This window comes from Paraburkholderia sp. DHOC27, from assembly GCF_003429005.1.
In the GTDB taxonomy this organism is placed as follows: Bacteria; Pseudomonadota; Gammaproteobacteria; order Burkholderiales; family Burkholderiaceae; genus Paraburkholderia.
Window position 1 is genome coordinate 172,037 of sequence record NZ_QVQV01000004.1, and the last position, 57,671, is coordinate 229,707.

The 57,671-nt window shown below is 62.5% G+C and carries 50 protein-coding genes and 2 tRNA genes (1 of these 52 cut by a window edge); 28 read left to right on the top strand and 24 right to left on the bottom strand.

From position 1 onward, the window contains the following. The first annotated feature begins 266 nt into the window (after positions 1 to 266). The 3 genes from D0B32_RS16310 to D0B32_RS16320 all read left to right on the top strand — a co-directional run bounded on the left by D0B32_RS16310 (position 267) and on the right by D0B32_RS16320 (position 5,042). Complete coding sequence (locus D0B32_RS16310) at positions 267 to 3,134, top strand: valine--tRNA ligase (protein ID WP_117335026.1); 2,868 nt, start codon at positions 267 to 269, stop codon at positions 3,132 to 3,134. A gap of 61 nt (positions 3,135 to 3,195) precedes the next feature. Then, complete coding sequence (galU, locus tag D0B32_RS16315) at positions 3,196 to 4,077, top strand: UTP--glucose-1-phosphate uridylyltransferase GalU (RefSeq protein ID WP_117335027.1); 882 nt, start codon at positions 3,196 to 3,198, stop codon at positions 4,075 to 4,077. A 500-nt stretch (positions 4,078 to 4,577) separates the two neighbouring features. Beyond that, a complete protein-coding gene (locus tag D0B32_RS16320; protein WP_117335028.1) occupies positions 4,578 to 5,042 on the top strand; it encodes a GNAT family N-acetyltransferase in 465 nt (154 codons plus the stop codon). A 38-nt stretch (positions 5,043 to 5,080) separates the two neighbouring features. Here D0B32_RS16320 and D0B32_RS16325 read toward each other — a convergent pair whose 3' ends face one another. From D0B32_RS16325 to D0B32_RS16340, 4 genes are all read right to left on the bottom strand, one after another. Beyond that, a complete protein-coding gene (locus D0B32_RS16325) occupies positions 5,081 to 5,308 on the bottom strand; it encodes a sulfurtransferase TusA family protein (RefSeq protein ID WP_117335375.1) in 228 nt (75 codons plus the stop codon). A gap of 221 nt (positions 5,309 to 5,529) precedes the next feature. Next, positions 5,530 to 6,561 (bottom strand): Gfo/Idh/MocA family oxidoreductase, encoded by a 1,032-nt coding sequence (locus D0B32_RS16330; RefSeq protein ID WP_117335029.1) that lies wholly within the window; start codon positions 6,559 to 6,561, stop codon positions 5,530 to 5,532. Further along, entirely contained in the window at positions 6,558 to 7,577 is a 1,020-nt protein-coding gene (gene iolG / locus D0B32_RS16335) for an inositol 2-dehydrogenase (protein WP_117335030.1), read from the bottom strand. The genes D0B32_RS16330 and iolG overlap by 4 nt, the downstream gene beginning before the upstream one ends. Further along, a complete protein-coding gene (locus tag D0B32_RS16340; protein WP_117335031.1) occupies positions 7,570 to 8,451 on the bottom strand; it encodes a MurR/RpiR family transcriptional regulator in 882 nt (293 codons plus the stop codon). Before D0B32_RS16340 ends, iolG begins: the two co-directional genes overlap by 8 nt. Positions 8,452 to 8,751: 300 nt before the next feature. On the opposite strand from D0B32_RS16340, the gene D0B32_RS16345 reads away from it, so the two are divergent. The 7 genes from D0B32_RS16345 to iolB all read left to right on the top strand — a co-directional run bounded on the left by D0B32_RS16345 (position 8,752) and on the right by iolB (position 17,797). Continuing rightward, positions 8,752 to 9,798, top strand: coding sequence for a sugar ABC transporter substrate-binding protein (locus tag D0B32_RS16345; RefSeq protein ID WP_117335032.1), 1,047 nt, complete (start codon positions 8,752 to 8,754; stop codon positions 9,796 to 9,798). A gap of 180 nt (positions 9,799 to 9,978) precedes the next feature. Then, positions 9,979 to 11,148 carry an ABC transporter permease gene (locus D0B32_RS16350; RefSeq protein ID WP_117335033.1) on the top strand — a complete coding sequence of 390 codons (1,170 nt, stop codon included), beginning with the start codon at positions 9,979 to 9,981 and terminating at the stop codon, positions 11,146 to 11,148. Positions 11,149 to 11,162: 14 nt separating this feature from the next. Continuing rightward, positions 11,163 to 11,969, top strand: coding sequence for an ATP-binding cassette domain-containing protein (locus tag D0B32_RS16355; protein WP_117335034.1), 807 nt, complete (start codon positions 11,163 to 11,165; stop codon positions 11,967 to 11,969). Positions 11,970 to 12,092: 123 nt separating this feature from the next. After that, a complete protein-coding gene (gene iolC / locus D0B32_RS16360) occupies positions 12,093 to 14,108 on the top strand; it encodes a 5-dehydro-2-deoxygluconokinase (RefSeq protein ID WP_117335035.1) in 2,016 nt (671 codons plus the stop codon). Continuing rightward, positions 14,105 to 16,060 (top strand): 3D-(3,5/4)-trihydroxycyclohexane-1,2-dione acylhydrolase (decyclizing), encoded by a 1,956-nt coding sequence (gene iolD / locus D0B32_RS16365; RefSeq protein ID WP_117335036.1) that lies wholly within the window; start codon positions 14,105 to 14,107, stop codon positions 16,058 to 16,060. Before iolC ends, iolD begins: the two co-directional genes overlap by 4 nt. Positions 16,061 to 16,070: 10 nt before the next feature. Further along, complete coding sequence (gene iolE, locus D0B32_RS16370) at positions 16,071 to 16,997, top strand: myo-inosose-2 dehydratase (RefSeq protein WP_117335037.1); 927 nt, start codon at positions 16,071 to 16,073, stop codon at positions 16,995 to 16,997. Continuing rightward, positions 16,994 to 17,797: a 5-deoxy-glucuronate isomerase gene (gene iolB / locus D0B32_RS16375; RefSeq protein ID WP_117335038.1), complete on the top strand. Its 804-nt coding sequence runs from the start codon at positions 16,994 to 16,996 to the stop codon at positions 17,795 to 17,797. The genes iolE and iolB overlap by 4 nt, the downstream gene beginning before the upstream one ends. Positions 17,798 to 18,531: 734 nt before the next feature. On the opposite strand, the gene D0B32_RS16380 is transcribed toward iolB, so the two are convergent. The 5 genes from D0B32_RS16380 to D0B32_RS16400 form a co-directional block, all read right to left on the bottom strand. Continuing rightward, positions 18,532 to 21,147 carry a hypothetical protein gene (locus D0B32_RS16380; protein WP_259295028.1) on the bottom strand — a complete coding sequence of 872 codons (2,616 nt, stop codon included), beginning with the start codon at positions 21,145 to 21,147 and terminating at the stop codon, positions 18,532 to 18,534. Between the two features lie 395 nt (positions 21,148 to 21,542). Next, the gene (locus D0B32_RS16385; protein ID WP_117335039.1) at positions 21,543 to 21,986 is read right to left on the bottom strand and encodes a thioesterase family protein; all 444 of its coding nucleotides are present in this window, start codon (positions 21,984 to 21,986) and stop codon (positions 21,543 to 21,545) included. 83 nt (positions 21,987 to 22,069) lie between these two features. After that, positions 22,070 to 23,218 (bottom strand): iron-containing alcohol dehydrogenase, encoded by a 1,149-nt coding sequence (locus D0B32_RS16390; RefSeq protein WP_117335040.1) that lies wholly within the window; start codon positions 23,216 to 23,218, stop codon positions 22,070 to 22,072. Between the two features lie 222 nt (positions 23,219 to 23,440). Continuing rightward, positions 23,441 to 23,971 (bottom strand): NUDIX domain-containing protein, encoded by a 531-nt coding sequence (locus tag D0B32_RS16395; RefSeq protein WP_117335041.1) that lies wholly within the window; start codon positions 23,969 to 23,971, stop codon positions 23,441 to 23,443. 94 nt (positions 23,972 to 24,065) lie between these two features. Continuing rightward, positions 24,066 to 25,118, bottom strand: a complete 1,053-nt coding sequence (locus D0B32_RS16400) for a low specificity L-threonine aldolase (RefSeq protein WP_117335042.1) — start codon at positions 25,116 to 25,118, stop codon at positions 24,066 to 24,068. 77 nt (positions 25,119 to 25,195) lie between these two features. On the opposite strand from D0B32_RS16400, the gene D0B32_RS16405 reads away from it, so the two are divergent. Beyond that, complete coding sequence (locus tag D0B32_RS16405) at positions 25,196 to 25,408, top strand: hypothetical protein (RefSeq protein ID WP_117335043.1); 213 nt, start codon at positions 25,196 to 25,198, stop codon at positions 25,406 to 25,408. Positions 25,409 to 25,416: 8 nt separating this feature from the next. On the opposite strand, the gene alaS is transcribed toward D0B32_RS16405, so the two are convergent. Next, positions 25,417 to 28,041 carry an alanine--tRNA ligase gene (alaS, locus tag D0B32_RS16410; protein WP_117335044.1) on the bottom strand — a complete coding sequence of 875 codons (2,625 nt, stop codon included), beginning with the start codon at positions 28,039 to 28,041 and terminating at the stop codon, positions 25,417 to 25,419. Between the two features lie 369 nt (positions 28,042 to 28,410). Here alaS and D0B32_RS16415 point away from each other — a divergent pair, with 369 nt between their 5' ends. Next, entirely contained in the window at positions 28,411 to 29,631 is a 1,221-nt protein-coding gene (locus D0B32_RS16415; RefSeq protein ID WP_117335045.1) for a CaiB/BaiF CoA-transferase family protein, read from the top strand. Here the strand turns inward: D0B32_RS16415 and D0B32_RS16420 are convergent. Then, positions 29,624 to 30,184, bottom strand: a complete 561-nt coding sequence (locus tag D0B32_RS16420) for an alpha/beta hydrolase (RefSeq protein WP_117335046.1) — start codon at positions 30,182 to 30,184, stop codon at positions 29,624 to 29,626. The genes D0B32_RS16415 and D0B32_RS16420 overlap by 8 nt on opposite strands. Positions 30,185 to 30,303: 119 nt before the next feature. Beyond that, the gene (gene ggt, locus D0B32_RS16425; RefSeq protein ID WP_117335047.1) at positions 30,304 to 32,028 is read right to left on the bottom strand and encodes a gamma-glutamyltransferase; all 1,725 of its coding nucleotides are present in this window, start codon (positions 32,026 to 32,028) and stop codon (positions 30,304 to 30,306) included. 318 nt (positions 32,029 to 32,346) lie between these two features. Here ggt and D0B32_RS16430 point away from each other — a divergent pair, with 318 nt between their 5' ends. Then, positions 32,347 to 34,056 carry a glutamine--tRNA ligase/YqeY domain fusion protein gene (locus D0B32_RS16430; RefSeq protein WP_117335048.1) on the top strand — a complete coding sequence of 570 codons (1,710 nt, stop codon included), beginning with the start codon at positions 32,347 to 32,349 and terminating at the stop codon, positions 34,054 to 34,056. A gap of 167 nt (positions 34,057 to 34,223) precedes the next feature. Continuing rightward, positions 34,224 to 35,135 (top strand): transporter substrate-binding domain-containing protein, encoded by a 912-nt coding sequence (locus D0B32_RS16435; RefSeq protein WP_404935561.1) that lies wholly within the window; start codon positions 34,224 to 34,226, stop codon positions 35,133 to 35,135. 48 nt (positions 35,136 to 35,183) lie between these two features. Here the strand turns inward: D0B32_RS16435 and D0B32_RS16440 are convergent, their stop codons facing one another. Further along, positions 35,184 to 35,633 (bottom strand): NUDIX hydrolase, encoded by a 450-nt coding sequence (locus D0B32_RS16440; RefSeq protein ID WP_117335050.1) that lies wholly within the window; start codon positions 35,631 to 35,633, stop codon positions 35,184 to 35,186. 85 nt (positions 35,634 to 35,718) lie between these two features. Further along, positions 35,719 to 36,111, bottom strand: coding sequence for a hypothetical protein (locus tag D0B32_RS16445; RefSeq protein WP_117335051.1), 393 nt, complete (start codon positions 36,109 to 36,111; stop codon positions 35,719 to 35,721). Positions 36,112 to 36,430: 319 nt separating this feature from the next. On the opposite strand from D0B32_RS16445, the gene D0B32_RS16450 reads away from it, so the two are divergent. The 4 genes from D0B32_RS16450 (at position 36,431) to D0B32_RS16465 (ending at position 40,258) form a co-directional block, all read left to right on the top strand. Further along, entirely contained in the window at positions 36,431 to 36,661 is a 231-nt protein-coding gene (locus tag D0B32_RS16450; RefSeq protein WP_117335052.1) for a hypothetical protein, read from the top strand. 146 nt (positions 36,662 to 36,807) lie between these two features. Beyond that, positions 36,808 to 37,431 (top strand): glutathione S-transferase family protein, encoded by a 624-nt coding sequence (locus tag D0B32_RS16455; protein WP_117335053.1) that lies wholly within the window; start codon positions 36,808 to 36,810, stop codon positions 37,429 to 37,431. Between the two features lie 224 nt (positions 37,432 to 37,655). Further along, positions 37,656 to 39,590, top strand: a complete 1,935-nt coding sequence (locus D0B32_RS16460; RefSeq protein ID WP_117335054.1) for an AI-2E family transporter — start codon at positions 37,656 to 37,658, stop codon at positions 39,588 to 39,590. Between the two features lie 134 nt (positions 39,591 to 39,724). Continuing rightward, positions 39,725 to 40,258, top strand: coding sequence for a YgjP-like metallopeptidase domain-containing protein (locus D0B32_RS16465; RefSeq protein WP_117335055.1), 534 nt, complete (start codon positions 39,725 to 39,727; stop codon positions 40,256 to 40,258). 98 nt (positions 40,259 to 40,356) lie between these two features. On the opposite strand, the gene D0B32_RS16470 is transcribed toward D0B32_RS16465, so the two are convergent. The 4 genes from D0B32_RS16470 to D0B32_RS32945 form a co-directional block, all read right to left on the bottom strand. Then, a complete protein-coding gene (locus D0B32_RS16470) occupies positions 40,357 to 41,085 on the bottom strand; it encodes a DUF3800 domain-containing protein (protein WP_259295029.1) in 729 nt (242 codons plus the stop codon). A gap of 260 nt (positions 41,086 to 41,345) precedes the next feature. Further along, positions 41,346 to 41,420 (bottom strand) — tRNA-Arg (locus D0B32_RS16475). Positions 41,421 to 41,559: 139 nt separating this feature from the next. Then, positions 41,560 to 42,390, bottom strand: a complete 831-nt coding sequence (locus tag D0B32_RS16480) for an undecaprenyl-diphosphate phosphatase (protein WP_117335057.1) — start codon at positions 42,388 to 42,390, stop codon at positions 41,560 to 41,562. A gap of 281 nt (positions 42,391 to 42,671) precedes the next feature. Further along, the gene (locus D0B32_RS32945) at positions 42,672 to 43,070 is read right to left on the bottom strand and encodes a hypothetical protein (protein WP_259295044.1); all 399 of its coding nucleotides are present in this window, start codon (positions 43,068 to 43,070) and stop codon (positions 42,672 to 42,674) included. On the opposite strand from D0B32_RS32945, the gene D0B32_RS16490 reads away from it, so the two are divergent. From D0B32_RS16490 to D0B32_RS32305, 4 genes are all read left to right on the top strand, one after another. Beyond that, the gene (locus tag D0B32_RS16490) at positions 43,062 to 43,868 is read left to right on the top strand and encodes an aldose epimerase (protein WP_404935558.1); all 807 of its coding nucleotides are present in this window, start codon (positions 43,062 to 43,064) and stop codon (positions 43,866 to 43,868) included. The two genes, D0B32_RS32945 and D0B32_RS16490, sit on opposite strands and share 9 nt — an antisense overlap. A gap of 254 nt (positions 43,869 to 44,122) precedes the next feature. Further along, positions 44,123 to 44,851, top strand: coding sequence for a peptidoglycan DD-metalloendopeptidase family protein (locus D0B32_RS16495; RefSeq protein WP_117335060.1), 729 nt, complete (start codon positions 44,123 to 44,125; stop codon positions 44,849 to 44,851). A 138-nt stretch (positions 44,852 to 44,989) separates the two neighbouring features. Continuing rightward, positions 44,990 to 45,316 carry a hypothetical protein gene (locus tag D0B32_RS16500; RefSeq protein ID WP_117335061.1) on the top strand — a complete coding sequence of 109 codons (327 nt, stop codon included), beginning with the start codon at positions 44,990 to 44,992 and terminating at the stop codon, positions 45,314 to 45,316. A 163-nt stretch (positions 45,317 to 45,479) separates the two neighbouring features. Then, positions 45,480 to 45,698: a hypothetical protein gene (locus tag D0B32_RS32305; RefSeq protein WP_147329537.1), complete on the top strand. Its 219-nt coding sequence runs from the start codon at positions 45,480 to 45,482 to the stop codon at positions 45,696 to 45,698. A 216-nt stretch (positions 45,699 to 45,914) separates the two neighbouring features. On the opposite strand, the gene D0B32_RS16505 is transcribed toward D0B32_RS32305, so the two are convergent. After that, a complete protein-coding gene (locus D0B32_RS16505) occupies positions 45,915 to 46,625 on the bottom strand; it encodes a pentapeptide repeat-containing protein (protein ID WP_117335062.1) in 711 nt (236 codons plus the stop codon). 264 nt (positions 46,626 to 46,889) lie between these two features. Here D0B32_RS16505 and D0B32_RS16510 point away from each other — a divergent pair, with 264 nt between their 5' ends. Further along, positions 46,890 to 47,234 (top strand): DUF2288 domain-containing protein, encoded by a 345-nt coding sequence (locus tag D0B32_RS16510; RefSeq protein WP_117335063.1) that lies wholly within the window; start codon positions 46,890 to 46,892, stop codon positions 47,232 to 47,234. A 7-nt stretch (positions 47,235 to 47,241) separates the two neighbouring features. Further along, positions 47,242 to 48,603 (top strand): MATE family efflux transporter, encoded by a 1,362-nt coding sequence (locus D0B32_RS16515; RefSeq protein ID WP_259295030.1) that lies wholly within the window; start codon positions 47,242 to 47,244, stop codon positions 48,601 to 48,603. Between the two features lie 207 nt (positions 48,604 to 48,810). On the opposite strand, the gene D0B32_RS16520 is transcribed toward D0B32_RS16515, so the two are convergent. Then, positions 48,811 to 48,999 (bottom strand): hypothetical protein, encoded by a 189-nt coding sequence (locus D0B32_RS16520; protein WP_117335064.1) that lies wholly within the window; start codon positions 48,997 to 48,999, stop codon positions 48,811 to 48,813. A gap of 191 nt (positions 49,000 to 49,190) precedes the next feature. Here D0B32_RS16520 and D0B32_RS32575 point away from each other — a divergent pair, with 191 nt between their 5' ends. Further along, positions 49,191 to 49,364, top strand: a complete 174-nt coding sequence (locus D0B32_RS32575; RefSeq protein ID WP_181969829.1) for a hypothetical protein — start codon at positions 49,191 to 49,193, stop codon at positions 49,362 to 49,364. Positions 49,365 to 49,394: 30 nt separating this feature from the next. Here the strand turns inward: D0B32_RS32575 and D0B32_RS16525 are convergent, their stop codons facing one another. Continuing rightward, entirely contained in the window at positions 49,395 to 50,102 is a 708-nt protein-coding gene (locus D0B32_RS16525) for a helix-turn-helix domain-containing protein (RefSeq protein WP_117335065.1), read from the bottom strand. A 152-nt stretch (positions 50,103 to 50,254) separates the two neighbouring features. Here D0B32_RS16525 and D0B32_RS16530 point away from each other — a divergent pair, with 152 nt between their 5' ends. The 3 genes from D0B32_RS16530 to D0B32_RS16540 all read left to right on the top strand — a co-directional run bounded on the left by D0B32_RS16530 (position 50,255) and on the right by D0B32_RS16540 (position 52,189). After that, positions 50,255 to 50,989, top strand: coding sequence for an SDR family oxidoreductase (locus tag D0B32_RS16530; protein WP_117335066.1), 735 nt, complete (start codon positions 50,255 to 50,257; stop codon positions 50,987 to 50,989). Then, entirely contained in the window at positions 50,986 to 52,098 is a 1,113-nt protein-coding gene (locus tag D0B32_RS16535) for an S-adenosylmethionine:tRNA ribosyltransferase-isomerase (protein WP_117335067.1), read from the top strand. The genes D0B32_RS16530 and D0B32_RS16535 overlap by 4 nt, the downstream gene beginning before the upstream one ends. A gap of 14 nt (positions 52,099 to 52,112) precedes the next feature. Further along, positions 52,113 to 52,189, top strand: a tRNA-Pro gene (locus D0B32_RS16540). Positions 52,190 to 52,371: 182 nt separating this feature from the next. Here D0B32_RS16540 and D0B32_RS16545 read toward each other — a convergent pair. The 3 genes in view from D0B32_RS16545 to D0B32_RS16555 are tightly spaced (at most 8 nt apart) and all read right to left on the bottom strand, a layout consistent with a single transcriptional unit that may run on beyond the window. Further along, positions 52,372 to 53,532, bottom strand: coding sequence for a hybrid sensor histidine kinase/response regulator (locus D0B32_RS16545; RefSeq protein ID WP_117335068.1), 1,161 nt, complete (start codon positions 53,530 to 53,532; stop codon positions 52,372 to 52,374). Next, positions 53,532 to 56,483, bottom strand: coding sequence for a PAS domain S-box protein (locus D0B32_RS16550; RefSeq protein ID WP_117335069.1), 2,952 nt, complete (start codon positions 56,481 to 56,483; stop codon positions 53,532 to 53,534). The genes D0B32_RS16545 and D0B32_RS16550 overlap by 1 nt, the downstream gene beginning before the upstream one ends. 8 nt (positions 56,484 to 56,491) lie before the next feature. Next, positions 56,492 to 57,671, bottom strand: the 3' end of a protein-coding gene (locus D0B32_RS16555; protein WP_117335070.1) for an AAA family ATPase. Its footprint extends 3,827 nt past the window's final position; the window shows 1,180 of its 5,007 coding nt (coding positions 3,828–5,007); its start codon lies off the right edge, out of view; its stop codon occupies positions 56,492 to 56,494.

The following is a 57,671-nucleotide window of genomic DNA, read 5'->3' on the forward strand; positions in this document are numbered from 1 at the left end:
GCTTTCTTTTGCCTACTTTTCTTTGCGGCAGGCAAAGAAAAGTAGGTGCCGCCCCGCACAGGGGCAACGCAAATAGACCAATAAGAAATCAAGGAAAGGCCAAAGCGAATGCAAGAAAAGGCCAAAAAGAACGCAAGAAAACACCAACGAAAAAACCAGACCCGCGGCTACGCCGCCGCCACCACCCGCAGGGCCCAAAACCCCCTCCCGGACGGGTCCACCCTTTATAATCAAAGATTCCATTGCATTCCAGCCGACCGCCAACAATGAGCGACACCACGCTTGCCAAGAGTTTCGAACCCCACAACATCGAAGCCCAATGGGGCCCCGAGTGGGAAAAGCGCGCCTACGCCGCGCCCGCGTTCACCCCGAACCAGAAAAACTTCTCGATCCAGCTGCCGCCCCCCAACGTCACCGGCACCCTGCACATGGGCCATGCCTTCAATCAGACGATCATGGACGGCCTCACGCGCTATCACCGCATGCTCGGCGAGAACACGCTCTGGGTCCCCGGCACCGATCACGCGGGTATCGCCACGCAAATCGTCGTGGAACGCCAGCTGGACGCGCAAGGTGTCTCGCGCCACGACCTCGGCCGCGAAAAGTTCGTCGAACGCGTGTGGGAATGGAAGCAGCAATCCGGCTCGACCATCACGAATCAGGTGCGCCGGCTCGGCGCGTCGATCGACTGGTCGCGCGAATACTTCACGATGGACGACAAAATGTCCGCCGCCGTGCGCGACGTGTTCGTCCGTCTCTATGAGCAAGGCCTGATCTATCGCGGCAAACGGCTCGTCAACTGGGACCCGGTGCTGATGACGGCGGTCTCCGACCTGGAAGTCGCCAGCGAGGAAGAAAACGGCCACCTGTGGCACATCCAGTACCCGCTCGCAGACGGCTCCGGCCATCTGACGGTCGCCACTACGCGCCCCGAAACCATGCTCGGCGACGTCGCCGTGATGGTCCATCCGGAAGACGAACGCTACGCGCACCTGATCGGCAAGATGGTCAAGCTGCCGCTCACCGAGCGCGAAATCCCGGTGATCGCGGACGATTACGTCGACCGAGAATTCGGCACCGGCGTCGTCAAGGTCACGCCGGCTCACGACCTGAACGACTATCAGGTCGGCCAGCGTCACGGCCTGCCGCAAATCGAAATTCTCACGCTCGACGCGAAAATCAACGGCAACGCGCCGGAAAAGTACCGCGGTCTCGATCGGTTCGAGGCACGCAAACAGGTGGTGGCGGATCTCGAAGCCATCGGCCTGCTCGAATCCGTCAAGCCGCACAAGCTGATGGTGCCGCGCGGCGATCGTACCGGCGTGGTGCTCGAACCGATGCTCACGGACCAGTGGTTCGTCGCCATGAGCAAGCCGGCGCCGGAAGGCACCTTCAATCCCGGCAAATCGATCGCCGAAGCCGCGCTCGACGTGGTGCGCCAGGGCCAGATCAAGTTCGTGCCAGAAAACTGGACCACCACGTACTACCAGTGGCTCGAAAACATCCAGGACTGGTGTATCTCGCGCCAGCTCTGGTGGGGTCATCAGATTCCGGCGTGGTACGGCGAAAACGGCGAAATCTTCGTTGCAAAGAGCGAGGACGAGGCGCGCGCCCAGGCCGCTGCCAAGGGTTACACCGGCGCATTGCGGCGCGACGAGGACGTGCTCGACACGTGGTTTTCGTCAGCGCTCGTGCCCTTCTCGTCGCTCGGCTGGCCCAACGAAACCCCGGAATTGCAGGCGTTCTTGCCGTCGTCGGTGCTCGTCACCGGCTTTGACATCATCTTCTTCTGGGTCGCGCGGATGGTCATGATGACCACGCACTTCACCGGCAAGGTGCCGTTCGACACCGTTTACGTGCACGGCCTCGTGCGCGATGCCGAAGGGCAGAAGATGTCGAAGAGCAAGGGCAACACGCTCGACCCGATCGACATCGTCGACGGTATCGGCCTCGACGCGCTCGTCGCCAAGCGCACCACCGGGCTGATGAACCCGAAGCAGGCGGCGTCCATCGAGAAAAAGACCCGCAAGGAGTTTCCGGACGGCATCCCCGCCTTCGGCACCGACGCGCTGCGCTTCACGATGGCCTCGATGGCCACACTCGGCCGCAACGTCAATTTCGACCTCGCGCGCTGCGAGGGCTATCGCAACTTCTGCAACAAGCTCTGGAACGCCACGCGCTTCGTGCTGATGAACTGCGAAGGCCACGACTGCGGCTTCAGCAAACCCGGCCCGTGCGCGCCCGGCGACTGCGAACCCGGCGGCTACACGCACTTTTCACAGGCCGACCGCTGGATCGTGTCGCTGCTTCAGCGCGTCGAAGCCGAGGTGGCGAAGGGCTTTGCCGACTACCGCTTCGACAACGTGGCGAACGCCCTGTACAAGTTCGTATGGGACGAATACTGTGACTGGTACCTCGAACTGGCCAAGGTGCAGATCCAGAGCGGCACGCCGGAACAGCAGCGCGCCACGCGCCGCACCCTGCTGCGCGTGCTCGAAACGGTTCTGCGGCTCGCGCATCCGGTGATTCCGTTCATCACCGAAGCCTTGTGGCAAAAGGTGGCGCCGCTCGCCGACCGTTACCCGCAAGGCATGGCGGAAGGCGAAGCGTCCATCATGGTGCAGCCCTACCCGGTGGCGGAGCCGGGCAAGCTGGACGAAGCCGCCGAGCAATGGGCCGCTGATCTGAAAGCCATGATCGACGCCTGCCGTAACCTGCGCGGGGAGATGAACCTGTCGCCGGCCGTGAAGGTGCCGCTGCTCGTCACCGGCAACGCGGAGCGCCTGAGCAGCTTCGCCCCATACGCCCAGGCGCTGGCGCGGCTCTCGGAAGTGCAGATCATCGCAGACGAGGCCACGCTCGATGCCCAGACACATGGCGCGCCAATTGCTATCGTAGGAACGGACAAGCTGGTGCTGAAGGTGGAAATTGATGTTGCCGCCGAGCGCGAACGCCTGTCAAAAGAGATTGCACGGCTTGGGGCTGAAGTCCAGAAATGTAACGCAAAGCTGCAAAATGAAAGCTTTGTTGCAAAAGCCCCGCCTGCGGTCGTTGAGCAGGAGCAGAAAAGGCTGGCAGAATACGAAACGACCATCGGCAAGCTGAAAGCGCAGCTCGCGCGCCTGCCGGCCTGATTGACGCTCCGCGCCCGAGCTTCCGCCCGGGCGTCGCCACCAGAGGACTCAGGGTATTCACATGCTAAAAGTTACAAAAGCGGTATTTCCGGTAGCAGGTCTTGGCACCCGGTTCCTCCCCGCCACCAAGGCGAGCCCGAAGGAAATGCTGCCCGTCGTCGACAAGCCCCTCATTCAGTATGCGGTGGAAGAGGCGATGGCAGCAGGCATCACGGAGATGATCTTCGTCACGGGGCGCAGCAAGCGTGCAATTGAAGATCACTTCGACAAGTCGTACGAGATCGAAGCCGAACTCGAGGCGCGCGGCAAGGACAAGCTGCTGGAACTCGTGCGCAGCATCAAGCCGAGCCATGTGGATTGCTTCTATGTGCGCCAGGCGGAAGCGCTCGGTCTGGGCCACGCGGTGATGTGCGCGGAGAAGCTGGTGGGCGACAACCCGTTTGCCGTCATCCTCGCGGACGACTTGTTGTACGGCACGCCGCCGGTGATGGCGCAGATGATCGAGGTGTTCGATCACTATCACAGCTCGGTGATTGGCGTGGAAGAGATCCCGCCGTCGGAGACGAAGTCGTACGGTATCGTCGATGGCAAGGAGTGGGAAGACTCCATCGTCAAGATGTCGGGCATCATCGAAAAGCCGGCACCGGAAGTGGCACCGTCGAATCTCGGCGTGGTGGGTCGTTACGTGCTGAAGCCGCGCATTTTCGAACACCTGCGCTCGCTGAAGCCTGGTGCGGGCGGTGAACTGCAACTGACGGACGCCATTCAATCGCTGCTCGCCGATGAACAGGTGCTGGCGTACAAGTACCACGGCACGCGTTTCGACTGCGGCAGCAAGCTTGGTTATCTGAAGGCAACGGTGGAGTTCGCGCTGCGCCACCCGGAAGTGGCAGCGGATTTCGAGGAGTATCTGCGTACGCGTTCGCCGGTGCTGGAAGGCTGAGTGATTTAGCCTGGTAGCGCGGGACGCCGCGCAGCAGATCTAAAAAGGCGTTGTTGCACCGCGAATTGCGGGCAACAACGCCTTTTTCTTTTGGCGTACGGGGCCGTTAGCGCCAGCGTCCTGCTGCACTCGTTCCTGCGTCGCTAGGCAGGCGGAATCATCGACACAACCATGCCCAGCAAAAGTAGCGCCGGTAATGCAAGTAGCGCAGCCGATTGCAGAATTCTGTACCAGCGAACCTGCGCCAAATTACCTCTCAAACCGACAGCCCAGACCAGGAACGCGAAGGTTCCAATAATCCATAAGAGATATGCGGCTTCACCGTCGGCCAATCCCGCTGCATATCCCAGGAATCTTGAACTGGCGATCAATTGTTGAACTCCATGAAGTTAACGTCACGCGTAACGCCCACACGTAACCCTACAACCCGTAACATCCCGCCCAAATCACCCAGGATGGGATACTCTGCCCCCTCCAACTTCCCGGATCTGCCTTAATCAATGACCACCCCGTCTACGATTCGCCGTGCCCACCCCACCGACCTCCCGACGATATACGCCGGCGAGCTCGACTACATCCGGCAGATCGAGCCGCAACAGGAAGCGCGCTGGAGCGGCGCCCTGTACTGGCACATCAAGCAATGGGCCAGCGACCTCGACCGTATGTTCATCGCGGAATGCAATGGGGAGGCAGCGGGATACTGCTTCTGGGAGGTCCACGCTGACGCCGCGGTGCTCGCGTCGATCTACGTGCAGCGGGAAAAGCGCGGTGCGGGACTCGGCAAGCAGCTTCTGGCCGAATTCATTCGCGACGCGCATGCACAGGGATTCACGACACTCACGCTCGGTGTGAAACCCGACAATCCGGCGCGGCTGCTGTATGAACGCGCGGGCTTCATCTATACGCACGAAACCGGCGGGTATCGTCACTACGCGTATCAGGTAGACGACCGCACGGCGGCGTAGCCGCGCTCAGCACTCACGCTGCGGCGGCCGCGGTTGTATCAGCGACGCCGCATCAGGAACGTGAACACCTTATCCTGCGTCGAGACTTCGACGATCTCGTTGCCGGTCTGCTTGGCGAACGCGGCGAAATCGCGCTGCGAGCCGGGATCGGTGGCGAGCACCTTGAGGATCTGGCCGCTTTCCATGTCGGCCAGTGCCTTCTTGGCGCGCAAGATGGGCAGCGGACAGTTCAGGCCGCGCGCATCGACTTCCTTATGAACCTGAATCTGCATCGATGTTGACCTTGGAGGGGAACGCGGCGTCAGAAGCGCAAAAAGCGGTTTCTGACGCACGGTAGAGGACCAAATTCTACCGCAGCCGCCTTCTACCCGCCGCAAGCGTGCGAAGCGACACGCATGGCAGGCCCCGCGTAGGGCCGCATTCACGGGGGCGGCATGGCCGCAAGCGCTAAACAAAAACGCAAACGCACCCGCGCCCCCCTTTCCTCCTACAACAACGTCACCGCCTGTCCGCTTTGCAGCGACTCCCGCAGCGCGCTGCCAATCCGCGTCGCCTCCAGCGCATCCGCCAGCGTCGCCCCCTCGGACTTGCCGCCCTGCACCGCCGCCACGAACGCGCGTGCTTCGTACAGGAACGCGTCCTCGAAGCGATCGAAGAAAGTCGGCGTGCACTCATTGCGAATGCCGCTCGCGTCGAGAATCTCCACGCGGTTCAAACGCGGGTTCTGCCCGATCGTCATCGCGCCCGCCGTGCCGATCACTTCGCTGCCGGTGTCGTTGCCATGCGCCATCGTTCGCGACGCATAGAACATCGCGAGGCTGCCATCCTCGAATTCGCAGATCGCCACGCCGTTGTCGACATCGCCGAACTCACGCAGTCCTTCGTGCAGCGCCACGGTGCCACTCGCGAACACGCGTTTGGCGCGCGGTTTGCCGAGCAGCCAGCGGGCGACGTCGATATCGTGCACGGTGCAGTCGAGAAAAATGCCGCCAGAGTTCGGCGCAAAACGCACGAAGAAGCCATCCGGATCGTTCTGGTCGCAGGTCTGCGAGCGCACCATGAACGGCCGGCCAATCTTGCCGGCAGCGAGCTTGTCGAACGCGTCGCGATAGCTCGGATCGAAGCGTCGCATGAAGCCAATGGTCGCCTGCAGATGCGGCCGCTTTTCCGCCTCGGCCAATACCCGTTGACACTCGGCCAGATCGAGCGAAAGCGGCTTCTCACAGAACACATGCTTGCCGGCGCGCAGTGCGTCGACAATCTGCTGCGCGTGCAACGCAGACGGCGTCACCAGCCACACGGCGTCCACTTCGTCATCCTTCAGCAACGCGGCGTAATCCTCATAAAGACGCGGCGCCGGTAGACTGTCGCGCGCCCAGGCGCGCTCCTCTTCGAGCGGACTGCACGCTGCCACCACCGCCGCGCCAGGCACGCGGTAGGCCAGATTCTCTGCGTGCCGTTTGCCAAGTCGTCCCAAGCCCACCACGCCAACGCGTACGCCCTGTTTTGCACCCGTCATGCGGCTTCTCCCAGACGTACCGGACGCCCTTCGCGCCACGAAAGCGTGGCAGCTTCGGCCAGTTCCAGCGCCTTCAGACCATCGGCCACCGTCGTGCGCACCGGCTTGCCTTGCGTCACCGCTTCGAAGAAATGCGCGATTTCCGCAGCATAGGCGGCCCGGTAACGTTCGAGGAAGAACGCTTCCGGCACGTCGCTGGACACAGCGGTTTTCGAATACGCCGTCACTTCGGTAGGACGCACGTTGCCCGCCTGCAGCATGCCAAGGCTGCCGAGCACTTCGAAGCGCTGATCGTAGCCATACGCAGCGCGCCGCGCCGTATTGATCTGGCAGAGGCGCCCGCTCTTCGTGCGAATCGTCACCGCCGTGGAATCGATGTCGCCCGCTTCGGCAATGGCCGGATCGCTCAGGCAGCTACCCGTCGCGTGCACGGTCTCGGCTTCGTCGTCGAGAATCCAGCGGAAGATGTCGAAGTCGTGAATCAGCATGTCCTTGAAGATGCCGCCCGAATGCTTGATGTACTCCACCGGCGGCGCGCCCGGATCACGGCTCGTCACGATCAGCATTTCCGGCGTGCCGATTTCGCCCGCTTCGATGCGCGCCTTGAGCGCGGCAAAGGTCGGATCGAAGCGCCGCTGAAAACCGATCATGCACACCACGCCCGCTTTCGCGACCGCGTCCGCGCAGGCACGCGCGCGTTCGAGCGTCAGGTCCACTGGCTTCTCGCAGAACACGTGCTTCTTTTGTGCCGCGGATTGCAGAATCAGATCGGCATGCGTGTCCGTGCTCGAACAGATCACGGTAGCGCCGACCGACGCGTCACTCATCGCGCTATCGATATCCGCGACCTGCGCACCGTGCAACGCGGCGAGCGCCGCAGCGGCGTCGCGATTGACGTCCACCACATACTTCAGACGCACGCCCGGTTGCCGCGCGAGATTGGCCGCATGAATCCGGCCAATCCGTCCCGCGCCGAATACCGCTACATCCATTACCTTGCCAGCTACATCAGTCATCGTATCCTCCAGTGTCTTTGGATTCTTCTACGTTCAATTCCAGCTTGTACGCGAGCGCAATGAACAGCGCCTGGCACAGACAGATCGTGCTGGTGAGCGAGCGAAACGCAAAGGCGCTCCCCTCTTTCACATAAAGTTGAGTCGTCGCGTAGCGTGATAGTGGGGACAACTGACTATCTGTGATCACCAGCGTTTTTGCCTGATGATGATGCGCAACGCGCAGACAGTACTGCGTTTCCTTCGCATACGGCGCGAAACTGATGGCGATCACCACGTCACCCTTCCTGACGCTGCGAATCTGCTCGCGATACATGCCGCCGAAGCCCGACACCAGATGCACGCGCTTGGGCGTGTGCTGCAGCGCGTAGACGATATAGCTCGCCACCGGAAATGAGCGCCGCACGCCGATAACATAAATGTTGTCGGCGTGCTGCAGCATCTTCACGGCTGCGTCGAACTGCGCGTCGTCGAGGCCGGCTTCCAGTTCATCCAGACCGCCACGGCAGGCCGCCACGAATTCGCGCGCCACCGAACGGCTGGATAGCGCGCCCGGCTTGTCGTCGATCAGCTTGCGAATCCGCTGCTGATAGCTCGGCGACGACGTGCCCTGCCCGGTATACGCTTGCCGGAACACCGCCTGCAGATCCGAGAAACCGGAGAACCCAAAGCGCTGCGCGAAGCGCACCACCGCCGACGGATGCACACCGCAGCTCGCCGCGATGTCACTGGTGCGATCCACCATCACGCTGGAGCGGTGCTGTTCGATGTACGTGGCCACACTCTTCAACTGGCGCGGCAACGACTCGTAGTTGTCCGCGATGCGCTGCATCAAATCGTCGACGCTCGGCGACTCTGTTGTGCTCTCTTCCGCCATAGTTGTTCCTTCCACCTTTTATTGCACTGCGCAACGACCGTCTCGACGTGATGCACGAGCCGCCGCGCAGGGCGCGCAACACCGCGCTGACGTTGCAGATTATAGGCAGCGCCATCGACAAATGGAACGTATTTTCCATTTTTATTTGACATGAAATTTTCATTGCATCGTCGCGGAAGATGACCTAATCTTGGTCCTGAGCGAGATGTAGCGAGCATGCGTGTAAACGCCAAGAGGGCTCGTAAGCGGCATCCAACATCCGCTCCCTTCAAAAACGACAGACCGATAAAGGTGGAGACAATGAGACTTTGCAATGGCAAGGCTGCGCTCAAGATTCTGGTGGCGGCACTGGCGCTGACGGCGGGCATCGCGGCTACAACGGCAGCTCAGGCAGCCGACGCGCACTTCGTTCTGATCAGCCACGCACCCGACTCGGACTCGTGGTGGAACACCATCAAGAACGCCATCAAACAGGCCGACGAGGACTTCAACGTCCAGACCGACTACCGCAATCCGCCTAACGGCGACATCGCGGACATGGCGCGTCTGATCGAACAGGCAGCGGCACGCAACTACGACGGCGTGATCGTCACCATCGCCGACTACGACGTGCTGAAGGGTTCGATCGGCAAGGTCACTGAAAAGCACATTCCGCTCGTCACGATCAATTCGGGCACCGAACAGCAAAGCGCGGATCTCGGCGCCATCATGCACATCGGCCAACCCGAATACACCGCCGGTAAAGCGGCCGGTGAAAAAGCCAAGGCAGCAGGTGTCAAATCGTTCCTGTGCGTAAACCACTACGCCACCAATCCGGCTTCCTTTGAACGCTGCCGCGGTTTCGCCGATGCGCTCGGCGTCGACTTCAAGACCTCGACGCTCGACGCGGGTACGGACCCGACCGGCATCCAGTCGAAAGTGAGCGCGTATCTGCGCAATCACCCGGATACGGGCGGCGTGCTGGCGCTCGGCCCGCTCTCGGCGGCACCGACCATCAAGGCACTGCAGCAGATGGGTCTCGCCGGCAAGATGTGGTTCGCCACCTTCGACTTTGACGACGACATCGCCAAGGCCATCAAGGACGGCACCTGCCAGTTCGCCATCGACCAGCAACCGTACCTGCAGGGTTACATTGCCGTCGCCGTGCTCGCCATCGCCAAGAAAGAGCACACCACCGATCCGGCCAAGATCGCGCAGTCTTTGAAATCCAACGCCAAGTTCCAGGGCCGCCTGTCCACCTACGGGCTGGCTCCTTCCTACGGCCCGCGCAATATCGGTTCGGGTCCGGGTTTCATTACCAAGGAGAACATCGACAAGGTCGTCAAGTACGCAGGTCAGTACCGCTAACGAATCTCGCATTGAATGCGGGGCCGGCCCACCCGTCCCCGCAGACTCGAAGGGTGTGCGCGCCGTCAGCCGGCACGGCCCGGCCCGGCCGCCCCCTCTAGCAATGCTTCACTTGCATCACGCACCGCTTGCACGGCGTCGGAACGACGTTACGCACAAGGTGCATCAAGGAGAGCTTCAATGGGCGTCGCCAACCCCTTTCACGCCAAACATCACCCTTCCGACAAGGACGCCGCTGCGACAGCAGGCGCCACGCCGGTCGCTTCCGATGAGCGCGTACGCAGTGAATCCTGGTTCAAACATCTGCTGAACCGCCCCGAATTCGCCGCGCTTGCTGGCGCCGTGATGGTCTTCCTCGTGTTTGGGTTTGCCGCCGGCAACTCCGGCATGTTCAACCTCGACGGCGTGATGAACTGGTCGCAGGTCGCGGCCTACCTCGGCATCATCGCCGTGGGCGCGTGCCTGTTGATGATCGCCGGTGAGTTCGACCTGTCGATCGGTTCCATGATCGGCTTCGCTGGCATGATGGTCGCGCTGCCCACCATGTATTTCCACTGGCCGATCGGGCTGTCCATCCTGTTCGCTTTCGTCGGCTCGATGCTGCTCGGCGCGCTCAACGGCTACCTCGTGATGCGCACGCGGCTGCCGTCGTTCATCGTCACGCTCGCTTTCCTGTTCATCCTGCGCGGCCTCACGCTTGCGCTCTCGGTGATGTTCGCCGATCGCACCATCATCTCTGGTGTGGGCGACGTGGCCGCACATGACTGGCTCGCTCATACGTTGTTCCAGGGCGTTGCCTTCAAGGGCCTGTTCGTGACACTCGGACACATGGGCCTGCTGAAGATGCTCGACAACGGCAATCCGCTCGTACCTGGCATTCCCAAAGTCATCCTGTGGTGGTTCGCGCTGGCAGCGGTGTGCGCTTTCACCCTCGCCAAGACACGCACGGGTAACTGGATTTTCGCAGTGGGCGGCGATGCCAACGCAGCGAAGAACGTCGGCGTGCCGGTGCGTCGCGTGAAGATCTCACTGTTCGTGCTGACCGCCTTCTGCTCGTGCCTGTACGCAGTGCTGCAGGTGTGCGACATCGGTTCGGCTGCGGCAGACCGTGGCTTGCAGGCTGAATTCGAAGCCATCATCGCGGCGGTGATCGGCGGCACGCTGCTGACCGGCGGTTATGGTTCGGTGATCGGCGCCTGCTTCGGCGCGCTGATCTTCGGCGTGGTGCAGATCGGCATCACCTACACGAACATCGATTCGGACTGGTTCCGCGTTTTCCTCGGCGTGATGTTGCTGTTCGCGGTGCTGTTCAACCACTACGTGCGCAGCCGCGTTTCGACATCGCGCTAAGCAAGGAGCTCAAGATGAGTACGACACAAGCTGCCAGCGACGATTACATCCTGTCGCTCGAAAACGTCAGCCGCTATTTCGGTAACGTGATTGCGCTGAAGGACATCACGATCCGCCTGAAGCGCGGCGAAGTGCACTGCCTGCTGGGCGACAACGGCGCGGGCAAATCCACGCTGATCAAGACGCTCGCGGGTGTCCACCAGCCGAGCGAAGGCACCTATCTCGTGGACGGCAAGCCGGTCCACTTCACGTCGCCGAAAGACGCGCTCGATCTGGGCATCGCCACCGTGTATCAGGATCTTGCGCTGGTGCCCCTGCTCTCCGTGGCCCGCAACTTCTTCATGGGACGCGAGCCGCAGAAGAAACTGTTCGGGTTCCTTAGCGTGATGGATCTCGATCATTGCGCCACCGCCTCGCGCGACAAACTCGCGGAAATGGGCATCAACGTGCGCGATCCGCATCAGCCCATCGGCACGATGTCGGGCGGCGAAAAGCAATGTCTCGCGATTGCACGCGCCATCCACTTCGGCGCACGCGTGCTGATTCTCGACGAACCGACGGCCGCACTCGGCGTGAAGCAGAGCTTCAACGTGCTGAAGCTGATCCACACAGCGCGCGCCAAAGGCATTTCGGTGATCTTCATCACGCACAACGTGCACCACGCGTATCCGATTGGTGATTCCTTCACGCTGCTCAATCGCGGCAAATCGCTCGGCACCTTCACCAAGGACACCATCAGCAAGGATGAGGTGCTCGACATGATGGCGGGTGGCGCGGAAATGCAGAAGATGATCGGCGAGCTGGAAGGCGCGACCATCTGATGTGCGTGCTGCTTCAAGCGCCGCTGCCAGGTGCCGCTGTTACATGCCGCAGTTGCGTGCCACTGATCGCGCCATCATTGCGCGCCTTTGCTTCGTAGCGTGCCTCGATATTCAGGAAATTTCATGGCTCTTACCAGTACCCCTTCTGCCGCTACCAGCCGCTTTGCGACGGGCCGTAGCCGCGACATCATCTGCCTTGGCCGGCTCGCCGTCGATCTCTACGCGCAGCAGGTGGGCGCGCGGCTCGAGGACGTGTCGAGCTTTGCGAAATACCTCGGCGGCTCCTCAGCCAATATTGCCTTCGGCTGTGCGCGCCTCGGCCTCAAGTCGGCAATGCTCGCACGCGTCGGCAACGACCACATGGGCCGCTTCCTCACTGAGACGCTCGCCAAGGAAGGCTGCGATGTCAGCCACGTGCCCGTTGACCATGCGCGACTGACCGCACTCGTGATCCTCGGCCTCAAGGATCGCGACACCTTCCCGCTGATTTTCTATCGCGAGGACTGTGCGGACATGGCCGTGGACGAAGCCGATTTCGACGAGGCTTTCATTGCGTCGTCGAAAGCGCTGCTCATCACCGGCACGCACTTCTCCACCGCGCAGGTGAACCGCACCAGCCGCCGCGCGCTGGAATACGCGCGCCGCAACAACGTGCGCACGATTCTCGACATCGACTATCGCCCGGTTCTGTGGGGACTCACCGGCAAGGCCGACGGCGAAACCCGCTTCGTGGCCAATGAGGACGTCAGCGCGCACATCCAGAGTTTCCTGCCGTTGATGGATCTCGTGATCGGCACCGAGGAAGAATTCCGCATTGCCGGCGGCAAGGACAATCTGATCGACGCGCTCGCCAAGGTTCGCAGCGTGACGCCGGCCACGCTGGTGGTCAAACGCGGCCCGCTGGGTTGCCAGATCATCGACGGCGCCATACCCGCTTCGCTCGACGACGCGCCGATTCATGGCGGCGTGCAGGTCGAAGTGCTGAACGTGCTGGGTGCGGGTGACGCGTTTGCGTCCGGGTTCCTCTCCGGCTGGTTGCGCGACGAACCGCTCGACGCCTGCGCGCGTGCGGCCAACGCGAGCGGCGCGTTGGTGGTGTCACGTCACGGCTGCGCGCCGGCCATGCCGACGCCTGCCGAACTCGAATACTTTCTCGCCGAAGCGAAGGCCGATCCGCAACGGATGCGCCGCCCCGACCTCGACGCCAGGCTCGCGCGCCTGCACCGTGTGACGCCCGCGCGCAAGCAGTGGGACGAAGTGCTCGGCTTCGCATTCGATCATCGCAACCAGTTCTTCGATCTCGCGCAGCAGACCGGCGCGGATGAATCGCGGGTGGCGAAACTCAAAGGTCTGTTTGTCGAAGCGGTTGCGCAAACCGAGCAGGCACTCGGCCTGCAAGGACGCATTGGCGTGCTGATCGACGACCGCTACGGCCAGGATGCGCTGAACGCGGCAACGGGGCGCGGCTGGTGGATCGGTCGCCCGGTCGAACTCCCGGGTTCGGTGCCGCTCGTGTTCGATCATGGCCGCTCGGTCGGCACGACCTTGATCGCGTGGCCGCAGGAGCATGTGGTCAAGTGTCTCGTGCAATACCATCCTGACGAGCCAATCGAGCAGCGTCTCGAACAGGAAGCGCAACTGCGTGCGCTCTACGACGCGACCCAGGCAAGCGGCCACGAACTGCTGCTCGAAGTGATTCCGCCCAGGCATTTGCCGCAGGCGCCGGACACGGTGTATCGCGCGCTCAAGCGGCTGTACAACATCGGTCTCTATCCGGAATGGTGGAAGCTGGAGCCAATGGATGCCGCGCAGTGGCAAGCCATCGACGCCCTCATCGCCGAGCGCGATCCGTATTGCCGTGGCGTGGTGCTGCTCGGTTTGTCGGCGGCGGTCGAGCAGCTCAACGAGGGCTTCCGCGCTGCTGCGCAATCGGCAACCTGCCGGGGCTTCACCGTGGGCCGCACCATCTTTCACGAGCCGAGTCAGGCATGGCTTGCCGGCACGATTGGCGATGACGAACTGATTGGGCGCGTGCGCCACACCTTCGAAACGCTGATCGCCTCGTGGCGTGCCGCGCGCGGCAACCCCGCCACGCAGACGAGCGCGTCGCACCCCGTTCACCAGGAGCAGGCGGCATGAACCAACGCGTCTTGCATCACGAGGCCGTCGCCGAGAGCACGGCCGAATCGACCGCACCGGCCGTGCCAGGCACGCTGCGTCTCACGGCAGCACAGGCGCTGGTGCGCTATCTGGCGGCACAGCGCGTCAAGACCGTTGACGGCAGCGGCGTCGAGCCACTGTTCGGCGGCGTGTTTGCGATCTTTGGTCACGGCAACGTGGCCGGAATCGGTGAAGCACTTTATCAGTACCGCGAAGCATTGCCGACCCTGCGCGCACACAACGAACAGGCGATGGCTCACAGCGCGATCGCTTTTGCCAAGGCGCATTTCCGCCGCCGCATGATGGCCGTCACCACGTCCATCGGACCGGGCGCGACCAATCTGCTCACCGCCGCCGCGCTCGCTCACGTCAACCGTCTGCCGGTGCTGCTGTTGCCGGGCGACATCTTTGTCTCGCGGGCACCGGACCCGGTGTTGCAGCAGGTCGAAGACTTCCAGGACGGCGGTATCTCCGCGAACGACGCGTTCAAACCAGTTTCGCGTTACTTCGATCGCATCGTGCATCCGGCGCAGTTGCTCACGGCGTTGCCGCGCGCGATACGCGTACTGACAGATGCGGCCCTGTGCGGCCCCGTCACGCTCGCGTTGCCGCAGGACGTGCAGGCAATGGCTTACGATTTCCCCGCGGATTTCTTCGAACCGCGCGTGGTGGGTTTCCACTCGCCCGCGCCGATTGCCGAAGAAATTGCGGCCGCGCTGGCGCGTTTTCGTCGCGCAAAGCGGCCGATGATCGTAGCCGGCGGCGGCGTGCTATACGGTCATGCAACGGACGCGCTGCACACCTTCGCGACCACCTACGGCATTCCCGTTGCTGAAACGCAGGCGGGCAAAGGATCGCTCGCCTGGGACGATCCGTTGAACGCGGGTGCGTTGGGCGTCACAGGCTCGCCCGCAGCCAATGCGCTCGCTCACGATGCCGACTGCGTGCTCGCAATTGGCACGCGTCTGCAGGACTTCACGACCGGCTCGAACACGCTGTTCACGCAGGCCGAGGTGATCGGCATCAATCCGAATGCGTTCGATGGTCTCAAGCATCGCGCGCTCGTCGTGCAAGCCGACGCGCGTCTCGCGCTGGGCGCGCTCACGGAACAACTGGGCGACTGGCGTGCGGACAGTTCATGGACCGCGCTCGCACACAAGCTCTCAGCGAGCTGGCGCGACACCGTCGACACGCTCACGCATGCGCCGCAACGCGACAACGTGCTGCCGTACGACGCGGATGTCATCGGCGCGGTGCAGCGTTCCAGTGCGGCCTCGACCACGGACGATATCGTCGTCTGCGCGGCCGGCACGCTGCCCGCCGAGTTGCACAAGCTGTGGCGCGCGGGACGTCCAGGCGCCTATCACGTCGAATACGGCTACTCGTGCATGGGCTACGAGATCGCTGGCGGGCTCGGCGCGAAACTCGCGCATCCCGAACGTGAAGTGATCGTGATGGTGGGCGACGGCAGCTATCTGATGCTGAACAGCGAGATTGCGACCTCGGTGATGCTGGGGGCGAAGCTGATCATCGTCGTGCTCGACAATCGCGGCTACGGCTGTATCAATCGCCTGCAACAAGCCTGCGGTGGCGCACCGTTCAACAACATGTTCGATGACTGCCAGCAAGGCCCGCTCGGCGCACCGGCCATTGATTTCGCCGCGCATGCACGCTCGCTCGGCGCCCAGGCCGAGCACGTCGCGAACGTCGCCGAGTTCGAAAGCGCGATGCAGCGCGCCCGCGCCGCGGATCGCACGTACCTCGTTTGCATCGACACGGATGCGGCCCGCACCACCGACGATGGCGGCTGGTGGTGGGAAGTGGCGGTGCCGGAAGTCTCGACGCGCGAAACGGTCCGCAAGGCTCGCGCGCAATACGACAGTCAGATTGCCGCGCGTGCGCAGGCTGCCGACGACACTATCAATGATTGAGGATGGCCGTATGACTCAGTTCGACGTACGCATTGGCATCAACCCGTTGTCGTGGATGAACGACGATCTGCCTTCACTGGGTGGCGAAACCCCGCTCGAAGTGGCGCTTACCGAGGGTCGTGCAATCGGTTATCAGGGCTTCGAACTCGGCAACAAGTTTCCGCGTGAACCGCAGGCGTTGAAGACGCTGCTCGCGCAATACGATCTCGCGCTGGTGTCCGGCTGGTATTCGGGCAGACTGGCGCGCGGCAGCGTGGCGGACGAGATTGCCTCCGTGGATGCGCATCTGGATCTGCTGGCAAAAAATGGCGCGACCGTGATGGTGTATGGCGAAGTGGCCGATTCGATCCAGGGCGCGCCGCGACCGCTGTATCAACGGCCGCGCTTTTTCAGCGCGGCACAGTGGGACGCCTACGCCGCACGCGTGGACGAATTCGCGCGCTATACGCTGAACCGTGGCGTGCGTCTTGCGTATCACCATCACATGGGCGCGTATGTGGAAACGCCGGCGGATGTCGAGCAGTTGATGTCACGCACGAGCGACGCCGTTGGCCTGCTGTTCGACGCGGGGCACATCACGTTTGCGGGTGGCGAACCGGTTGCGTTTCTCGACAAATACATCGAGCGGGTGTGTCATGTGCACTGCAAGGATGTGCGTCCCGCGGTGATGAAACTGGCGCGCAACGGCAACTGGAGTTTTCTGGATTCGGTGATCAACGGTGCCTTCACGGTACCGGGCGATGGCGCGGTGGATTTCCCGACCATCATCGATCGTCTGAAGCGGCATGGCTATCGCGGCTGGCTGGTGGTGGAAGCCGAGCAGGACCCGGTGATTGCGCGCTCGTATGCGTATGCCGAGAAGGGTTATCAAACCTTGCGGGCGTTGGTCGATGCGCCGCTGGGTACGGGAACGTCTGCAGCGAAGGAGGCAGCATGAGTTTGCTGGTAAAGGCGCAGCGCGAGGGCCAGACAATCGCGCGAGTGACGCCGGAAACGGCGGCGTGGCGCTACGTGGGCTTTGCGGCGTACAGGCTGGGCGCGCAGGAGGTGGTGCACGTGCTCGAACCGACGCGCGAGGTGTGCATCGTAGTGCTGGCGGGTGCGGTAGATATCGAAGCTGGCGATACGACGTGGAGCAGTCTGGGTTCGCGTGACAGCGTGTTCGAGGATGCGTCGCCGTACGCGGTGTATTTGCCGCCGGGTGTCCGCGCAACCGTGCGGGCTGTGCGCGATGCCGAGGTGGGCGTGGCGAGCGCGCCGGCGAGGGGCGAGTATCCGATGCGTTTGATCGAGCCTTCGCAGATGAAGCGTTCGACGCGTGGCAAGGGCATGAATACGCGGTATGTGTGCGATATCCTGCCTCAGGGGGAGCCGGCGGAATCGTTGCTGGTGGTGGAGGTACGCACGCCTGGTGGGCATGCATCGAGTTATCCGCCGCACAAGCACGATACGGATAATGTGCCGCTCGAGAGTTCGCTGGAGGAGACGTATTATCATCGGCTCAATCCGCCGCAGGGGTTTGCTTTTCAGCGCGTGTATACGGATTTGAGGGATATTGATGAGTCGATGGCGGTGGAGGACCACGACGTGGTGATGGTGCCGCGTGGGTATCATCCTGTTGTTGTGCCGTACGGGTATGATTCTTATTATTTGAATGTCATGGCGGGGAAGGATCGGGTTTGGCATTTTAAGAATGATCCTGTGCATGAATGGATAGTAGTTAGGGATGCAAAGTAGTTGTTTTTTTTGCCTGCGGCGCTGGTGGTTTGGGTTTTTTGTTTTTGGCCTTTATTTTTTGGCCTTTCCTTGCTTTCTTATTGGTCTATTTGTGTTGCCCCTGTGCGGGGCGGCACTCACTTTCTTTGCCGCCGCAAAGAAAGTAAGCAAAGAAAGCGGGCTCACACCGCTAGCTGTTAGGTGTCCACCACTGAATTTCCTTGGGAGTGGTCCGAAGACGAGACCCGCTCTCGCACCACCCTCGCCCGTGACCAGGCAGTCATCCGCTCCAGCGTCGCGCTTCGCGCCCCGCCGGAGGGTATAACCCCTCGCCAAACTTTTACAGCCCACTGCTCATTCACCACCCAAGAGTTTCCGGTTTTCCGCGTTTGGCGTTTGGCGTTTGGCGTTTGGCCGCTTTCCGACGTGTCCGCGGCCGCGACGCACGTAGTGCGGAGTGGGATGAATGAGCCCTTTGTCACGATGGTTACTGCGCGAGGGAAGCTCTCGTCTCGGACCGATGCCGCGGGAGTGGCGAGGGAGACACCTACAAGCTGGCGGTGTGAGCCGCTTTCTTTTGCCTACTTTTCTTTGCGGCAGGCAAAGAAAAGTAGGTGCCGCCCCGCACAGGGGCAACACAAATAAACCAATAAGAATTCAAGGAAAGGCCAAAAAGAAAGCAAGAAAACGCCAAAAAGAAATGCAAGAAAACGCCAACAAAAACAGCGAGCACCGCAGGTAAAAAAAACCAACCGTCAGGGCCACTCAGCAAGATCGACCTTTAACCCTCCATCACCCCCCATAAAAACCCGCCCCCTGGCGACCTCCCTCCGATAAGAATAAAGCCCAAACCTCATCGCCTCCCCGGCAGGCCGGGAAGAATCCAATATCAAGGTGCGCCCATTCGTCACCAACGAATCAAACATCTTGATGTCGCCCGACTCGATCCACACAAAACTTCCGCCCGCGTCAGCTGGTGGCCGCGCCACCACCGCGCCGCCCTCCCGCTTGAACTTCAACACAAGACCCTCATTCGTCACTGCCGCGCTCGCGAGATGCCCCTGCAAAACCGGCGGTGGAAATACGGTGTACTGATCAAACACCAGTTCGTTTCCCTGCAACGCCACCCCCTTTCGCACAAACGGTGTCAGCGACGCTAACGGAATGTCCAGCGCCCGCAACAGCCCCGCCTGCGGCACGCCCAATACTTTCACCGACGTCGGTGCATACACGAGGTGCCGCTCGTCGCGCGCTTCGATCGTGCCGGTCATCGTGGTCGGCAGCCACACGCCCGGGAAGTGGTTCCACAACTTGATGCCGCCTGTCACCTGCAACGCACCATGCTCCGGTGTCAGCTTCAGATCGTTCAGCGAGCGCGGTGCGTAGTCGAGCAGGTAATCGTTGAACAAGGCGGCCATCGCCGGCCACGGTTCGATCACCTCTCCGCTGATGATGTGAATGTCGTATTGATTCGGATCGTCCAGATCCACCGGTTGACCCGGTTTCTTCGGCACCATCTGCGCATCCAGCGATCGCACGTGAAAGCCAATCCGGCCCGACACGTAAAAGTCCACGTTCTGCATATGGATCAGCGGTGCCGGTCCTGACGAATGGCGCTCGTCCGTGAGTGCCGTGCTGTGCGACTGCATCGCGAGATCGTCAGGTGCGGGTCGCATCGAGACCTGCATCGCGCGCAGTGTCGTTTGCGGCGATGCTGGAGAGGTCGATGCGGTACGCAATGCCGGCGGCACGCTCTGCCACTGCGCGCGCGCCAGCGCCAACGCGGCCTGTTGCGCGCGAATGATGCTGTCGTTGTAGCGTGCACTCGCGCTGCCGGTCTGTTGTGACGCGGAATCGTGCGCCGCGCCCGCCAGCGCCGTATACGACGGCAAATGCACGGTCAGCGCGCCCGCTTGATTGAAGGTGAAGTACCCCGCCGCCATCTGCTCGCGATAGTGATACAGGTCGAGCACGAATGGCGTGTTGGCGTCGGCGGGTATCAAGGCCATGTCGATGTTCATCGGCATCGAACGCATGAACTTCACGTCGCCGCCCTCCACCAGCATCCCGCGCGGTGGCATGTTGCGAGGCCAGTCGATGTCGCGCAGTGTGTGATCGTCGAGCGTAAAGCTCACGCCCGCCGCCGATGTGTCGATGCGCGTGATCGTCATGTGCAGCGCCGGCGGCGGCGTGAGTTTTTCGACCTGCATCACCACGTCGTCACCTTCGAGACGCGCAATCGGTGTGTCCACTTTCAAGAGGTCCGCCATCTTGACGTGCGCGGCCTGCATCAGCTTGTCGGCCGCGACACCCGCTACCTCAATATGATCCGCGTGGAAGACGAGTTCGGCGGCATTGCGCATCGAAAGCGTCCCGCTCAGCACGATCGGCACCCACGTCTCACGATGCATTTCGCCGGTGATGCGCAATGTGCCGCCGTCCTGCGGCACGACACGCATATCGCGCAGCGGCGAGCCGGCGTACTGGAACAGGTAGCGGTTGAAGATCGCCGTGAGTTTTGCACTATCCAATGTGACTTCGCCGCGATGCACGTCGATGCTCACGCTAGTCGGATCGTCGAACACGATCGGCGCATCGGCATGCGACGGCTGCATCGTCGCGGCCATCCGGTGAATCATGAAGCCAATGTCGCCGGTGACCCTAAAGTCCACGTCGCGCGCAAACATCAACGAACCGTCGATACCGGAATCACGCAGCGTCAACGGACGGGAGCGCTGCTCGCTCAAACCGCCTTGCGATGGATCGCGTGCCGCCACGCGTTGTTCCTGCGCGAGCTGGCAGGCTTTGGCGCGTTCGAGCTGCGGACGCCCGGCGGCTGCGGCTTGCGGGAGGCCAGTGGCGTTGGTGGCGTTGGTGGCGTTGGTGGCGTTGGTGGCGTTGGTGGCGTTGGTGGCGTTGGTGGCGTTGGTGGCGTTGGTGGCGTTGGTGGCGTGGGTGGCGTTGGTGGCGTTGGTGGCGTTGGTGGCGTTGGTGGCGTTGGTGGCGTTGGTGGCGTTGGTGGCGTTGGTGGCGTTGGTGGCGTTGGTGGCGTTGGTGGCGTTGGTGGTGCTGCAGTCGTCGCTATCCGGATTGGTCAACGCACCACGCGCCGTGTTGGCCTGCTGCGACGTGTCGCGCTGTACGCCATCGTCGATAGCGGGCGCGCTCGCGGCCAGCGGTGACGTCGCGACCGGCTGATTCGCTGTCGAGGTGGCGTTGGCACAACCCGTCGCAGTCAGCACGACAGCAAGGAAAAGTGCGATCGCGGCGCTGGCCGTCAAGCGCCAGTGAGCCGCTACCCGCCCTTGCGGCAGCGCAGCCGGGCGCTGTCCCGCGCCCGACCGCGCCTGTTCGATGCGTTCTCTCGGCATGATGTCTCCCCCTCCTGGTGCCGCGTCGCTGCATGGCCAGTCCGGAACGGCGTTATTGATGGCGCGAACACGGCTTGCGCACCGGCGCCATAGCTGCACGCGCCTGCTGTGATTGTCTTTATTTGTGGGCGTGTTGCCGACAAGATTCCTGGAGGATGCTCACCAAACGATCAAGCGTTTGAATCGCTGGGCCGGCCGGGCGCAGAGCCGCTCCAGCATTGGCGCGTGCTGCTTTGCAAAACGGAAATTCAAACAGGAGAGGCGCGGAGAAAAACCGCAGCATGGCGCAAGGGATGATGGTCGGGCGAGTCGCAGCGCAGATCAGCACGTCCGCAGCACATTGCGACGTTGGCACCCGGGGTCCGTCAACAGGACGCCGGGTGCCCTGAAACCTGCTATTCGCTCGGGACAACCAGCGGCTCGAGCGCCGCGCGCAACCCGGCCGGTAGCGGCACCGGCCGGCGTGTCGCGCGATCCACGTAGACATGCACGAAATGGCCCTCGGCTGCCGGCTGCGTCTCGCCTTCCCTGAACAGGCCCACCTCGTAGCGCACACTCGTCGTGCCGAGCCGCATCACACGCAGACCCGCCTCGATGCGCTCGGGAAACGTGATCGATGCGTAGTACCGGCACTGCGTTTCGACCACCAGTCCGATGGTCGCGCCGCGCTCGACGTCGAGCACGCCGACGCGAATCAGATACTCGTTCACGACCGTATCGAAGTAGCTGTAATAGACGACGTTGTTCACATGACCGTAGACATCGTTATCCATCCAGCGCGTCGCGATGGGCAGAAAATGCGGGTAGGCATGGCGTGGTGCGGGTACGTGTTTGTTCATCGCGGTCAGTCGAGCGTAAGTGGGTGCGAGTACGGGTGCAGGTCCAGGTCCAGGTGCAGGTGCGGCGTGTCCAGGTGATTCGCTCAGAGCGACTCGGTCAGCATGCGGCGGTAGTCTTCCGCGGTTGCTTCGCGCGGGTTGGTCTTGTGGCAATGGTCCGCGAGTGCGCCTTTGATCACCTTGTCGAACACGCTTTCATCCACGCCCATCTGCCGCAGCCCCGTGGGCAATCCAAGGCGCGCGGTCATGTCGAACAGGGCCTGGGCGAGATCGGCGTTTTCCGCGAGCCCCATCACGCGACGCATGCGGGCGTAGCGATGATTGGCGACCACCGACTCCGCGCTCTCGTTGAAGCGCAACACCGCCGGCAACACGACGGCGTTGAGCGTGCCGTGATGCAAGGACGTGCGGCCGTTCACCGGCACGCCGCCCAACGGATGCGATAGCGAATGCACGCAGCCCAGTCCCTTCTGAAACGCCATCGCGCCCTGCATGGAAGCGCTCATCATGTGCAGACGCGCGTCGCGATCGCTGCCATCGTGCGTGGCGCGCTCAATGTTGGCCCACGCGCGCTCGAGACCGTCGAGCGCGATGCCATCGGCGGGTGGATTGAACGACGATCCGAGGAAAGTTTCGATGCAGTGCGCGATGGCATCCATGCCCGTCGCGGCAGTCAGCATGGGCGGCAGGCCGAGCGTCAGGCCAGGGTCGCACAGCGCCGACTTCGGCAACAGATGCCACGAGTGGAAGCCAAGCTTGCGGCCGTCATCCAGAATCACGATCGCACCGCGCGCCACTTCACTGCCCGTGCCTGATGTGGTGGGAATCGCGATCAGCGGGGCGACGGCGTCGGTGATCTTGCCGCTGCCGCCTTCGATGGTGGCGTACTGCGCGAGCGTCCCCGGATGCGTGGCCGCAATCGCCACGCCCTTGGCCAGATCGATCGACGAGCCGCCGCCAACCGCGATCAGCCCGTCGCATCCTTCCTCACGGTAACGGTTCGCGGCGGCCATGACCATCGCTTCCGTCGGATTCGAAGGCGTATCGTCGAATACCGGCACGTCGCCAAGCTGTAGCGCGTCGAGCGCGCGCTGGGCAACGCCCGCCGCGACCACGCCCTTGTCGGTGACTACGAGCGGCCGCTTGATGCCAATGCGCGCGCATTCCGACGGCAGTTGTGCGAGGGCGTCGTAGCCCAGATGGATGTGGGTGAGGTAGTAGATATAGGCCATGTCAGAATCGTCGTCCGGATGATGGGGATGGGTGCGCCGCTACGCCAGATTCGCGGGCGGGGCTGTGGTATTTGTCTCGTGGATGTACTGTGTGTCTGTCTCTGTGTAGTTATCTCTGTGCGTTTGTCTCTATGTAATTGTCTGTCGTCTCCTGCGTGCTCCACGCGCCCGTGTTTTCAAGACACGCTGCATTCTGCCTGCCAGCGCGCAGTCCCCATCTCATTATTGTCCGGGCCGTTCGACGTACTCGAAAGGCAGGCCCCGGCGACGCATCCATTCGGCCACCGCGCGCCCTGTTCCCGCGCGCCACGGACGCAGTTTGGCCGGCTCGACGAGCCGATACTCGAGCAGTTCCGGCGACAGCGCGATCGTGCCGTTGGCGCGCACGTGATAGGCAATGATCAGCTCGTTCTTGCGGATAAATTCGTAGACGCCGACCAACTCGACGCTCTCGGCGCGCAGCGACGTTTCCTCGAGCACTTCACGCGCAATGCCCTCTTCAGGCGTTTCACCGTTCTCCAGAAAACCAGTGATCAGCGCAAACATGCCCTCCGGCCAGGCGGCGTTGCGCGCGAGCAGGATCTTGCCCTCGTATTCGACGATAGCCGCGACGACGGCCAGCGGATTGTTCCAATGCACATAACCACAGGTTGTATCAGGGCAGCTCTGACGGACGCGCCCGCCTTCATGTTCAGGATCGGCACGCTGGACAAGCGGCGTGGCGCAGCGGGGACAAAAACGATGGTCACTCATGGGTGGGTGTTGTCTCTTGTTGTCTCTTGTTGTCTCTTGTTGTCTCTCGATCTCGGATTTGCGGAGCTGCTGCGGTGTTTCCGCGCAGCTGCGTTTATTTGCCGACCGGTGCAACGGACGCCGCGCACAATTCGCGGACTTCGGCGGCAAAGCGCTCCACCGTTTCCGCTTGCGTGTCCCACGCGCACATCAAGCGACAGCCGCCCGCACCGATGAACTCGTAGAACTTCCAGCCGCGCCCGCGCATCGCCTTGGCGACCTGCGTGGGCAGTTGCGCGAAGACCGCGTTGGATTCCGTGGGAAACATGATGCTGACGCCTGCTATCGCGGCGAGGCGCGCTTCGAGCAGCTTCGCCATCGCGTTGGCGTGACGCGCATTGCGCAGCCACACGTCGCCGTCCAGCAGACCGAGCCACGGCGCGGAGATAAACCGCATTTTCGACGCCAGTTGACCCGCCTGTTTGAGCCGATAGGCGAAATCATCGGCAAGCGCGCGGTCGAAAAACACCACGGCCTCGCCTACCGGCAATCCATTTTTCGTTCCGCCAAAACACAGTACATCGACGCCAGCACGCCACGTGATTTCGGACGGATGCACGTCCAATGCGGCCACCGCGTTGGCGAAACGGGCGCCGTCCATGTGCACCTTCAGATGGCGGCGCTTGGCGATCGCCGCGATTGCGCGCACCTCCTCGACGCTATACACGGTGCCCACTTCCGTTGACTGCGTCAGCGTGACGACCTTTGGCTTCGGATAGTGGATATCCGCGCGGCGGGTGACGACGGCCTCGATGGCATCGGGCGTCAGTTTTCCGCCGATCCCCGGCGCAGTCAGCAGTTTCGAGCCGTTCGAGAAGAATTCTGGGCCGCCGCACTCGTCGGTTTCGATATGCGCGAGCTCGTGGCAGATCACGGAGTGGTACGACTGACACAGCGACGCGAGCGCCAGCGAATTGGCCGCGGTGCCATTGAATACGAAGAACACTTCGCAGTCGGTCTGGAACAGATCGCGCAGGCGGTCGCACACCTGCTGGGTCCACGAGTCATCGCCGTACGCGGGTTCGTGGCCGCTATTGTTGGCGGCGATCAGCGCGTCGAGCGCCTCGGGACAGATACCGGCGTAGTTATCGGACGCGAAATGTTGCATGGCGAGCGGCGCACCCGGTCGAGGACGCGCGGAGGTGGCGGGAAAGCGGTCATTTTAGAGCGGGCGCACGATTTTGTTTGGGTTTGCATTTCGACGCCCCAAATGCAAAAGAGCCACGGGATGCGATCCGCGCGGCTCTTTTTGCTGATGTGATGCTTTGGGCGTTCGTGGCGGTCGTGATGCTTGTGACGCTTAAGACGGCGGCGATGATGGCGACGATAGCGACGCTCTCAGCCTTTTTGACGCTGGTGACAGTTCTGCGTCAAGGCGCCCGCAACGGAACGCCCTGACCGGTCAATTACAGTTGCGCTTCGACCCAGCCCTTCACGCCTGCCAATGCCGCCGGCAGGTTGGCCGGCTCGGTACCGCCCGCCTGCGCCATGTCGGGACGGCCACCGCCCTTGCCACCCACCTGCTGGGCGACGAAGTTGACGAGCTCACCCGCCTTGACCTTCTTGCTGGCGTCCGGCGTGACACCGGCGATCAGGCTGACCTTGCCGCCTTCCACCGACGCCAGCACAATGGCCGCGCTCTTCAGCTTGTCCTTGAGCTTGTCGACGGTTTCGCGCAGGGTCTTCACATCCGCGCCGTCGAGCGTGGCCGCCAGCACGTGCACACCGGCTACGTCGATGGCCTGGCCGGCCAGTTCGTCGCCCTGGCTGGACGCCATCTTCGACTTGAGCGCGCCGAGTTCCTTTTCAAGCGCCTTCACCTGGTCCTGCACCTGCACGATGCGTTGCGTCAGTTCCGCAGGCTGTGCCTTCAGTGCGGCCGCTGCCGCGTTGATGCGCGCGTCGAGTTCCTGCACATAGCGCACGGCGTTGTCGCCGGTAATGGCTTCCACGCGGCGAATGCCCGCAGCGACGCCGCCTTCCATCACGATCTTGAAGAAACCGATGTCACCCGTGCGATGCACGTGCGTGCCGCCGCACAGTTCGCGCGAAAAGCCGAGATCGAGCACGCGCACTTCGTCGCCGTACTTCTCGCCGAACAGCGCCATTGCGCCACCCTTCACCGCTTCGTCGAACGGCATCACGCGCACCACACCCGGCGCATTCGCGAGAATTTCCGCGTTGACGATGGCCTCGACCTGACGGATCTGCTCGTCGTTCATGGGCGCGTTGTGCGCGAAGTCGAAGCGGGTCTTTTCCGCATCGACCAGCGAGCCTTTCTGCTGCACGTGCGTACCGAGGACTTCACGCAAGGCCTTGTGCATCAGGTGAGTGGCCGAGTGATTGCGGGCCGTGCGGGCGCGACGCACCGCGTCGATCTCCGCCTTGACCACGTCGCCCACTTTCAGCGTGCCCTGCTCCAGGGTGCCGTGATGGCCCACCACGTCAGCCTGAACCTTCAGCGTGTCCGCGACAGCGAAGCGCACGCTCGCGTTGGCCAGCAGACCCTGATCGCCGACCTGGCCGCCCGATTCCGCATAAAACGGCGTGTGATCCAGCACCACCACCGCTTGCTGCCCCTGTGCGACTTCCTGCACCGAAGCGCCATCCACGTACAGGGCGATGACCTTCGCGTCGTCGAAGACGATTTCTTCGTAGCCGTGGAAGGTGGTCTTGGCACCCGCGTATTCGAGGCCCTGGGCCATCTTGAACTTGCCGGCCGCGCGAGCCTGATCGCGCTGACGTGCCATCGCTTCGTCGAAGGCCGCTTCGTCGACCGTCACTTCGCGCTCACGGCATACGTCTGCCGTCAGATCCAGCGGGAAACCGTAGGTGTCGTGCAGCTTGAACGCGAGTTCGCCGTCGAGCGTCTTGCCGCCCTTCGCGTCGAGATCGGCCAGCGCGCTGTCGAGAATGGACATGCCGTGCTCGATGGTCTCGAAGAAGCGCTCTTCTTCCTGACGCAGCACGTCGGTCACGCGTTGCTCGGCTTCCTTCAGCTCCGGATAGGCGCTGCCCATCTCCGCGACCAGATCGGCCACCAGACGATGGAAGAACGAACCCTTCTTGCCCAGTTTGTAGCCGTGCCGGATAGCCCGGCGCACGATACGGCGCAGCACGTAGCCACGGCCTTCGTTGCCCGGAATCACGCCGTCCACGATCAGGAACGAGCAAGCCCGGATGTGATCGGCGATCACCTTCAGCGAGTTGTTGGTCAGGTCGGCCACGCCCGTTTCGCGGCCGGCCGCCTTGATCAAGGCCTGGAAAAGGTCGATCTCATAGTTGCTGTGCACGTGCTGCAACACGGCGGCGACGCGCTCCAGACCCATGCCGGTATCCACGCACTGCTTGGGCAGAGGCGTCATGTTGCCCTGCGCGTCGCGGCTGAACTGCATGAACACGAGATTCCAGATCTCGATGTAACGGTCGCCGTCTTCTTCCGGCGATCCCGGCGGGCCACCCCACACTTCCGGGCCGTGATCGTAGAAAATCTCCGAGCAGGGACCGCACGGACCGACGTCCGCCATTTGCCAGAAGTTGTCCGAGGCGTAACGCGCACCCTTGTTGTCGCCAATACGGATGATGCGTTCGGTGGGCACACCCACTTCCTTCGCCCAGATGTCGTATGCCTCGTCGTCTTCGTGATAGACCGTGACCCACAGCTTCTCTTTCGGCAAGTGGTAGACGCTCGTCAGCAGTTCCCACGCGTAGTGGATCGCGTCGCGCTTGAAGTAGTCGCCGAACGAGAAGTTGCCAAGCATCTCGAAGAACGTATGGTGGCGCGCGGTGTAGCCGACGTTCTCCAGATCGTTGTGCTTGCCGCCTGCGCGCACGCTGCGCTGCGCCGTCGTGGCACGTGAATACGGACGCGATTCCGCGCCGAGAAACACGTCTTTGAACTGCACCATGCCCGAATTGGTGAACAGCAGCGTGGGGTCGTTGCCGGGCACGAGGCTCGACGAGCGAACGATCGTGTGGCCCTTCGATTCGAAGAACTTGAGGAATTTCTCGCGGATTTCGGCGGCTTTCATAGCGTACTGGGGACGGTCCTGGCAGGATCTGGCGACATTCGAGGGGGACACCCAGGATGCGCCAACCGGATATTGCTTAAACGACTGATTATACGGGATCGGCGCTCGCACGCGAGGGCGCGGCGCGCCCTTTGCGCGGGACTGGCCATCCGGCCAGGGTGCGGGCTGACCCGCCATACCGGGCCGGTGCGCGAGTCAGGGCATTGGCGCGCGATCCGGCCTATGCCGTTCGGCCGAATGGGCCGGTGCGCGGGAATCGCTTAAGATTCCGGACATCGACGCTGTCTCACAGCGCACCACCACTGCGCGGCTCAACCCGCTGGCCATGCGTGCCGCGGCGCCGCGCCATCAAGGAGACATTGGAACGACATGGGCGCTCTCAGTCATATCCGCGTGCTGGATCTCACCCGCGTGCTCGCCGGCCCGTGGTGCGCGCAGACCCTCGCCGACTTCGGCGCGGACGTCATCAAGATCGAACGCCCGAGCGTCGGCGACGACACCCGTCATTGGGGGCCGCCGTACCTGAAAACGCCCGAAGGCAGCGACACGCGCGAGGCTGCGTACTACCTTGCGGCCAACCGCAACAAGCGTTCGGTGACCGTGGATATCGCCACGCCGGAAGGTCAACGGATCATTCGCGAACTCGCGGCCCAGAGCGACGTGGTGCTGGAGAACTACAAGGTCGGCCAGCTTGCGAAGTATGGGCTCGACTATGAATCGCTCAAAGAAGTGAAGCCCGACATCATCTACTGCTCGGTGACGGGCTTCGGTCAGACGGGACCGTATGCGCAGCGGGCCGGCTACGACTTCATCGTGCAGGGCATCGGCGGGTTCATGAGCATCACGGGTGAGCGCGACGGTCAGCCTGGCGGTGGTCCGCAAAAGGCGGGCGTGGCGATCGCCGACCTGATGACCGGCATGTACTCGACGGTTGCCGTGCTTACTGCGCTCGCCCACCGCGACCGCTCGGGCGAAGGTCAGTACATCGACATGGCGCTGCTCGACGTGCAGGTGGCCATGCTCGCCAACATGAATTCGAATTTCCTCGCAAGCGGCCAGCCGCCCGCGCGCTGGGGTAACGCGCACCCGAACATCGTGCCGTACCAGACCTTCCAGACCAGCGACGGCTGGATCATCGTCGCGGTCGGCAACGACGGACAGTTCCGCAAGTTCGTCGAAGCGGGCCAGCGGCCGGAGCTCGCCAACGACGAACGCTTCGCGACCAATCCGGCGCGCGTGCGTAACCGCGACACGCTGGTGCCCATTCTCACGGAAATGGTTCGCACGCTCGGCAAACACGAATGGATCGCGGCGCTCGAGGCGGCGGGCGTGCCGTGCGGGCCGATCAACGATCTGGCCGAGGTGTTCGAGAACGAGCAGGTGCTGGCGCGTGGCATGCGGGTGGACTTGCCGCATCCGTCGGGCGGCACGGTGAAGCTGGTGCGCAATCCCATCAACATGAGTGGGACGCCGCCGCAGGCGCTCTCTCATCCGCCCACGCTGGGCGAGCATACCGAGGCGGTGATGCGCGAAGTGCTGGGTTACGACGAGGAGCGGATTGCGGCGTTGCGGGCGCAATCGGTTATTTGAGGGGTGGTTGTCCCAGCGACGCCAGCCAACGCTGGCCTTCGTCCCAATCGCCCAGTCCACTGTCCGCGTTGATATGCCCGCGGGCACCGATCTCGTGCCACTGGCTGCCCCACGCCTTTGCGCAGCGCTGCGCAAAGGCCACACCGCCATAAGGATCGTCGGTACTGGCCACCACGATGCTGGCGAACGGCAAGGCAACCATCGGCACTGACTCGGAGCCTGAAGCATCAGGTGGAAAGCCTGGCCCATCGGGGTCAGGCAGCGCCACCAGCAGCGCGCCCGTCACATTCCTGAGCGTCTCGGGCGCCGCGTATTGGGCAGCCCAAAACGCCACCGTCAGGCAGCCGAGACTATGCGCTGCCAGCAATACCGGCCGCTGCGAAGCGCGAACCGAGGCATCGAGCGTGCGGCACCAGGCGTCGCGCACGGGATGATCCCAGTCGGGCATGGGTACGCGCCGGAATCCGGGGTGCAGGGATTCCCAGCGCGTCTGCCAATGGCCGGCGCCCGAGTTCATGTAACCCGGCAGTATCAAGACCTGCTGTTCGAGCATCGTGCCTCTCCGTGACGTTGTGAGCCTGCCCGGCGACTCTCCGCATCTGCCCGATCGGCGAGTGCAGCGTTCAACCGCGCTGCTACATGTCAACGCAGACGCCCGGGCAGATCAGCCGCCTATTGAAACACAGCGCCCACACCCACGCCACGCGGATCGGCCGCCGCCTGCGGGGTCGTGCCATCCACGCGAATCAACTGCACGTCGCCGTTAAAGGACTGCCCTTCCACCGAGTATCCCTTGGCCTTGAGTTGGTCCGCGAGATCACCGGTAATCGGATGATACGGCTCGAAGTAAATCGTCTTCTGCGGCAGCAGTTGATGATGAAAGCGCATCGCATCGACCGCGTTGGCCGGCGACATGCCGAAGTCGACCATGTCCGTCATCACCTGGAAGATAGTCGTGAAGATGCGCGAGCCGCCTGGCGTGCCGATCACCGTCGACACCTTGCCGTCCTTGAGCAGGATGGTCGGTGTCATCGAGGACACCGGCCGGCGCCCCGCCGCAATCGTGTTGAGATCGTTGGCAGCAGCACCCGGCACGCTCGCCGTACCCGGCTGCGTGACGAAGTCGTCCATCTCGTCGTTGAGCAGGAAGCCAGCGCCGTCCACGACGACGCCCGAGCCAAATGAACCGTTGAGCGAGTAGGTGTTCGACACCGCGTTGCCCCATTTATCGACCACCGAAAAATGCGTGGTTTCGGGCTTCTCGGCTTGCGCCACGTCGAGCCCCGGTTTGACCGGTTGCGCGCCCGGCACCTCGTCGGCCTTTACCTCGGCGGCACGCTGCGAGAGGTAGCTGTCGTCGGTGAGTTTGTCGACCGGCACCGGCTTCACATCGGGGTCGTCCACATACTGCTGGCGATCCGCGAACACACGGTCTTCGATCTGCGCGATCAGATGGATATACGGCGCAGAGTTCAACTCGACCCCGTCGAACGCCGGTTTCAAATCAGCCTTCATCTTGAGCATCTGGATCAGCCCGACCCCGCCGGAACTCGGCGGCGGCGCGGTGACCACCTGGTAGCCGTGCCAGTCGGCCATCAACGGTTGACGCCAGACCGCCTTGTACTGTTGCAGGTCCTGCTTCGTAATCAGCCCATGACCGAACATCTGCGTGCCGATCAACTCGGCCGTGTGGCCTTCGTAGAACTCGCGGCCGCCGTCGCTGGCAATCCGTTCTAGCGTCTGTGCCAGTTCAGGTTGCCGGAACACGGTGCCCGCCTTCAGGCTCGAGAAATACGCGTCGAAATTGGTCTTGCCGGTGAAGTTGCGTGCGCTATCGTCGCGCACCTGCTGCAGCCGTGAATCCACCTTGAAGCCGTCGGTGGCGTAGTGGATCGCAGGCGCCAGCACCTGCTTCCACTTCAGCTTGCCGAAACGCTGCTGCGCTTCCCACATGCCCTCCACCGTGCCAGGCACCGCCGCCGCGCGACTGCCCACGGTGCTCATGCTGCCCATCACCTTGCCCTTGTCGTCCAGATACATCTCGCGCGTCGCCTGCTGCGGCGCCGTGCCGAGGTAGTCGAGGAAGTACGGCTTGCCGTCCATGAACACAGTCATGAAACCGCCGCCGCCCAAATTGCCCGCATCCGGGTACGTGACGGCTAGCGTGAACGCGATCGCCACCGCGGCATCCACGGCGTTGCCGCCTTCCTTGAAGATCTGCTGCGCGGTTTCCGCGCTGTATTGGTCCGGCACCGCGACCGCCGAGGCGTCGAGCACGGGCTTGGGGGCCGTTTTGGCGAGCGCGGGGGTGTCGGTGACGAGGCTCGCCGCCAGTCCGGCAACCAGCGCTGCCGTCGAGGCCGCCAGTTTCAGCGCAATGGGCCTGCTCCAACTCATGGGGTGTTTCCTTTGTGATGTGTAGCGATGTGGCGGGTGCAGCTCGGGCAGCACAACAGCACGGTCCGGGCCCGGCGCGGACGCCGCCGCGTCGGTCGCATCGTAAAGGGGTGAAACGCCGGTGAACAAAGCGTTTTACCTCCTGTTACAGCGTGAAACACGACAAAAATATTGTCGCAGCAACGCAATTAGAGGGCATGAAACACTGCAAACCGTTGGCTACAGGCTGCACCGGGGGCGCCGAAGGAGGAGGCGTCAGGTAGAATTGACAGACAAGTGAGCGCACTGCGCGCCTCCGACCGACTTTCCTCTTCTCGCATGAATACCGAACGCAACGACGCGCCCGCGGCATCCAACTTCATCCGCAACATCATTGACGACGACAACCGCTCCGGGAAGTGGGGCCAGCGTGTCGAAACGCGCTTTCCGCCCGAACCCAACGGTTATCTGCACATCGGCCACGCCAAGAGCATCTGCCTGAATTTCGGCGTCGCGCGCAGCTACGGCGGCATTTGTCATTTGCGCTTCGACGATACGAACCCGGAAAAGGAAAGCGTCGAGTACGTCGATTCGATCATCGACGCCGTGCAATGGCTCGGCTTCGAATGGAACAAGGAAGGCCAGGATCACCTGTATTACGCGAGCGACTACTACGACAAGCTGTATGAGTTCGCTGAGCTGCTGATCCAGCGCGGCAAGGCGTATGTCGATAGCCAGTCCGCCGAAGAGATGCGCGTGAACCGCGGCTCGGCCACGGAAGTGGGTACGCCCTCGCCGTTCCGCGATCGTTCGGTGGAGGAGAACCTCGATCTGTTCCGCCGCATGAAAGCCGGCGAGTTCCAGGAGGGCGAACACGTGCTGCGCGCGAAGATCGACATGGCGTCGCCGAACTTCAACATGCGCGACCCGGTCATCTATCGCATCCGCTTTGCGCATCACTACCGCACGGGCGACAAATGGTGCGTGTACCCGATGTACGACTACACGCATTGCATCTCGGACGCGCTGGAAAACATCACGCATTCGCTGTGTACGCTGGAGTTCGAAGATCACCGTCCGTTGTACGACTGGATTCTCAACGAGCTTGCCGAGGCCGGCATCTTCACGCGTCCGCTGCCGCAGCAGATCGAGTTTTCGCGTCTGAACCTCACGTATGCGATCACCAGCAAGCGCAAGCTGCTGCAGCTCGTCAACGAAGGCCATGTGGACGGTTGGGACGACCCGCGTATGCCGACCATCGTCGGCGTGCGCCGGCGCGGTTTCACGCCGGAAGCGATCCAGTTGTTCTGCGAGCGTATTGGCGTGACGAAGGTCGATTCGTGGATCGACATGAGCGTCTTCGAAGGCGCACTGCGTGACGACCTGGACGACAAGGCGCCGCGCACGGCAGCGGTGCTCGACCCGCTCAAGCTGATCATCGACAACTTCCCCGAAGGTGTTACAGAAGAATGCAACGCGCCGGTTCACCCGCATCATCCGGAACACGGCACGCGCCTGTTTCCGATTTCGCGGGAACTGTGGATCGAGCGGGACGATTACAACGAAACGCCGCCCAAGGGCTATTTCCGTCTGTTCCCGGGCAACAAGGTGCGTCTGCGTTACGGCTACGTGATCGAATGCACGGGCGCGGACAAGGACGAAAACGGCAATGTGATTGCAGTCCACTGCAATTACTTTCCGGATAGCCGCTCGGGCACCGAAGGCGCGAACAACTACAAGGTCAAGGGCAACATCCACTGGGTCAGCGCCGCGGGCGCCGTGCCGGCGGAAGTGCGCATCTACGACCGTCTGTTCAAGGAGCCGCAACCCGACGCAGGCGGGCGTGATTTTCTCGAAGCGCTCAATCCGGATTCGAAGAAAGTGGTCAACGCCTATCTGGAACCGGGTGCACGCGACGCCCTGCCCGAACAGCGTTATCAATTCGAGCGGCATGGTTATTTCGTCGCCGACCGCATCGACTCGAAGCCGGGTAAACCTGTCTTCAACCGCATCGTGAGTCTGCGCGACAGTTGGGGTAAGCCGGCGTAAGCTAAATCAACGCTATCGGGCCGGGTTCAGCCGGATTGCGTTGCAGCGGGGCCTCGCGGTGTCATTGACCCGCGGCGTCCCGCCGGTTCGTCGCAGGTGCTTAGCGCGTTCGTTGCATAACGGTCCATCGAAGTGACAGTGCACGCAACAGTCCGGGGGAAACGATGATGTTTGCAGCCAGCCATCCGTCTCGCACGCGCCACGCGCTGGCCGCGCTCGCGGCGGCATGGTTCGCGTGCTCCGCGCACGCCCAGGAACTCACGGGCACCCTCAAGAAAATCCACGATGACGGCGTCGTCACGCTCGGCGTGCGCGAAGCATCCATTCCCTTCTCGTACTCGGATGGCCACGGCACGGTGGGCTATTCGCAGACCATCGCGTTGCAGATCGTCGAACAGATCAAGAAGACGCTCGACCTACCCGATCTGAAGGTGCGCGAAGTCACGGTGACCTCGTCGAACCGTATTCCGGTGCTGCTGAACAATCAGATCGACCTGGAGTGCGGTTCCACCACGCACACGGTGGAACGCGAAAATCAGGTGGCGTTTTCCGACAGCTTCTTCCAGTACGCGGTGCGGATGATCGTGCGCCGCCATTCGGGCATCAACGATTTCGCCGACCTCGCCGGTAAAGCCGTGGTCACGACCGCCGGCACATCCGATGAACGGTTGCTGCGTCAACTGAATGGAGAGAAGCACCTGAACATGCGCATCACCAGTGCGCGCGACCATCCGGAGGCCTTCGCGGCACTGAAGGAAGACCGTGCGGTGGCATTCGTGATGGACGAGCCGATCATTTACGGCTTCAAGGCCACCGACCCGCACCCGGACGATTTCACCGTGACGGGCACGCCGCTCGGCTACGAGGTGTACGGCTGCATGTTCCGCAAGGGCGACGCGCCGATGCGTGATCTGGTAAATGGCGTCATCGAGCAGATGCAGACCTCGGGCGCGGCAGAGCGGCTCTATAACGTGTGGTTCACGCAGCCCATTCCGCCGCACGGCATCAATCTGAATTTTCCGTTCTCGGCGGCCATGCGCACGTTGTTCGCGCATCCGAACGACCACGCGCTCGACTGAGCGACATCGCGCGACTTCACGCTTGCACCGCTACCTTGGCGGCTCCCTTCAAAGGCTTTGATGCAGTTCCGCCAGCGATAGCGTGGTCTGGAACAGCCTGGCAAGACTGCGGCTCGCGTACTGCTCGACCTCGTGCGGCGCGGTCCAGCGGTAGGCGTCCATCTCGGGAATCAGCGTGCCGTCCGAGCGGCGTGGAAAGAGCGACGTGCAGACGCACTGCGTAAGGTCCAGTTCGTTCTCGTGCGCCCGGGCGGCGAACAGATGCAGATCCTTGTCACGCCGGTACACGAACAAACCGAGGTCTTTCAGGCGATCCGCGCTGATGGCGATGCCGGTTTCTTCGACCATTTCACGCAGCGCCGTGACGTGCGCGGCTTCGCCCTCCTCGCCGTGCCCCTTGGGAATGTCCCAATGCGACGTTTCGGTGGCGTGGGCGAGCAGGACCCGCCCTTGCGCGTCGAGCAGCACCACGCCACAGGAGACGATACGCGTGGCCATCAGCGCAGTACTCCGGGTGACGCGACGAGCGCTACGTTCGAGGACGACCTGAGACCCACCATGCGGCGTTCCCTGCCGGCTTCGCTCAATGCTTCTTCTGCAGGCGCCACGGACCGCTCGCCCCTTCGCGGCAGAACTGCGGCTTCAGGTTCATGGACTGGCCTTTGGCGTTCAGCACGACGGTGGTGTCGCGGCAGGTGCGCTCCCCGTCCTTAGCCGTACTTTCCGGGGTAATCGTCGCTTCGATGCGCACGCTGTTGCGTGTGCCCTCGTTGACCCACGTGGAGGACTGGCCGTCCTGTTTCTCGTTCAGGGTCTTGTCCACCGCGGCCTTGATCGAGTCGATGTCAGCCTGCTTCATGTAGGCGATGGGCGTGTCGTTCAGAAAGCCAAGGTTGGCGGCGTAAGCGCCCACCGCACCCGCCAGCAGCACACCGCCCAAGGTGGCATGAACCAGGCTTCGGATTCGCATCGACATTGAGTGTTCTCCTCGAAAGATGGTGCGGCAGCCACACGTGCAGTGACGGCGGCTGTGGCGGAATCTGTGATCCGGACCTCAAAAGCATAGCATGCCAACTGTCAGCCAGTGGCCCAGAAAGCGGCCTCGAACGCCGGTTGCCGGACGGCACGCGAACCCGGCCCCGAAAGCGTCAACAACCTCCTCACCGACCACAGTTTCAATACAACAACATCTTGATTTCAGACTGGTCTCATGGATACTAAGGGCCAGAATCCATACGATGGCTGGTTAAGCGCGCCCCTTTTCCAGATAAGCGCATCAAAACATTGCCACCTCTATGGACTACTCCTTCGCTCTCAAACTGTTCGCCGTGATGCTGGCGATCTTCTCCCTCGCCCTCGTGCCGTTCTTCATGCGCCGCGATCCCGCTCCGGTGCGCAGCATCGTGCGAATCGAGGCCCTGCCGCGCCCACAATGGCCCAGTGTCATGACACGCATGGGCACGGTCACGCTGCTTTCGTCCTTCGTATTGCTGGTTGGCGGCTGCTACCTGCTGATCACGGGCTAATCTGCCGCCCACTCCATCTTCCTTGCAGGGGCGCTCAGGCGCCCCTGTTCTTTTGCTGCGCCAAACACGGCACCTCCTCAACTGTACCTGTCAGCGCGCATTCGGGCCTTTTAGAATGATCAAACTCGTCATTCACGGGATCGCCCATGCTGCAAATTCTTGGCAAGGTCAGCTCGATCAACGTCCGCAAGGTGCTCTGGACCTGCGCCGAACTGAATCTGCCGTTCGAACAGGAAGACTGGGGATCGGGCTTCCGATCCACGGACACAGCGGAGTTTCTCGCGCTCAATCCCAACGCGATGGTGCCGGTCATCAAGGACGACGGCTTCGTGCTGTGGGAGTCCAATTCGATCATCCGTTATCTCGCGTTGCGCTACGGCGGAACGCAGCTCTATCCCGAGCATCCGCAGGAACGCGCGCGCGTCGATCAGTGGATCGACTGGCAGGCCGCGGAACTGAACCGCGCATGGAGTTACGCCTTCGTGGCGCTGGTCAGAAAGTCACCCGTTCATCAGGATGCCGAATCAATTCAGGCATCCATCACCAGTTGTGCGAAACATATCGGCATCCTGAACCAGCAACTCGAAACCACCGGCGGGTTCGTCGCTGGACCGCATTTCACACTTGCAGATATTCCGATTGGATTGTCGGTCAACCGCTGGTTCGGTACGCCGCTAGCGCACCCGCATTTTCCCGCCGTGGCGGACTACTTCGAACGACTCGCTGGGCGGCCGGGCTTTGCCGAATACTGCCGCAACGGCACGCCGTAAACGTCCTGCCACCAGGACGACCAACGGACGACCGGCGCCCTGGCCCATTGTCGGGGGCGCTTACTTGACTGGCGCTGCGCTCAGCTGCCGCGCCAGCAGTCTGCTTGCACTCTCTTACCGATGTAACGCATGGCACCGACCGGGCGTGTAGATTGCTAGGCTTCGCGGTTGTATCCTCAATTGCTTGAGCAAATCGTGAAGCGTCCCGCCAACTGGAATCGAGCATGAAAATATCGTTGCCGCCGCATGGGCGGCCCAACCGCGTGTATCCGACGGGCGCGCCGACGCTGCATGGGCTCGCATCGGTGGTCACCGGTGTCGTCGTGGTGTGCGGGCTTTACTTTGGACGCGCGGTGCTGATTCCGATCACCCTGTCGGTCCTGCTCAGCTTTCTGCTGGCGCCGCTGGTTGCAGCGTTGCGGCGTCTGCACATGGGCCAGTTGCCGTCCATCTTCATTGCCGTGTTTTTCGCGCTGGCCATCGTGCTGGGCGCGGGCACCCTGATCGGCGCGCAGATCGTGCAACTGGCCGCGGACATCCCGCAATATCAGGTGGCCATCGAACGCAAGATCGAAACCGTGCAGGAGAAAACCGTTGGGCGCGCCGATGTGCTGATGGGCCGCGCGGCGCTCACGCTGCAGCGGGTTGCCCCGTCGCGGCCGGCCGCGCCACGCAGCTTCGGCAAGGCCAACCGCAACGCGCCGCCCGCGCCCATGCCGGTGGAAGTGCACGAGCCCGCGCTCACGCCGATGCAGCTCGCGCAGCGGGCTTTTTCGCCGGCCATTGCCCCGCTCGAAACCACCTTCATCGTGTTGGTGGTGACGATCTTTATCCTGCTGCAACGCGAGGATTTGCGTGATCGCCTGATCAGTCTGTTCGGCTCGCGCGATCTGCACCGCACCACCACCGCCATCAACGATGCGGCGAGCCGGCTCAGCCGCTATTTCGTCGCTCAACTGGGCCTCAACCTGAGCGTGGGCGCGGTGCTGGCCGTAGGGCTCGCGGGCATTGGCGTGCCGGGGGCGCTGCTGTTCGGCGTGGTCGCGGCACTGCTGCGCTTCGTTCCATATATCGGCATCTGGATCGCCGCCTTGCTGGCAGTGTGTCTGGCCGCTGCTATCCAGCCGCAATGGACGATGGCCGTATGGACCCTCGTGCTGTTCGTGGTCGTCGATCTGCTGGCGGGCCAGGTCGCCGAGCCGCTGCTGTATGGGCGCCGTTCCGGCCTTTCGCCGCTCGCCGTGGTGGTGGCCGCGATTTTCTGGAGCTGGCTGTGGGGTCCGGTCGGCCTCGTGCTGTCGACGCCTCTCACGCTGTGTCTCGTCACGCTAGGCCGTTATGCAGATCGCCTCAACTTCCTGACCATCCTGCTCGGCGATCAACCTGCGCTGACGCCGGCGCAGACGTTTTATCAGCGCCTGCTGGCCGACGACCCGCATGAGGCGATTGTCCAGGCGGACCGGCTGCTTGGCGAAATCTCCGTGACGGACTACTACGACCAGGTTGCGCTGGAAGGACTGCGCCTTGCGCGCAACGACGCGCTGCGCGGCGTGCTGACCACGGAACAGCTCGCGCGCTTCAACGAGGCGGTGGTGGATATCATCGAAAACCTCGAAACCGTGGAAGGCTTGCCGGACCACGCGCCGCGCGCCGAAGCCGGCGAACGCGAGCAGGCGCAGGCGGGCGGCCGCGCCGAGCCGCATTACGGCCCGCTCCACGATGACGACATGGAAGGCGCGGTGGCAACGGATGCCGTCGTGTTGTGCATCTCGGGCCGCGGCGCATTCGACGAGGTGGCCACGGCCATCGCGGTACAGTTGCTGAACCGGCAAGGGGTCACCACGGTGACGACGACCTACGAGCAGTACCGCAACACGCGCGGCGGCGGACGCGAAGTGGATCGCGCCGACATCATCTGCATCGTGTCGCTCGATACCGCCGAAGCACCGCCCTACCTGCGCAACCTGCTGCGACGTATCCGCAGCCAGCCCTCGCCTGCCACGGTGATCGTCGGCTTCGGCGGGCAAAGCGAAGGCAGTTCCGATCTCGGCACGACCGGCAGCACGCGAAACGCCACGACGTTCCGCGATCTGGTCGAAGAGTGTCGGGCAGCGACGGTCGCGGTGAGCCGCAACGAACACGTTCAGGGGACTGCGTAGGCAGCGGTCGCTTGTGGGTTGCGTGTGGGTTGCGTGCGAATTGCGGAGTTCGCGGGTTTTGCGAACTTCACGGGCCGTAGTTGCCTGCCGCTACAATGGCTCAAGCTCATCGCGTCTGTTTACCATCCTTTGCCATGCAGCATCTGAAATACCTCAGCGCCTATCCGGCTGCGTTACAGGACAAGGTTCGCCGTCTGATTGCCGAACAGCAGTTAGGCGCCTACCTTGCCGACAAATATCCCCGTCGCCACACGGTGCAGACGGACCGCGCGCTCTATGACTATTGCGCCGAACTCAGGCGCGAGTTTTTGCGCAGCGGACCGGCCATCGACAAGGTGATGTATGACAGCAAGCTGGACGTGATGCGACATGCGCTTGGGCTGCATTCCACGATCTCACGCATGCAGGGCAACAAGCTCAAAGCGAAGAAGGAGATTCGGATCGCGTCGCTGTTCAAGGACGGCGCGCCGGAGTTCCTGCAGATGATCGTCGTGCATGAACTGGCGCATCTGAAGGAAAGCGAGCACAACAAGGCGTTTTACCGGCTCTGCGAGTTCATGCAGCCCGGCTACCATCAGACCGAGTTCGATCTGCGGCTGTATCTGACGCATCGCGATCTGGTGCGCGATGGCCGAAATGCCGACGGAGGTCAGGCGCAGCCGGCTTGACGCTTGCTCGACCTAACAGTATTCTTATACGTATAAATGGGTTGCGACTACGCGGCCGGCGCCAGGCTCCAGGGACTACCTTGGGGCCTTTCGCTTTTCTAGGGGAACACTTTCAGACCGTTTCCCGCCGTGACCGTCCCCTGGCTGAAAAACTTCGCCGAGAGTACATCGAAGGCCCTGTTCGCCTGATGTGGGCGCAAGATGTGCAGCCCGATTGGCCGCGCCATCAGATCTGCGAGTTGCAAGCCCTCCGAATTCGCCTTCTTGTCACAGATCACGATATCGAAGTTGTATTTCGCCTGCGTCCGGTTATCTCCGTCGCAAACCCGCCGGAAAGCCAGTTCTAGATCAGCATCCTCTTTCGCGCCCCTCGCTTCGCATACGACGTGCGTCAACCGATCATGTTGGCCATTCAGCCGCAAAAAATTCCGGACACGCTCAAGCCCGTACTGAATCCCAATGTGATAAGGGTTGTACGGATTGCTATAGCGCTGTTTAAGCTTGCTCTTCTCGATCACGACCGCGATGACCGTCATAGGCGTGTCGACAATCACCTGGGTGAGTGCCGCCATAAACGCTTCGCGCGGTTCTTTTCCTAGCTGGGAGAAATGGCCGCGCTTACGTCGGATGTCGATCTCATGCAGCACGACGCAGTCGTGTCCAAAGGTCGCGAATTTTAGCCGCTTGATGCGTGGCACGACCACGTCTGCGTAGTCAGCCTTCTTGATCACACAGAAGCAAAGCACGAAGAGTGGATAGTCAGCATCAATCGACGTCAAACTATGGTCACCGCTTTCATCCACAAACACGATGTAGTCACTGTTCACTGCGTTATTTCCCTGCATCAGCTGGCCCAATCTAGATTGCCGCGCAGGCACTGCGTGTGACTTGTCACGAGACACTGGCTTCGGTCATCTCAGACATTGAGAATGGCTGAATTAGCGGGCGCTAGTGAGGGCGTTCGCGGGCTCTTGCGGCGCGCGATATCGTATCTGAAAGGGTGCGAGAAACGGAATAGCGCGCCTGGCGTTACCGTGCGTGAAGATTTTTCGGGCGGCCCGAGGACCAATGACCGACAATGATTTCATGGCCCCCCCACGAGGAATCGAACCTCGATTTCAGGTTTAGAAGACCCGTGTTCTATCCGTTGAACTATGGGGAGGCGAGACTGAAATCTTAACCGACCGGGCCACGCCGGCAACAGCGCGGCAGGGCCCGGATTATAACCGATCGTAAGCTGCGGCCTTCATGGCTGGGCGACGGCGCCCTCACGGCACCCGCGTCGCCGCGCCGCGCTTCGATCAGACCGGTTGCGGATGCAGCATGAACCAGCCGAGAAACACGAGGCCCGCAATCACGCAATAGACACCGAAGCTGGCAAGGCGCCCGCGTCCTTCGAAGTAACGCATCAGGAAACGCACGCTCAGGTACGCGGCAATCGCCGTCAGCACGCCGCCAAGCAACGCATCGCCGAGCTGGCCCGACGCGTGAAACAGCTTGGGCAACTCCAGAATACCCGCCGCAAAAATGATCGGCGTGCCGAGCAGGAACGAAAACTCCGCCGCCTTTTCCGCCGTCAGACCGGCCGCGTTGCCGGCGATCATCGTCAGCCCGCTGCGCGAAAAGCCCGGAATCAGCGCGCCGATCTGCGCGAGACCGACCAGAAACGCCTGCCCGAAGGTCAGCTTCTCGGGCCCCTGATGCACACGCGAGCGTTGCAGGCGGTCACCGAACCACAGCAACACGCCATTGACGATCAATGCAATCGCGACGATCCGCAAATCGTGAAACAGCCGTTCGAGCCGTTTTTCCAGAATCAGACCCACGAGACCGGCCGGAATCGTGCCGATGATCAGCGCCCACATCATGTGGCCATCGTCATTCCGGCGCCCGCCCAGCGACGCGAAGAAGCCGCTGATCAGCGCGATCCAGCGCTTGCGGAAGTACCAGAGCAGCGCGAGCGCCGTGCCGAGGTGCAGCGCGACGAGGAAAGGAAGCAACTGCGGCGCATGCTCGTCGATGTGCATGCCAAACAGTGCGGGAACGAGCAGGGTGTGACCCAGGCTGCTGACCGGAAACAGTTCCGTGACGCCTTGCAGCACGCTCAAGAAAATCAGAAACGACAAGCTCACGCGGCGGTCCTTTTCGAAAGAGGAATCAGAGGAACACGCCGGAAATCGGCAACCGGCGCCTTGAAAGCGCACCGATTATGCCTGGCCGCTATGTCAGCGCCAAGCGTTTACACCACATAAGGGGAAATTTTTGACGCGGTGCGTCACGACCTGGTGCGGTCATGGCAGCGCCGGCAAGCTGGATCAGCCGGGCTGGCGGGGTATCCAGACACGCTGCCGGGACACCCACGGAGCGCCGCGAGCCGCGGCGCCGGACGGGCCAAAAGTGGGACGGGCCGGGCTCAGTCGAGCTTGTAGAAGAAATACACCGTGCTGACGGCAAACATGCCGAACAGTGCCACGCCCATTGCCATTGCGAGATCCATCACGCCTCCGCGGTCGGTCAGGCCCGATAATTCAAACCACCGGGCAACCCGAAGGATTATCGTTACCTCGACGGCTTTCGCGAACCCGCAATTTCCCCAGAAGGGTTTCCCCGTAGCATAAAGCGGCGCAAAATCAGCCTCGCGCCGTCGATCCGCGCGGCCCCTCCATCCCATGCTCAACCAGACCGCACTATGGCCCAATTCCAGCACCATGACGTTATCGAGACAGCTCAGGGCGCCTCGCAGCTTCGTTTCGCGCCGCAAGACGGCGGCCGCCTTCTGTCGTGGCTCATTGACGGCGAGGAAGTGATCCATTGGCCCGACGCGGCCGACTGGAGCCAGCCGGCGAAAATCCGTGGCGGCAATCCGCTGCTGTTTCCGTTCCTCGGCCGGCATCGCGTGGATGGCCAGATCGGCCGCTGGCGCGACGCGCAGGGCGTCGTGCGCAACCTGCCCATGCACGGCTTCGCGCGCGACCTGCCATTCGCCGCCACCGTCGAAGAGGCGACCGGCAAGGCCGGCGCCAGGGTGCACATGGTCCTCACGGACAACGACGCCACGCACGCCGGCTATCCGTTCAAGTTCCGCTTCGAGGCGATCTACCAGCTCGCGGACGACCACACGCTCGACGTCGAACTGGTCACCACCAATACCGGCAGCGACGCGCTGCCCTATTACGCCGGCCACCACTTCTATTTCGCCCTGCCCCACACTCAGCGCGCCGAAACCGTGCTTGAACTGCCGCACACGCGCCGCTGCTTTCAGCAGCCCGATGGCTCGATCAGCCCGTCCGAGCAGGGTGAGCCGCGCTATACGCTGGACGAGGCACGCATCATCGACCGCTTCCATTGTCTCGACGGCGCGCCCAATCAGCCGGTCAAACTGGTCATGCCGGGCCTGAACCGCAGCATCACGATCGACCTGGAACGTCCCGGTTCGCTCCCCTGGTACGCGGTCACCACCTGGACCGAAACGCCGGAATCGGATTTCTACTGCATCGAACCGTGGCTCGGATTGCCGGACGCGATTCACAACGGCATGGGTCTGCGCTGGCTGGAAGCCGGCCAGACGGAAAAGGCCGCCCTGCGCATCAGCGTAGCCCCGCTGCGTTGATTTGCCGCGAGGCAGTGGGCGACGGCGCCGCGCGACGCGGGCCGGCGCCTGCCAGAAGCCCACGAGCGCGCGCTTGCACACGCACGTCAGCAACAACGCCGGCACGCGACGCCCGTGCCGCGCCATGACGCCACCACCACGTCGCCACCGGCGCGAATCGCGTGTTGCGATGCAAAACCGTTAGAATCGGACGTTTTTGCTATCCACCTGCTGCGTGATCGGGATCGGCGCGCGGCAGCGCTTTGCGAGGTCCAATGTTGGCAACAAGAAGAATTAAACGGTTCGCGTGCGCGTCGTTTCTCGCAGTGCTTGCCGCGTGCGGCTCTGCGCCAGTGGGTCCGGGGTTTTATCGCGTCGAACGGGGCGATACGTTATTGAAGATTGCGCGTAGCAATCATCAGTCGGTGCAGAGCATTGCCCGCTGGAATAACCTGTCGAATCCGGACAGCATCGAGGTTGGTCAGGTGCTGCGTATCGCGCCGCCCGGCAATAGCGCGGGGGTGACGGCGACTACGGGCACCGGCGCCACTGGTGGCAAGAGCGGCGGCGGCAGTACGGCGTCCCGGGCACCAGCGCCGAGCACAGGGCCCGAGATCACCCCGCCCACGCCGACCTCGTCCATTTCGCTCGTCTGGCCGGCCAATGGCAGCGTGATCCGCCGCTTCGACGGCGCGAACTCGAAGGGTATCGACATCGCCGCGGCCGAAGGCACGCCGGTCGTCGCGGCCGCCGCGGGCACCGTGGTGTATGCGGGCAACGGTCTGCGCGGCTACGGCAACCTGCTGATCATCAAGCACAACGCGGACTACTTGACCGCCTACGCGCACAACCGTGTGTTGCTGGTCAAGGAAGGTCAGGCGGTATCGCAAGGGCAGAAAATCGCCGAAATGGGCGACAGCGACACCGACCGCGTCATGCTGCACTTCGAATTGCGCTACGGCGGACGCTCGATCGACCCATCGCGCGCCCTGCCGGCACGTTGATTGCTGCAACGGGCAGCCTGCGCGGGAACCTCGGACACCGCGCGGCGCTCCATCTGACACAAGACGCGGCGGGCCGCCGCGATCTGACACGAAACGCGGCGCTCGCCGCGTTTAGCACCCGCAACCTGTGAGGATCCGATGAAAACAAGCTGGACCCCAACGGCCGTGGCCGTCGCCGCAAGCGTCGCGGCGCTGATGCTCGCGAGCCTGAGCGGCTGCGCGAGTTCGACCAAGATGACCTACCTGCCGAGCGGCGACGCCGGCTTCGCCATCAACTGCAGCGGCAGCGATGCCAGCGAAAGCTGGGCCGAGTGCTACAAGCGCGCGGGCGAAGTCTGCGGCAACTACGGCTATGACGTGATCTCCAAGGATGTCGACAATGGCGCGACTTCCGGCGGTTCGGTAGGCGGCATATTCGGCGCAAACGTTAAAAACCGCTCAATGGTGGTTAAATGCAAGCAATAGCGGCACGCTAATCCGCGCGTCGCAGTTCTGTGAATATCCCCCGAAGCTTACGTTTGACAAAGCGCAGGCAAAAAAAAGCCCGGCTCTAGGGCCGGGCTAACGGGGGTTCGGCGCATTACGGTAAAGGACCGGTTCACCATGCGCCAAGACGGAATCTATCAATGTGAATCAGCGCTTGCAATGGATTAATTTTGCGCATAATGTGCCACGCCGCACAGAATACGCAAGCAGTGAAGAAAAATTAATCGAAAAAGAAACCGGAGTGAGCCGGAAAAACCGCCTCCGCAAGCCTCGAAGTAAATCAGTGAACTGCCTTGAAAGCCAGACGGACATTGACGTTCATCCGTATGCCGAATTTACCACAAGGCCATCAAATAGTTAACTCTTCGATTCACTGGTTCGATATTTCCTGCTGATTATCATTTGCTGATTTACGTGCGCAAGCGCACTTTTACCGATTTAACACATCCGCCGATTCAATCGCAATCGTCATTTCATAAGCCCATTCGATTGATTCGCGGATTGCGGATTATTTTTTAATTTCGCGATCTGAAAGTTAATCGTTCGTACAAGCCGCGTCATTCTCATTTCACGCAAACTAGAGCACCCGCAGACCCAGTTCCGTGACGAGAACAGCCGCCTGTTGAAATGAAATCGTCGCGCCGCGAAAGAGTCCGGCATCGACGAGGCGTACGCCGCTCAGGTCGGCAAGCCGCAGGTCCGCGCCATCGAAGCGGGCGCCTTTGAGGTTGGCATCTTTCAGGCTGCCGCCTTCGAACACGGCTTCGCGGAAGTCGGCACCGGCCAGATCCGCATCGGAGAAGTCCAGTTCCTGCAACGTGGCTTTGCGAAACGACAGGCCACGCAGATGCGCGCCGACCAGCAGCGTTTCGGTGAAACTCAGGCCCAACGCCGAGCATGCTTCGAAACTGGCCCCGGTCAGCTTGCAGCCGGTGTACGCGACCGACGCCAGTTTCGCGCGGCGCCAGCTCGTGTTGTTCAGGTCGCACGATTGAAACGCGGCGTCGACGAGATCCGCCGAGGCGAAATCGGCCTGGCGCGCGCGGCAGCGCAGCCAGCGGCTTTGCGTCAGCGCGGCGCCGAAAAACGAAGTCTCGACGATATTGCAGCGATGAAATTCCGCGCCGCGCAGATCCAGCCGCGACAGGTCAGCGCCTTCGAAATCGCAATCTTCGAACCGCAGCCACGGATGACCCGCGCCGAGTAGCGGTTCGACATCCGCGCGTGCAAGCGTGGCGTGCTGAACGGTGTGGACGCCGGACAAGGGCGCGCTGGAGTCGACTGACATGAAAAAATCTTCCCGTTGCGCTCCGGCAGTGCCAGAGCTGAATACTCAAAAAATCACGAAGCGCGGCGCAGACGACGTTCCACGCCACCGTCACGCCGTCACATGCACGCACGTTGAGCGCCGACCTCGATCGCTCACCCGCCCGCAGCAAAGCGGGCGCAAAATGACGAGCGTACCTGAACCGGCCCGCCGTGTGACCACCCCGTGGCCGCCCCGCGCCGATGGTTTATAGTAACGGCCGCTCTTCTGAACCCGCCTACGCCGATGACCTCGAACGACGCCTCCCACAGTCCGCTCTACCTCTCGCTGCTCGCGGAAACCGCGAAAATCGGCTGGCCGGAACTCGAGCGGTTCTTCGCCCGCGGCATCCTCTTGCATGTCGCGCGCGATCTCGATCTGGTTAGCGTCGCTGAAGCCATCGCCAACGACGACACCGCGCAGGTCAGCCAATGGCTGGCGTCCGGCCTGGTGGAACGCGTGCAGGCCGAAACCGCCGCGGATTACGCCGCGCGCGACCCGGACCTGTGGGCCGTCGTGGTCTCACCGTGGGTCTGCGTGCAGGAACGTGGCGCGGACCATCAAGCACGGCCACCCGGCCAGACGCATTGAGCGCGCCTTGAGCGGCGCCGCCCCCACCCATACCGCGCCCGCGTTGCCGGTGCGCTGGCATCGGCGTGTATTGTCACTGGCCGTGCCGATCGTGCTGGCCAATCTCACGCAGCCCATTCTCGGCGCCGTCGACACCGCCGTCGCCGGCCATCTGTCCGACGCCTCGTACCTGGGCGGCGTTGCGCTCGGCGGCCTGTTCTTCAGCTTCGTATTCTGGGGATTCGGCTTTCTGCGCATGGGCACCACCGGCCTCGTCGCACAGGCGTGGGGTGCCCACGATCATGCCGCCATGCGCGACAACGTGGTGCGCGCCCTGCTGCTTGCGCTGGTCATCGGCATAGCCGTGTTGCTGCTGCAAATGCCGCTGATCGACTACGCGATCCACACGATTGGCGGCAGCGACGCAGTCCAGCAGCAGGCCCGGCTTTACTGTCACGCACGCATCTGGGCCGCCCCACTCGCGCTCGCCAACTACGTCGTGCTCGGCTGGCTGCTCGGCACCCAGCGCGTCAAGCTCGCGCTGGCCGTTCAAGTGTTGATCAATAGCGTCAATATTGCTGCGGTGCTGCTGTATGTGTATGCGTTTCACTGGGGGATAGGCGGAATCGGCGCCGCCACGGCAAGCGCGGACGCGCTCGGTTTCGTGTTCGGCGTCGCGCTGCTGTGGCATCAGCGGCCACGCGGTGTCGCCCCGTTGACGCGAGCGACGTTGCTCGACGCCACCGCGCTGAAGCGCCTGTTGGTGCTCAACCGCGACATTTTTCTACGCACGCTGTGCGTGATCGGCTCGTTTGGCTGGTTCACCCATCTGGGCGCGCGGCAAGGCGACACGGTGCTCGCCGCCAACGCGCTGCTGCTGAACTTTCAGACCTTCATGGCTTTCGGGCTCGACGGCTTCGCGCACGCGGCCGAAGCGCTGGTCGGCGCCGCCATTGGGGCCCGTGACCGTCACGCGTTCCGGCAAGCGGTGAAGGTCACGATGCTGTGGTCCGCACTTGGCGCGATCGCTTTTGCGTTCGTCTACTGGAGCGCGGGAACGTGGATCATCCATAGCCTGACCGACCAGGTGGCCGTGCGTGCCGCCGCGCAAACCTATCTACCGTGGGCGGCCCTTTCCCCCGTCATTTCCGTGTGGGGATTTCTGCTGGACGGGGTGTTTATCGGCGCCACGCGCACGCGTGAATTGATGGTGTCGATGGCGATATCGCTCGCGGTGTTTCTCGCGGCATCGTGGGTGCTCATGCCCGTGCAGGGCAATCACGGACTGTGGGCCGCGATGATGATCTTCATGGCGATGCGCGGTGTCACGTTGATGCGCCTGTTGCCGCGTGTCGCGAACAGCATTCCGCAAGGCGTGGCGGCGAGCTGAGCAGCCAGGCCTGGCGCGGGCGGCTCAGCTCGCCAGTTACCGATTGAAACAAGCGCATACAAGTTTCACAGGCAACGGCTCATAGAATGAAGCCAGCCCGCGCTCTCCGCGCGAACAGTCTGCGTGGGTCAGAGGCCCCGGCGTGCCCGCGCCGGGGCCTCGCCTTTTACAACGGGCGGTCTGCTGGTGCAGAGCGCCTTGCACGTCCTACTGCGGGTTCGCCTGCGGCGCGGCCTTGGGAGTCGGCTCATTGAGCATGGATGGCGGCCGGTCGTCGGTCGGTACGCCGTGATAGTCAGCGGGATCTTTGGGGGGCGCATGGTGCCCGGTTGAGGGATCGGTGTAGCAGCCGCACAGGGTTGCCGACAGGAAAGTGATCAACAGAAAGCGATTCATAAATTCTCTAAAAAAAGCAAAGCAAAACAGCGCACGCACTGGCGGACGGCCGTGCGCCAAGAGTCTACTCTCAAAGCGTGCTGCGCCGCGGCGAGACTTGCGATTCGCTTGCATGCTGCGCGCCGGCCTGCGTTTTTTCGCCAGCCTGACCTACTATGTAGCCATGGTTGCGGTTGTAAAAGGAGGCTGCCATGGATGCCGAACAAATCGCGGGTTTCATCGGGCTTGGCATCGGTTTGCTGGTGCTGGTGGGGTTGTCGATTTTCGAATCGCGCACCTACCGTCGCGAGCATGACGGTGAAGGCATGATGCATCACTGGCTGTCAGGCCATCACCTGCCCCACTGGAACCGCCGCAAACACTGACGCGCGGAGCCGGCCGCAGCGGGCCGGCCGTTACACGCCCGCTTTAGCCAATACCACGATCGACACGCCCAGCGCCTCGCGCTGTGGATCCTCATTGCGGTATGAATGCGGCACGTGCCCCGGAAACGCCAGCACGTCTCCGGTTTCGAGTCCGTGCCGCTCGCCTGCGACGAAAATCGCCACGCGTCCCTCGATGCAGGTGAAGTATTCCCGCGTGCCCGGCAGATGCGGCGTGCCGCGCATATAACCACCCGGCGCGAACGACATCGTTTCGAGAATGCCGTCGGGCATCGGCTCCGGCACCAGCGGCCGGATCGTCAAGCCGTTGCCGCGCGTGTGCGCGGAGATGTCGTCCACTGACCACTTGCGCACCTTGGCGCGCGGCGACGCCAGCAGTTCGTCCAGCGGCGCGCCGAGCGCGCCCGCCACTTTCATCAGCACCGCGAGCGAAGGATTGCCCTCGCCCGATTCCAGATTCGCCACGGTCGAGCGCGGCAGTCCCGACGATTTCGCGAGCCCCTCCTGTGTCAAGGCACGCGCATGTCGCAACGCCACCAGATTGCGCGCGAGATGCTGGGCAGCGTGCCCGGCGTCGGGTGACGTGTCGGGGGACGTCTCGGGTGTCGCGCCGGATTCCTGCGCGAACTCTGTTGCCGGTGCTTTAGCGAGCGCTTTCGTGATCCTCCTCGTCGTCTCTTTGGCGGGCTGTTTAGCGCGTTCCTGCGTGGAATCGTCCATCGTATCGACTTTCTGACAAGGAGTTGGACATCGCACTCGGCCGTGCGTCGTGGTGTTTCTATTATCGGGCCATTGGCAGGACGCGGGGCACACGACCCTTGCATCCAGTCGTCTTCCGTCACCTTGGGCCACGCCCTGAACCGGAGAAACACATGGCACCTACTCACGCAAATCTGCATGGCATGCGCGTCGCGATCACCGGCGGTACCTCGGGACTTGGCCTCGCGCTGCTCGACGAATTGCTCGCACGCGGCGCGCACGTTGCGTTTGTCGCGCGCGACGCACGACGCGTCGCCCAGGTCGAAGCGCGTCGTTCGAAAGCCGTGGGCCTCGTTGGCGATGTGTCGAACAAGGACGCGATCTACCCCCTCGCGCTGCAGATCAGCGGTCTGCTGGGCGGGCTCGACGTACTGGTGAACAATGCCTCGTCACTCGGACCCACGCCGCTCGCGCTGCTCGCCGATACGAACTGCGAGGACATGGAGACTGCGCTCGCCACCAACCTGCTCGGCCCTTTCCGTCTCACACGCGCGTTGCTGGGCTCACTCACAGCGGCCGCGCGTGAATACGGTGGCGCGGTAGTGCTGAACGTCTCCAGTGACGCCGCCATCGAGCCATATGCCACGTGGGGTGCGTATGGCGCGAGCAAGGCCGCATTGCGGCACATGAGCCGTATCTGGGACCAGGAGCTGACAACGCAACGCGTGCGCGTGCTGTCGCTCGACCCCGGTGACATGGATACACCGCTGCACGCGCTCGCCGTACCCGACGCTGATCGCGCCAGCCTCAAACGTCCCGCAGACGCAGCGAGAGCATTCGCGGATACGCTCGCCGCCACGCTGCAAACGATGCGCAGCCCTGCCACTCTCGTGGGAGAACAAGCATGAGCCTGCGCGCTGCCAATCTGGCCATTCAACGCCCTCACGATGCACGCCTGCTCGTCGTCGATCAATACGGTCACATCGAACATCGTCCACGCACCGCGCTGATTGATTTACTGCGCGAGGGCGATTGCGTCATCGCCAACGACGCGGCCACCTTGCCCGCGAGCCTCGCGGCGATACACGAGCGCAGCGGCGCACCGATCGAAGTGCGGCTGGCGGGCCGCGCATCGCTCGATCCACATGACGTGCAGCGCTTTACCGCCGTGCTGTTCGGCGCGGGCGATTTCCACACGCCAACCGAAGCGCGCGCTGCACCGCCGGCAGTGATCGAGGGTGATCAGCTGCGCCTTGGCAGCCTTCGCGCAACCGTCTTGTGTGTGCTCGATCACCCGCGCCTGGTCGAACTACGCTTCGAGGGGAACGCCACCAGTATCTGGCGCACGCTCGCAGAACAAGGCAAGCCGGTTCAATACGCGCATGTGCCACAGGCGCTCGCGCTGTGGGATGTGTGGACCACCATTGCCGCGCAGCCCGTGGCATTCGAGTCACCGTCGGCGGGCTTCGTGCTCGATTGGCAAAGCGTGGATGCGATGCGTGCACGCGGCATCGACTTCGCCACCCTCACACATGCTGCAGGACTTTCTTCCACGGGCGATGCAGCGCTCGATACACGTCTGCCATTCGACGAGCCCTATCGCATCCCGCCAAGCACGGCGCAAATGATTGCAGCGACGCGTGCGCGAGGTGGTCGCGTGGTGGCCATCGGCACGACCGTGGTGCGTGCGCTCGAACACGCGGCGCGCAGCGACGGCATCGTGCACGCCGGAGACGGCATGGCCACGCAGCAGCTCGGTCCTGGTTCGATACTGCGTGTTGTCGACGTCATCGTTTCCGGTACGCACGAACCGGACACCAGCCACTACGCGTTGCTGCGCGCCTTCACCGATACGCTGACATTGCAACGCGCTTCCGACGAACTCGACGCCCATCGTTATCGCACGCATGAATTCGGCGATTCGGTGTGGATCGAGCGGCGCGCGTGTGCAGGGCGCGAACGGCACGCCAAAGCTTTTAACAATTGGTCATTGACGCTGCCGACTGAAGCCATATAGAATCTCGGCTTCGTCGGAGCGTAGCGCAGCCTGGTAGCGCATCTGATTTGGGATCAGAGGGTCGTAGGTTCGAATCCTATCGCTCCGACCAATACCAGCAAGGCTTTCAGCGTAGTCATCACAACGCTGCCTGTCCCTCAGTCGTATGACTGTCCTGTTGCAATAGCAGCATCTCCTCGCCGGCTAGTTCAAAGGCCTCGGCTTCGGCGCACTTCCGCAAGAAATCCGCTTATCAAGCCTCTCAAGCGCATCGTTCGATGTTCGCGTACGGCTTTACACCGCGCAACTCACGGTGAGCGTTGCGATCAACCCCGGTTGATTGTCGGCGAGCCCGAGTGAGCCGCGATGCAGCGTCGCCACCGACTTGACCAACGCAAGCCCCAATCCCATACCCGGCGTACCACGGCTGGCATCGCCTCGATAGAAGCGGTCGGTGACCTTGGGCTTTTCCGCATCCGGAATGCCAGGGCCGTCGTCTGCCACTGAAACGGCAATCGTGTCGCCGAGACGTCGTGCAGTCAGCTTGATTTCGCCTTCCTCACGCGCGAATTTCAGCGCATTGTCGATCAGATTGCCAAGGGCCTGCGCGAGCAGCAGCGGATCGCCCACCGTCGTCAAATCCCCCTCGCATTGAAGTGACAGCCCGATACCGCGCAATTCGGCGACCGGCTGATAAAACTCCACCGCATCCGAGACGATGCTGCCCAGATCGCTCGGCAAGAAGCCCGAGCGGCGCACACCCGCATCGATTTCCGCCAGCCGCAGCAGCGCGTTGAAAATGCTGATGACGTGATCGACATCCGACAGTGCGACTTCGAGTTCCGGCAGCGTGTCTTCGTTGCCTTCTCTTCGCAACGTCAACGTCAACACTTCCAGCCGTGAACGCAATTCCGTGAGCGGCGTACGCAGATCGTGAGCAATCGCGTTCGATACGTTACGCACCCCGTTGACCACTTCGATCAGCGCTTCCTCGGCCTGCTCGCGCGTCTTCACTTCTCGCTGCAAGCGTGCGTTCTGCTCCTCCTGCAATTTCTGTAATGAGCGCAGTTTCAGATGCGTGTTCACCCGCGCGGCCATTTCTTCCATTTGCAGCGGCTTCGTCACATAGTCGACCGCGCCCGCGCGAAACCCTTCTATCTTCTCGTCGGTTTGCGTCAACGAGGTCATGAAAATGACCGGAATATCGCGCGTTTTCTCCATCGCTTTCAACCGACGGCAAGTCTCGAAGCCGTCCAGCCCCGGCATCATCACGTCGAGCAGGATCAGATCGGGCAGCACCAGTTCAGCGCGGCGCAATGCCTCGTCGCCATCACGCGCAATGGCCACACGCAGATTTTTTCCCTCCAGACATTCGACCACGAGGCCGAGATTTGCCGGAGTGTCATCCACCACCAGAACGACGGGCGCACCCGTGTTGGAGGATTCGTTGGTCATCACGTAGCGGGCCCCAGGTGTTGTTCGATTAGCGTAAGCAAGGCTTGCGATTCATACGCCGTCGCGAGGCGGCGCAACTGCGTCGCAAAACCCGAGTAACGGCTGTCCAGATCAACCAGATAATCCGCGTGGCGGACAATGTCGCGCATCGAGCCACGCAGTGCGAAACGGTGCAACGCCATCAGTTCGTCGTGCGGCGGCACCACCGTCGGCTCTTCTGTCTTGGCCGGGCGCGCACGGTGGGTCCATTTCAAGGCCAGCACCGCGGCGATCTCCTTCAGCAAGCGGTCCAGGTCGAGCGGCTTTTCCAGAAAGACACTCGCCCCCGCGGCAAGGTTGGCCTGCCGGTTACGTGTCGAGGCATCGGCAGACACCGCGATCACCGGCACGTCGTGCAGCACCGCGGACGCACGAATCTGCGAGAGTGTTTCGATGCCGCCCATCACCGGCATGACCGTGTCCAGCAAAATCAGATCAGGGCGTGACGCCTCGGCTTTGGCGAGCGCGTCGCGGCCGTCGCTGCTCTCCGACACACGAAAGCCGTAGCGCACCAGCGAATCGACGATCAGCGCGCGATTCGCCGCCACGTCGTCGATCACCAATACGTGTCGTTCGTCGCCCTCATAGCCGACGATTTCGAACGCTGACTGGAAGTCCTCCACCTCTGCGTGCGACACCGGCGCATCGAGTTCGAACCAGAACGTGCTGCCTTGTCCAACGTCGCTCGTCACGCGAATTTCGCCGCCCATCATGCGCACGAGCTGACGGCTGATGGCGAGACCCAGGCCAACGCCGCCAGTGCGGCGCGTGAAATCACCGGCCTGTTCGAACGGCTGAAAGATCGCCTCCAACCTGTCCGCGCTCACCCCCACGCCCGTGTCCCGCACTTCGAAGCACAAACGTGCGTCGCCCACCGTGCGCACCGCCAGCGTGATTTCGCCACGATCGGTGAACTTGATCGCATTGGTGAGCAGATTCAACAACACTTGCCGCAGGCGCTTTTCGTCGACGCGGATCACCTTCGGCAAATCGGCCGGCGACTCGAAGTTCATCACGAGATGCTTTTGATCGGCACGCACGCTCACCATCTCGACAATCACACGCAAAAACGGCCGCAGTGGCACGTCGCTCACGTTGAGATCCAGCTTGCCTGCCTCGATACGCGCGAAGTCGAGGATGTCGTTGATGAGCATGAGCAGATGTTCGCCGCTCTGTTCGATTACGCCGAGGCTCGCCAGTTGCCGCTCGGTCAACTCCGTATCGCGTCGCAGGATTTGCGCGTAGCCGAGGATGCCGTTCAATGGCGTGCGCAACTCATGGCTGATGTTGGCGAGGAACTGGTCTTTAGCACGATTGGCCGCCTCTGCCGCATCTTTGGCGACACGCACCGTGTCTTCGAGCGCCTTGCGCGTGGAAATGTCCTGCAGGATCGCGATAGTGTGTAACGCGCTGCCCGCTGCATCGCGCTGCAATGCGATCGACACGCTCACCCACACGCGCGCCCCATCTGCCTTGACGAAGGGCATTTCGTCCGTGTAGTGCGAGATGCGCCCTTCACTCAGTTGACGATAGGTCTCTTCGCTCGCAGCCAGCGCGCCCGGATCGAACAGGTCCTGCAAGCGCTTTTCCAGCAGAGCGTCGCGCGCATAGCCGACGATCTCGCACCAGCGTTGATTCAACCGTAAAAAGCGCCCTTGCAGATCGCAGTGCGCAATGCCCACCGCGGCGTTTTCGAACGTGCCGCGAAAGCGCGCCTCGCTGGAACGCAGCGCCTGTTCGGTCAGTTTCAATTCGGTGATATCCACGAGGCTGCCAACGAAGCGAATTGGTCTGCCGCGCGCATCCCAGCTTGCCGTGCCGCGCACCAATACCCAACGCAGGCTGCCGTCGCTATGACACAGCCGGTTTTCGATCTCGAACGCGCCAACCCGCTTGCTGAAATATTCAAGCATGGCCGCTTCCGTGCGCACGCGGTCTTCCGGCACCAGCACGCCCATGTACATCTCATAGTCGATCTGCGTCTGCGGCCGCGTGTAGCCGAGCCATTCCCAGATGTTCGCGAAGCGCGCGACACCATGCCGGTGATCGCCGTCCGGCATGTCAATTTCCCATACGCCGACATTCGACCCATGCATCGCCATTTCGAAGCGCGCATTGGTCTCCCGCAGTATCTCGGCTTCTTCCGCGCGGCGCCTCTGCGTCACGTCGCGAAACACCAGCACGACGCCGCGAATTTCACCGCGATCGTCGATGATCGGTGAGCCGCTGTCGTCGATCGCGATCTCGCGGCCATCGCGCGCCAACAGTACGGTGTGATTCGCCAGCCCGACAATGCAGCCGGCCGCCAGCACCGCCGCCACGGGATCTTCCGCCGGCGCGCGGGTCGTTTCGTTGATCACGCGAAACACGTCCACCAGCGGGCGGCCCAGCGCTTCACCACGCGGCCAGCCAGTCAGCACTTCGGCAACCGGATTGATGAAGTTGATGCGCGACTCGCGATCCGTGGCGATCACCGCATCGCCAATGCTCGACAGCGTGACCGCATAACGCTGCTCGCTCTCGCGCAAGCGCTGCTCCGCGCGATGCTTGTACAGCGCCATTTCGACGACGGTACGCAGTTGCGTGTCGTCGAAAGGCTTGAGCACGTAGCCGAACGGTTCGGTGACGGTCGCGCGTCGCACGGTCTCCTCGTCCGCATAAGCGGTCAGAAACACGACCGGCAGATTCAGCGTGTCACGCAGCAGTCGGGCCGCGTCGATGCCGTCGAGTGAGCCCTCCAGCCGCACGTCCATCAGCACGAGATCGGGAACGGTCTCGGCCGCCAGCGTCAGCGCGTCTTCACCGCGCGTCGTGACGCCCACCACCGTATGGCCGGCGCTCGCCATCTGTTGCGCAATGTCTCGCGCAACAACCCGGTCGTCCTCGACAATCAGAATGCGTGCGCCCGCCATGATGTTTTTTATCCGCGTCCGTAAGCATTGAAGAGAATGCTGCAGGTGGTACCGCCAACCCGGCTCAGTTCCAGGCTGCCTTGCAATTGATGCGTCAGGTCGTGCACGAGTTGCAGCCCCAGCGAGTCGGCTTTCTCCAGCGAGAATTCCGGAGCGATGCCCACGCCGTTATCCGCGACCGTGAGTTTGCAGCGCTCCTGATCGATCAGCCCAAGCTCGACCCGCAGACGCCCGCTGCGGCCATCTGGAAACGCGTGCTTCAACGCGTTGGACACCAGCTCGTTGATGATCAGCCCGCACGACACCGCGCGGTTCATGTCGAGCTGCACGTCGTCTACGTCGATCTGCAAGGCCACGCCCATGCGTCCCATGTCATAGGCACGCGCGAGGTGGCCGCAGAGATTGTTCACGTGGGTCGCCATCATGATGCGAGCGAAGTTACCGGCGCGATACAGGTTCTCGTGCACCAGCGCCATCGACCGCACGCGGTTGCGGCTATCAGCGAACAGTTCGGCCACAGCCTTGTCCGTCACGCGCGCAGCCTGCAAATTGAGCAGGCTGCTGATGAGTTGCAGATTGTTCTTTACCCGGTGATGTACTTCATGCAGCAAGGCTTCCTTCTCTTCGAGCAAGGCTTCCTTTTCTTCCAGCGAGGCGTTTTCGAGGGAGATCGCAGCCTGCGACGCGAGCAGTTCCAGTACCGCGAGGCGCGGCGGCGTGAACACGCCTGGCGCAAGGTCGTTTTCCAGGTAGAGCATGCCCATCAGCCTCGCCTGCTTGACCAGCGGCAAACACAGCACCGCACGCACACCCACCGAGTGAAAGTACTCGTCCGTAGAAAACGAATGAGGCAGCGATGCGTCGTCCAGCAGCACGCGCTCCTGATTGCGCATGCTGGCGTGCAGGATGGACACCGGCAGATCGCGGGCGCTCACCACCTCATTGCGCAAACGTACCTCGATGCCTTCGCGGCTCGTCAGTGCTTCGGCTTCGATGCGCAACTGCTCGCCGCGCGGCAGGACGAGCAATGCACGTCCCGCACCGGCATGTTCGAGCATGATGGTCATCAACGTACGGATCAGCTTCTCGAAGGCGATTTCACCCGAAATGGCCTGCGACGCCTTGACCACCGTTTCGACATCCAGTTGCTCGGCCATGATGCTGCGCGCGGGCATCTCCCCTGGCTGG

Bases quoted from the DNA above. Each gene is read 5' to 3' on its own strand.
- D0B32_RS16310 (WP_117335026.1), top strand. From the start codon at position 267: ATGAGCGACACCACGCTTGCCAAGAGTTTCGAACCCCACAACATCGAA.
- galU (WP_117335027.1), top strand. From the start codon at position 3,196: ATGCTAAAAGTTACAAAAGCGGTATTTCCGGTAGCAGGTCTTGGCACC.
- D0B32_RS16320 (WP_117335028.1), top strand. From the start codon at position 4,578: ATGACCACCCCGTCTACGATTCGCCGTGCCCACCCCACCGACCTCCCG.
- D0B32_RS16330 (WP_117335029.1), bottom strand. From the start codon at position 6,561: ATGACGGGTGCAAAACAGGGCGTACGCGTTGGCGTGGTGGGCTTGGGA.
- iolG (WP_117335030.1), bottom strand. From the start codon at position 7,577: ATGACTGATGTAGCTGGCAAGGTAATGGATGTAGCGGTATTCGGCGCG.
- D0B32_RS16340 (WP_117335031.1), bottom strand. From the start codon at position 8,451: ATGGCGGAAGAGAGCACAACAGAGTCGCCGAGCGTCGACGATTTGATG.
- D0B32_RS16345 (WP_117335032.1), top strand. From the start codon at position 8,752: ATGAGACTTTGCAATGGCAAGGCTGCGCTCAAGATTCTGGTGGCGGCA.
- D0B32_RS16350 (WP_117335033.1), top strand. From the start codon at position 9,979: ATGGGCGTCGCCAACCCCTTTCACGCCAAACATCACCCTTCCGACAAG.
- D0B32_RS16355 (WP_117335034.1), top strand. From the start codon at position 11,163: ATGAGTACGACACAAGCTGCCAGCGACGATTACATCCTGTCGCTCGAA.
- iolC (WP_117335035.1), top strand. From the start codon at position 12,093: ATGGCTCTTACCAGTACCCCTTCTGCCGCTACCAGCCGCTTTGCGACG.
- iolD (WP_117335036.1), top strand. From the start codon at position 14,105: ATGAACCAACGCGTCTTGCATCACGAGGCCGTCGCCGAGAGCACGGCC.
- iolE (WP_117335037.1), top strand. From the start codon at position 16,071: ATGACTCAGTTCGACGTACGCATTGGCATCAACCCGTTGTCGTGGATG.
- iolB (WP_117335038.1), top strand. From the start codon at position 16,994: ATGAGTTTGCTGGTAAAGGCGCAGCGCGAGGGCCAGACAATCGCGCGA.
- D0B32_RS16380 (WP_259295028.1), bottom strand. From the start codon at position 21,147: ATGCCGAGAGAACGCATCGAACAGGCGCGGTCGGGCGCGGGACAGCGC.
- D0B32_RS16385 (WP_117335039.1), bottom strand. From the start codon at position 21,986: ATGAACAAACACGTACCCGCACCACGCCATGCCTACCCGCATTTTCTG.
- D0B32_RS16390 (WP_117335040.1), bottom strand. From the start codon at position 23,218: ATGGCCTATATCTACTACCTCACCCACATCCATCTGGGCTACGACGCC.
- D0B32_RS16395 (WP_117335041.1), bottom strand. From the start codon at position 23,971: ATGAGTGACCATCGTTTTTGTCCCCGCTGCGCCACGCCGCTTGTCCAG.
- D0B32_RS16400 (WP_117335042.1), bottom strand. From the start codon at position 25,118: ATGCAACATTTCGCGTCCGATAACTACGCCGGTATCTGTCCCGAGGCG.
- alaS (WP_117335044.1), bottom strand. From the start codon at position 28,041: ATGAAAGCCGCCGAAATCCGCGAGAAATTCCTCAAGTTCTTCGAATCG.
- D0B32_RS16415 (WP_117335045.1), top strand. From the start codon at position 28,411: ATGGGCGCTCTCAGTCATATCCGCGTGCTGGATCTCACCCGCGTGCTC.
- D0B32_RS16420 (WP_117335046.1), bottom strand. From the start codon at position 30,184: ATGCTCGAACAGCAGGTCTTGATACTGCCGGGTTACATGAACTCGGGC.
- ggt (WP_117335047.1), bottom strand. From the start codon at position 32,028: ATGAGTTGGAGCAGGCCCATTGCGCTGAAACTGGCGGCCTCGACGGCA.
- D0B32_RS16430 (WP_117335048.1), top strand. From the start codon at position 32,347: ATGAATACCGAACGCAACGACGCGCCCGCGGCATCCAACTTCATCCGC.
- D0B32_RS16435 (WP_404935561.1), top strand. From the start codon at position 34,224: ATGTTTGCAGCCAGCCATCCGTCTCGCACGCGCCACGCGCTGGCCGCG.
- D0B32_RS16440 (WP_117335050.1), bottom strand. From the start codon at position 35,633: ATGGCCACGCGTATCGTCTCCTGTGGCGTGGTGCTGCTCGACGCGCAA.
- D0B32_RS16445 (WP_117335051.1), bottom strand. From the start codon at position 36,111: ATGTCGATGCGAATCCGAAGCCTGGTTCATGCCACCTTGGGCGGTGTG.
- D0B32_RS16450 (WP_117335052.1), top strand. From the start codon at position 36,431: ATGGACTACTCCTTCGCTCTCAAACTGTTCGCCGTGATGCTGGCGATC.
- D0B32_RS16455 (WP_117335053.1), top strand. From the start codon at position 36,808: ATGCTGCAAATTCTTGGCAAGGTCAGCTCGATCAACGTCCGCAAGGTG.
- D0B32_RS16460 (WP_117335054.1), top strand. From the start codon at position 37,656: ATGAAAATATCGTTGCCGCCGCATGGGCGGCCCAACCGCGTGTATCCG.
- D0B32_RS16465 (WP_117335055.1), top strand. From the start codon at position 39,725: ATGCAGCATCTGAAATACCTCAGCGCCTATCCGGCTGCGTTACAGGAC.
- D0B32_RS32945 (WP_259295044.1), bottom strand. From the start codon at position 43,070: ATGGATCACTTCCTCGCCGTCAATGAGCCACGACAGAAGGCGGCCGCC.
- D0B32_RS16495 (WP_117335060.1), top strand. From the start codon at position 44,123: ATGTTGGCAACAAGAAGAATTAAACGGTTCGCGTGCGCGTCGTTTCTC.
- D0B32_RS16500 (WP_117335061.1), top strand. From the start codon at position 44,990: ATGAAAACAAGCTGGACCCCAACGGCCGTGGCCGTCGCCGCAAGCGTC.
- D0B32_RS16505 (WP_117335062.1), bottom strand. From the start codon at position 46,625: ATGTCAGTCGACTCCAGCGCGCCCTTGTCCGGCGTCCACACCGTTCAG.
- D0B32_RS16510 (WP_117335063.1), top strand. From the start codon at position 46,890: ATGACCTCGAACGACGCCTCCCACAGTCCGCTCTACCTCTCGCTGCTC.
- D0B32_RS16520 (WP_117335064.1), bottom strand. From the start codon at position 48,999: ATGAATCGCTTTCTGTTGATCACTTTCCTGTCGGCAACCCTGTGCGGC.
- D0B32_RS32575 (WP_181969829.1), top strand. From the start codon at position 49,191: ATGGATGCCGAACAAATCGCGGGTTTCATCGGGCTTGGCATCGGTTTG.
- D0B32_RS16525 (WP_117335065.1), bottom strand. From the start codon at position 50,102: ATGGACGATTCCACGCAGGAACGCGCTAAACAGCCCGCCAAAGAGACG.
- D0B32_RS16530 (WP_117335066.1), top strand. From the start codon at position 50,255: ATGGCACCTACTCACGCAAATCTGCATGGCATGCGCGTCGCGATCACC.
- D0B32_RS16535 (WP_117335067.1), top strand. From the start codon at position 50,986: ATGAGCCTGCGCGCTGCCAATCTGGCCATTCAACGCCCTCACGATGCA.
- D0B32_RS16545 (WP_117335068.1), bottom strand. From the start codon at position 53,532: ATGACCAACGAATCCTCCAACACGGGTGCGCCCGTCGTTCTGGTGGTG.
- D0B32_RS16550 (WP_117335069.1), bottom strand. From the start codon at position 56,483: ATGGCGGGCGCACGCATTCTGATTGTCGAGGACGACCGGGTTGTTGCG.